Origin of the sequence: Nostoc sp. (genome assembly GCF_036917755.1) — a bacterium.
Classification (GTDB): Bacteria; Cyanobacteriota; Cyanobacteriia; order Cyanobacteriales; family Nostocaceae; genus Nostoc.
In genome coordinates, this window is record NZ_JBALFC010000006.1 from 1 (window position 1) to 51,253 (window position 51,253).

A 51,253-nucleotide genomic window follows, 5' to 3' on the forward strand; every position below is an offset into this window, starting at 1 on the left:
TCCGTGTTTCGCGCAGTCTGTAGCAACTTCCGCCTTAAGAGTAGGAACTTCTGCCTTAACGTTTCCGTGTTTCGCGCAGTCTGTAGCAACTTCCGTCTTAAGAGTAGGAACTTCCGCCTTAACGTTTCCGTATTTTGCGCAGTCTGTAGCAACTTCCGTCTTAAGAGTAGCAACTTCTGCTTTAACCTCACTCAGTGCTGAGTCGTGAGTCAGAAAAAAGTAAGAGCGGGTTTACTGTACAGATTTCTAACACATTCAAATCTTTTATAAACTTGCCTCTAGTTGCTCCTTGTGGAGCCACTGCGGTTATGAGAGGAAGAGAGGGGGGATTTAAAATTGATGAAATTACTCAAATTTTAGGCTTTTTAAGAAAAATCAACAATTTTACGCAGGACAACCTTTTAAAAAATTGTCCAGTATAGAGTTACTAGAAATTTAGGTTATTTTCCCAGGTAAAGGAGTATTAATTATGGCAAGACGCAAACGCGATTCACGTATTCTTAGCAAGGCTGAGATGCGCTTGGCAAGTATTAAATCTATCAGTCTTACTCTAAATGTAGGAGAAAGTTTAACAGTTAAAGATTATACTGACAAAATTGAAAGTCTCCGTCAATCTCTGGAAGCCTACAATACCACTCTCTCTACTATTGATGTTTTATTAACCCAAATCACCGAAAATGAACGAGGTTTGGCAGACTATTCTGAAAAAATTTTGCTTGGTGTTGCTTATAAATTTGGTAAAAATAGCCACGAGTATCAGATGGCTGGGGGTACTCGTAAAAGCAATCGCAAACGTACTGTGCGCCAAGGTGTTGTTTTGACTACCAGCTAAAGGCAAAACTCCGATCAATACAGTTTGCATATAGCGGTTCTCGGCCTTTGTGAGGTAGAAGAACCCACCCCGCAAGCAAGGCTACGGTGTACACACAAGTTGAATTACCCCCCCCCTTAATCCCCCTGATAGATTGGGGGGAAACAAGAAATCTAGTTCCCTCCCCTTTATAAGGGGAGGGTTAGGGTGGGGTAAAACCTTGGTTAATCAGCTATTTCAGACTTGTGTTAGGACTTACGCACAAGTTACGGAATAACGAACCGCAGAGGCACAGAGAAGCCAGTGCGTTGCGGGGGTGGAGGAGTTTGTAGCAACTGGCGCGGCACAGAGAAATTAGAGTTTGAGAGATATTTTGCGTAAGTCCTATTGTGTGTACAGCGTAGCCTTTATAAGGGGGGATTAAGGGGCGTAGCCATTGTCAGCCGATGCAATGCCATTGCAGGTCAAGAGACTTGTGTGTACACCGTAGCCTTTATAGAAAGAGAGGCTTTGATTAATCGCAAAATATTGTCATTCATTTAATTCCATCAATTCTTTTGTTTTCAAATCAGCCGCTACAGGTAGAGAACATCCTGCAATCTGAGGAGAGATAGAGCAAATCGCATCTGTAGTTGTTTCAAAACAATTTGATAACCCAATTGTTTTTAACAATCCTGAACGTTCTAATAGTTGTTTGACTTCGGGTTGTAAACCTGTGAGAATTAAGCGGCAATTGTGCCGTTCCATGTCGTGATAAATATCTTCTAAGGCTACTAACCCAGTTGTGTCCATATTTGGCACAAACCGTAACCGCAGAATTAAATACTTCACTTCCGGTTCATCGCGGAGGAAGGTAGCAAACCGTTCAGCAGCACCAAAAAATACGGGGCCATCTACCCGATAAACTGCAATTTCCTTACCTAATTCCAGAGGAGTACCAGGGGGAAATACTTCGGTTTCAGGTATTTTGACTAGGCTTAAATCGCTCATCCGTTTGATGAATAAGGCTCCGGCTGCAATCAATCCCACTTCGACAGCGAGAACTAAGTCAAACAAGATTGTCACTAGCCAGGTGAGAATCATCACCGCAAAGTCGGAGTAAGTAGCACGCATTAACAAACCAATGCCATCCCACTCAATCATCCGCAAGCTAACCACCATCAAAATGCCAGCAAGTGCTGCTAAAGGAATCTGTGCTGCTAGGGGTGCTAAAGTTAAAACAATAATGGCTAAGGCAACGCCATGAATTACCCCAGATAGTCGGGTTTTCCCACCAGAACGGACATTCACAACAGTCCGAGCGATCGCACCTGTTGCGGGAATGCCACCAAAAAATGGCACAATGATATTTGCTAATCCTTGACCAATTAATTCGCGATCGCTATTGTGTTTTTCGCTGACTGTCATCCCATCAGCCACCACCGCCGATAGCAACGATTCAATACTTCCCAGTGCTGCTAAAGCCAAAGCCGGATTTATCAGTTCCCGAATCAAGCCAAAATCATTCCAGTGGGGAATACTTTGGGGCATCGGTAAAGATTGCGGAATGCTGCCAATTGTCAGTACATCCAGATGGAAATAACTAGCGATCGCTGTTGCCAACACCAACCCCATTAAAGAACCCGGTATTGTAGAATTAATCTTAGGCCACAAAACCGTGGTTGCAATCACCACTATTGCCAACCCAACAGCAGCCCAGTTTAAAGCTTCTACATGACTTGCACTTTGCCAAAGTCCCGGCAAAAAATGTTCGCTACGCGGTAGTTGTAAACCAAAGAAATTATTTAATTGACCACAAAATATAATCACGGCAATACCATTGGTAAAGCCTGCCGTCACTGGATAGGGAATAAACTTCACTAGCTGTCCAAGTTTGGCAACCCCCAAGGCAATCTGGATAATCCCAGCCATCACCCCAGCAATCCAAACTTTCTCAATGCCGTACTTGGCGACAATTCCCACCAAAACCACAGCCATTGCGCCTGTTGGTCCTGTAATCTGTACCGAGGAACCGCCAAAGATTGCCGCGACAATTCCTGCCACAATCGCGGTGTAAAGTCCAGCTTTTGGTTCTACTCCACTTGCCACCGCAAAGGCTAAAGCTAAAGGCAAGGCTACCACTGCTGCCGTCAGTCCTCCCGTCAAATCGCCACGCAGTCCACTAAATAAGGGACGCAGACGCTGTGGTTCTTGGAGCATATCTGAGATTGCCATATTCGGTTTCAACTCTCATACGCAATTTGCTGATAAATACATAGATGTGATATGATATCCGGGCAATTAAGCATAATACCCGGAACCCCAAAGAGCCTGCGGGGAAAAGCCCCTTTATTATAGACATCTGGGAAAAAAGTCAAGATTATATTGTGATTAGCTTGTAGCGATCGCTCGAAGGGATTACAGTCGATAGAACTATAATTGCGTTCGCGTAGCGTACCGTAGGTAATCGCTCATCGTCAGACTCAGGACTTTGTTCTGTGTTAATATCAACTGCACGAAACCGCAAAAAGCCGTGGCTACTCTATTAAAATCTCATCGGATATCAAGAAGGCGTAAACATTCAACGCATCCTCTCCAGCGCTTGCTTGAGTATGGACACCAGTATCGTAAACAAATTTGGCTGGCGACTACTTATTCTATCCTGAATAAATTTTTTGACTTGGCACCACCCGGCTTAATTGGCGTGGCGGTGGATGTAGTAGTCAAGCAGCAGAATTCCATAATTGCACAGTTAGGGGTACGCGATGTCTTTCAACAATTTTTGATTATTTCCTTCCTGACTGTGATCATTTGGATACTAGAATCTGTTTTTGAGTACGCCTACGCTCGACTTTGGCGGAATTTGGCTCAGAATATTCAGCATGACTTGCGTTTGGATGCATACAAACATTTGCAAGAGTTGGAATTGGCTTATTTTGAAGAACGCAGCACTGGCGGTTTAATGTCTATTCTCAGTGATGATATTAACCAATTAGAGCGGTTTTTGGATGGAGGAGCGAATGATATTATCCAAGTTTCCGCAACTGTTGTAATTATTGGCGCTGCTTTCTTTATTTTGGCTCCTAGTGTAGCGTGGATGGCTTTGTCTCCAATGCCGTTTATCCTCTGGGGTTCCTTTGCTTATCAACGATTACTTGCACCTCGCTACGCCGAAGTACGAGAAAAGGTAGGTTTCCTTAATTCACGTTTGTCAAACAATATTAGTGGAATTACTACTATTAAAAGTTTCACCGCCGAAACTTATGAAGCCTCTCGTTTGGAATTAGATAGTGACGCTTATCGCCGCAGTAACTCTAAAGCAATTACTCTTTCTGCTGCTTTTGTGCCGTTAATTCGGATGCTGATTTTGGTGGGTTTCACGGCATTACTGTTGTATGGCGGCATGGCTGCGGTTTCTGGAAAAATGTCTGTAGGTACTTACAGCGTATTAGTATTTTTAATTCAGCGCTTGCTGTGGCCTTTAACTCGATTAGGCGAAACTTTTGACCAATATCAAAGAGCAATGGCTTCTACTAATCGAGTCATGAATTTGTTAGATACTCCTATCGCCATTCATACAGGTGATGTGGCGTTACCTGTGGATGAAGTGCGCGGTGAAGTGCAATTTAAAAATGTTTATTTTGCTTATAAAGATAGATTTCCAGTTATTAAAAATCTGTCTTTGGATATTCCGGCGGGGAAAACGATCGCAATTGTCGGTTCTACTGGTTCTGGTAAAAGCACTTTAGTCAAACTTTTGTTGCGGTTATATGAAGTGCAAACGGGAAGTATTACTCTCGATGGCATTGACTTACAAAGTTTGAATTTGCAAGATTTACGCCGTTGCATTGGTTTGGTGAGTCAAGATGTCTTTCTATTTCATGGCACTGTAGCGGAGAATATTGCTTATGGTAGCTTTGAGACTACAGAGCAAGAAATTATCACGGCAGCGAAAGTAGCCGAGGCGCACGAATTTATTATTGAATTGCCCGAAGGTTATGAGACAATTGTGGGGGAAAGAGGACAAAAGTTATCTGGTGGACAAAGACAACGGATTGCGATCGCCCGTGCAGTTCTCAAAAATCCTCCCATTCTGATTTTAGATGAAGCGACCTCGGCGGTGGATAATGAGACAGAAGCGGCAATCCAGCGATCGCTCGAACGGATTACAGTAGATAGAACTACAATTGCGATCGCACATCGTCTTTCTACCATCCGCAATGCCGATTGCATTTATGTCATGGAACATGGGAAATTAGTAGAATCGGGAACTCATGAGCAATTGCTGGAGAAAGATGAGATTTATTCTAGTCTTTGGCGTGTACAGTCAGGTTTGAGATAACTTTCGCGCAAAGTTTTGTGTCTTCATTACGAATTATTTATGTTTTTTGGTAATAGTCAACCAGAATCAGGTGATACTAAGTGGCGTCGCCAGTTGGATAGGTTTGTGAAAGCAAATCAGCAGGAATTGGCGGCGCTTTTTTGGGGATTGTGGTTAGCAAATGGTGACAGTCAGGGTACTGTTGGTATTGATTTGCAACCAACGCCGCATTTTGTTTATTGTCCGAAAGAGCAGATAGATAAGTTAAATAATCAAGTTGATAATCGGCTGCAAGAAATTTTGGGAATTGTTGAGAATCATCAGCCGGAAGTGGAAGTTGTGATGATTGGGATTGGTAAGGGGGAAATTAAGTTAATTCAGTTTGCACCGGAACCAGCACCACCGATTTGTTTTGAGGAAGTTGGGAAGGATGTGGATGGGTTATTGGATGTGCTGGAAGAGAGGATGAGGGGGGAGATTGTTTTTTAACGCAAAGGAACGCGGAGGGAAGCGCAGAAGAGCGCGGAGGAAGATAAGAACTCTGCGCTTATTGTTTAGTTGATTGCTTTGTAGAAATCTGGGTAAGTTAGATTTTCGGCGCAATGCCAAATAATGTTAAATACGGCTTCGTAGCGATAAGAACTGTTTTTGTAGAACTGTTTACTTAGATAGTCTTTTAGGGTTATGACTACTTGTGATAAATGTTCTCTTTGGAGGATTTTCGTCAAGCTTTCTGCTATATCCAATAAACAGGATTCATAAGATAGTTGATGTGTGGGTTTAAGGCTGAATTTGTTTTCGTAGTCATCATATTCCTGAAAATTCTCAATGTCCTGAACAAGAAGAAGGACAGCTTGTTTTAGCCTCTCTTTAACTAATTTATTGCCTAGATCAAGTTGTTCTAGATTTTGAACAGCATTTACTAGACTTTGAGATGCTTGCAAACGCATGAATCTATTTTGACTACTTTCACGTATTTGGCATAAAGTAGCGATCGCCTTCGGATTACCTGAATCAATTTTCACTAAACCTTCGGCTGCATACAAACGTTCCCATTCATCCTCAGAGGCTTGATGCTCAGTAGTTTCAAGTATCTGGAATAACGTTTTAATAGCCACCTTATTACCTGTAGCGATCGCAGTTTTATATTCTGGATCAATTTTCAGTAAATAGGTTGCAGCGCGATTTATAAGAGATGCACTTGCAGAAGTTTCGAGGATATAAACTAGAGTCTTGAGTGTGATTGCATTACCTGGATCAATTTGCCATAAAGCCTGACTTGCATCCAAGCAGATTCTATCACCCTGGTTTATCTCCAAGAATTTCATTAGAGAAGCGATCGCAGTTTGATCACCCACAGCAATTTTTCCCAAAGCTGCGATCGCATTACAACAATTATCCTTATTTAGTGTCGTCTCCATAAGATTAACTAATGCGGCGATCACAGTTGGATTACCCACGCCAATTTTTACCAAATCTCTGATTGCGAAGAAACAAATTTCTTCGCTTAGTATTGTCTCTATAGTTTGAACTAACGAGGCGATCGCAGTTTCATCACCAACTGGTATTTCCCCAGGATTTTGACTTGTCTGAGAGAATGTTTCTTTATTTTCAACAACTGGTCTTAGCAGTGTCAAGGCAGCGATCGCACTTTTATTACCCGGATCAAGTGTTCCTAACTTCTCGGCTGCAAGTCTAAGAACTGTGCGACTTTCAGTAGTATGAACCAAATGCACAAAAGCGGCAATAACCCGTTTTCTGTCAGTTAATTCCAGAGTTTTTCTGGCTGTCTTCACCAATGGTTTTGGTAGTATCTGCCAATCTCGCTTATCTTGCCGAAAATAAGCATAACTCCATTTCAGCAGTTGGGAAGCGATCGCATCACCCAAACTACATTCTGGGAACTGGGATAAAGCCTCAGCCGCCAAAAAATAGGCGCGATACCGATAAAAATCGCCGCAGCCGTCATCAAAATCTATTAAAGCTTGGATAAAATCTTCTTTCTGCTGCTTATCCACATCTTTTTGGCTGAACCAGTGGAGAATCTCTGCTTTCCACTCCGGCTCAAAGATGCGGTAAGTGCCTTGATTTAGATTGTTGCGATCGTGGTTAAAGAAATACTGCCAATCATGCATTGCCTCCTATCCACTTCGAGATGTGGGAGGAAAGGGACTTAAATAAATCTTGCTACATCAGTTGGCTTCCTGTCAAGTCTACACGCAATAAGTATCTGTAAAGTTTTCCCTCTTATGACTCAAAAAAAGCAGCAGGCGAAATGTGAAAAAACTCTGCGAGGTGAGCGATATGATTAACTGTCAGCTAGACTTCAGAGTTGTATCTCAAGCATTGGAGAATCGATATCTAAAAGCCAACTTTCATCAATAAACTCTAAATTTTCATTGTAAATAATAACCAAATCGCCGAGCTTTTGAGCGTTATTACTTGCCGTCTGTGTGCCATCAACAGCAGAAGCTATAAGGAAAAACTTTAGTTGTAGAAAACGTTGTTTGTGGGTAACGCCAATAGAGCTAGTAACTAATTCAGCTTTTAGGAGACGAGGCAAAGTAATTGTTTCATAATATTTATCTTGTTCATCCCAGTAACCGCATATTTTATAATCAAATAGTTCCAGATGTTGTTTAACAAGAGTATTAGCATCTAAAGGTTCTAATATTTCAGTTAAATCTCGCCAAACTTGATGATTTTTCAATTCAAGTTTTTTCATAGTTCTGCGGGTTTAATGTTCTTGTATCCTTTCCCCCTTCGGTCAGGATAATTCATAATTCATAATTATTATCCTATAGCTATAGCAGTCCTAAATCATTTGTGAAAATTTCTGTTGATTCTTCTCTCTGTGTTCTCTGCGCCTCTGTGGTTCGATTAAAAAGTAATTTTCACAACTCAGATAGGATTGCTATAGTAGGGCGGGGATAAAATGCCCACCCTAATTGCCTAAACTAGGGCTGGTGTATTTGCACGCTTAACTTGATGTGTTGCAATCATCAGCATTCCGGCGGGTGCAGCTATAGTTAACCCACGGCGCACAGGACGCACAGGACGTTTATTCACCAGCGATACTTGAAATTCCGACAAAACAGTTGCCAAGACGATTTTCATTTCATACTGGGCAAATGCCATCCCAATACAACGACGATTACCGCCACCAAAGGGTAAATATTCGTATGGTGAATATTGTCTTTCTAAAAAGCGTTCTGGTTTGAACTGCTTGGATTGTGGGTAAACTTCTTCCCGATGATGCGCTAAATAAATACTGGGGACAATTACCGTTCCCTCTCGCAGTTCGTAGCCCATAATTGTAATTGGGGTCTTCACAATCCGGGGGAAAGCACTCATGACAATTGGGTAAATTCGCAATGTTTCTTGGCAAACTGCTGTCAAATAGGGCAATTTAGTGACATTACTCAAATCGGGGTTAACTCCAATGGTGTTAAGTTCCTGTAGTAACTTCTCACGCACCTCTGGTAAATGGTCAATCCAGTAAAAAGCCCATGTCAATGCCGAAGCGGTAGTTTCATGTCCCGCAACTAGCAATGTCATTAACTCATCGTGTAATTCTTCATCTGACATCCCTTGACCATCGTTGTAACGAGCCGCCATCATCAAACTTAGGATATCTTGGCCATTTTGATCTGCTTGGGCCCGACGTTCTCGAAGCAAAGCATAAATCAGTTGATCAATTTTTTGCCGTTGTTGCAGAATCCAACCCCACGGACTCCAGGCACCAAAATCTTTTTGCATGAACCGGAAAAAGAAGGCGCTGGACATTACGGGGGAACTGATGAAGTCTAGTAAGTCACTTAGCGATCGCCTCAGTTCCTCAAAAAGCTGTCCTTCATTCAAACCAAATACAACCCGTAGAATAGCACGCAAGGTAATTTCTTGCATCGACTCACGGATATTAAAAGGCTTGCCAATTTGCCATTCGTTACTCACCTGTCGGGTTATTTCGCGGATATCCTGACCATAAGCCCGCATCCTTTCGCCATGAAAAGGAGGAGCTAATAGTTGCCGTTGACGCTGATGGCGATCGCCATCTGTTAACATAAAGGAGCGATCGCCAAGCAAAAATTTTAGTCCTATGTTCGCATTGCCAACCTCAAAATAGCTAGAATCAGCAGTAAAAATCTGCTCAAGCGCTTGGGGTTGACTAAAGTACACAAGATGATTATCAGAGCGACTACTCCTGATTGTGAAAGTGTCACCATAGATTTTGGCAAAATCATCCACATATTTCACTGGCTGACCAATAAACTTGATCATCCGCAGCCAGCGCGGAATTTGAGGCCCGTCAGGCAGATTGTAAGTTGTTGTCATAGAATTTTGGAGAATTGATGGCTTCTGAATTTTATTGTTACGACTTTTCATGTTATTTAGGGTTACAGAAAGCGGTATATTCATCAAATGGGGAGTAGGGAGTGGGGAGTAGGGAGTAGGGGAGGAAAGGATAATAACTCCTAACTCTTAATGACTAACTTAGTATTCAACACTCTTTCAAGTCAGTCCATGATCAAAAAATCCCACAACCAAACATGAATTTGATTTCTTCCCCTACTCCCCACTCCCCACTCCCCACTCCCTTTCCCTAGCTAAAGCAGTGCCAAAAATCATCGCTATTCTCAACGGTAAAGGAGGAGTCGGTAAAACGACTACCGCAGTCAATCTGGCTGCAAACTTTGCGAAGAAACAAAAGGTGCTGCTGATTGATGCAGATATTCAAGGTTCTGCCAGCTGGTGGTTTGGGCGCAGTCAGCAGGGAATGGGATTTGATTTATCTCAAGAAACTGATCCCACGCTTTTAGCTGATTTAGGAAAGATAACAGGTTACGATTTAGTAGTGGTGGATACACCTCCGGCGCTACGCTCTGAAGCATTAGTGGCGGTAGTTGCGATCGCAGATTATCTAGTTTTGCCTACACCCCCAGCCGCAATGGATTTAGCAATCCTCGTGGAAACAGTCAAGGAAGCCGTCATCCCCTTGGGAACCCCCCATCGGGTATTGCTCACCAAAGTCGATACGCGCAGTCTGGGGGAAGCGCAAGAAGCAAAAAATACTCTGACTCGCTTAGGTATTCCTACTTGTAATACCTTCATCCGTGCCTATAAAGCTCATGAACGAGCAGCACTTGAAGGTGTAGCGATTACTCAATGGCGAGGAGGAAATGCACGGGAGGCGGAATTAGACTACCGCCGTGCAGCTGATGAATTACAGCGTGATTGGAGAAAATAATAATGGCTAGGAAACAAAGTCTCTCTGACTTATTACAAGAAGAGGCGCAAAAATTTACACCCTCAGAAGGTGAACCTGCGATCGAAGTTACAGCAGAAAAAATTGCCGAAGAACAGGCTTTATCTGATGAGGAATCTTCAGCACAAATACTTGAGCCAACTTCCACTAAGCGCACAAGTCCAACTAAGGCTGATTTAGAAACAACTATCAAAGAGTTGACAATTAATCTGGAAAAAAGCCATAAAAATGAAGCATCTCTTGGGCAAGAAATTGCTGATTTGCAATCAAAATTATCTAGACAAAAAACATTAGCATCTGAACAAAAATTATTAGTAGAACAGGTAGCAAAAGAACTTGAGGAAACCAAAAAAACAGCGCTGCAACTAGCAGAAGCGAATTCCCAGCTTATCGAAGAAATTAATGCTTTAAAACAAACAGCAGAAGATAAGTCTAAACTTGCTGTAGCTGTAAAAGAAACTAGTGCTATAAAACCCGTAAAAGAACACTACAATCCACTGAACTACAAAAAATCACATCGTTCATCGGAAACACTAGCTCAAAGTCAACCACAAAATCAACCAAATGAGTATCCTGAGAGTTCTAATGAGATGTGGTTACTTGACTAGAGTCAGTTAATCAGTCAGATAAAGATTAAATAGCAATACCTCAAAATCTATGGCACTGCGGGAATGAACCAGTGCCATTTCTGATGCAATTCATGCTTCTATACTTGATGCTTTAGCGCTAAATTCTAAAATATGCTGGGCTGTGATTTGTGGTTGTTCCAGGTGTGGGAGATGACCACAATCTTGAATCCAGATGAGAGTACTGTGTGGAATTGCCCTTTTAAACTTTGTGGCATCCCCAGTACCTAAAATTTTATCGGCATCGCCCCACAAAATTAGCGTTGGTTGCACAATTTGTGATAGCATTTCAAATCTAAAAGCACTGTAACCCCCACTTTTAGTGAAAGCAATCACAGCTTGATCCCAGCTTGGCATTTGTAGGTGTAATGCGCCACAACATAGCGCATCGATAGAGGCAAGACTTTGATTTTTATATCCTATGCGGGAAACGCGATCGCGCACTTTCAGATTACTCAAAAACTGAGTTGCTAAATAATCCAACGGGGGAAACATTAATTTATTTAATCGTGAACCACCTGTTAAGCCAGCACTGTCAATTAACACCAGCTTTTTTACTACTTCCGGGTAAGTCAGCGTAAAATCAATCGCCGTCGCACCCCCCATCGAAGCGCCCACTAAAATTACAGGTTGGTTAATCAGGCTTTTCCAGAAATAATAAAGATGGGTTTTAATCGTAGTTGGGGTATAAGGAATTTCTGAGAGTCTATCTGTAAACCCAAAACCCAACAAATCCACTGCCCAAGCTTGATTATCTTCAGAAAGCAGTGGCAAAAGCCGCCGAAATTCTAATACAGAACTGTCAAAGCCGTGAATTAATAAAATAGGATTTCCACCACTCCCTTGCTTGACATAGGTTGTCGTAACTGGTTGATTAGTTAAAGGAGTAGCCAGAGCAGTTGTTTGAATACTCTGAGCTAGTGCGATCGAGGCAGATTCTGTCAGTTGCCCAACTGCTGTAGGAAGAAAATTCGGAAACATAAATTTCAGTTTATCGTACTAGCTTGCTTCCACGCATAGCTGATTTTGTTAAACAACAAAAATGATACAAACTAAGACGCTGAAGTATTATTTTTAATTATATAAAACATAAACCAACGGCTATCAAAATATTCTAACTCCCGATTCCCTAGACGTGATTAATCGCGTCTCTCCCCACTCCCCACTCCCCACTCCCCACTCCCCCAAAAATTATGGCATCAAAGAAAGTTTTCCAAAATGTCAAAATTTGGACTAAAGCCACGTACAATTGAAGTCGCCTATCCCTTAATCCAGGAGCTAATGCCATGCCAATGGCCGTTGGCGTAATTGAAACTTTAGGTTTTCCTAGTGTCTTAGCAGCAGCAGATGCAATGGTCAAAGCTGCCGCAGTCACAATTGTGTATTATGGTCAAGCAGAAAGCGCTCGCTTATTAGTCGCCGTCCGGGGACACGTTTCTGAAGTAAATAGAGCTGTTGAAGCCGGAATCGCAGCCGGAGAGGAAGTAAAGGTTGGTACAGTAATTACCTACTACATCGTTCCTAATCCCCCGGAAAATGTGGAAACCATATTACCAATCCATTTCACTGAAGAATCAGAACCTTTCCGCATGTTCTAAGCAATTTTGCTATCAAAATCTGTAGGGAAGCTTCATACAATTAACATGTCGCCCCCATATCGTTTATTCATACAGGAGATTAATAATGTCATTACAGGCAGTTGGAGCACTTGAAACGAAAGGTTTTCCTGCGGTGCTAGCAGCAGCAGATGCGATGCTAAAAGCTGGTCGAGTCACCCTCGTTGGTTATATCAGAGTAGGTAGCGCTCGCTTTACAGTTAATATTCGTGGCGATGTTTCGGAAGTAAAAGCCGCTATGGCTGCTGGTGTTGAAGCCGCAGAAAATGTTTATGGCGGTACCCTAGAATCTTGGGTGATTATTGCTCGTCCCCATGAAAACGTTGAAGCTGTTCTGCCAATTGGTTACACAGAACAAGTCCAACAGTATCGAGAATCTGTAGAAAATCCCATTGTTAGATCATCCAACAGTAGATAGAGTCAACCTCCTGCGGGGTAATTCAAAATTTAAAACAAGAATCCCCATGAATTCAAAGAGAAGTCTTTTGTAAGGCTTCTGATTATTAAAGCTTTTGAGGGTTGCATTGTTTCTGTTTTTAAATTTTGCATAAGTTGAATTTTGAAGCAGAGGGAAAGCAACAGTCAACAGTCAATAGTCAAAGTAAATATTGACTGTTGACTATTCATTTTTACCAATGTAAAAGTTTTAAGAATAACTCGCCAATGTTAGAGGCATAGTTGTGGGTGAAGCTAGTTTAAAAAGGAGAAATTTGCCATACTAGAACTGATTCCACTCTGTAGCGATAGTATTTATCCAAGAATTTATTTAAGGTTTTATATAACGACTTACTAAACATCCTCTTAAACGGTAATTTACCTATATACATTTAATAAAATTCAAATATATTACGAAATTTAACTTAATCCGATTCAGTTAAGGCTTAATCCTCCCTAACCCTCCTTAAAAAGGCTACGGTGTACACACAAGTCGAAAAAAGCTCGATTAGACATTGTTAGGACTTACGCATTGACAAGAAAGAGTAAATATATATAACGCAAAAAACCACATTTTCCGTAGGGGTTTAGCATGGCTTTTCCCCTACAGCATGGTCTATTTACGATCCAAGGATAATTAATCAAAGCCTGAAACAACCTATTTTGATTGATGCACATCATGATGAATTTGTACAGTGCGTAAGTCCTAATTGTTTTCTCGTTCCCATGCTCTGCATGGGAACGAGAAAAACCTCATCAAGCTAGGTTTTTAGGACTTGTGTGTACACCGTAGCCTTAAAAAGAGGGAGTTAAGCCCATTTTTTAAGAGGAGTCAGCGCAGTGTTGGCGGCATCTTCCGGGGGAAAATATCACTAACACCAAGTGTATTTAAATATAACTAAGTATTTTACTACGTAAGTAATTGTAGATGGTTGAAACTTATACGGGTGAAATAACGTCTTTGGCATTAAGTTAAATTAGATTCGTTCCTCGGCTCGGTTACAAAATGTCAGATTTCCCTGATCCATTTCGTGCAAAACTGTATCGTCACCACTCTAGGTAAATTTCTGTTCTCAGTTAAATAACATAACTTTACAAAAAGTTAAAGTTAACACAATTGACCGAAATGCCTTACAGGTATGGATTTGGGGCATTTTAAAATTGAAAGCAAAACATCAATGTAGAAATTTCTGCATAATTTTAGTGAATTAAGACGTAATAAAAGTGGAATCACTGAGCTATTTTCATGAGACTCATGAAATCCGAGGAAGTTGCCAGTTAAACAATTAGGTGGGACGAATGGGGGTTGTGATGCAAACTTCAAAATTGAGTTTCGAGGAACGCAATCTCACTATGACAAAGGATGTAGAACAACTGGCTCTAGATTGGCAAAAGCGCTTGGCTGCGGAATGTCCAGATCAAAATGAAGCTGCTAGGCAAAGCATTATTCTCTGGCTATTTGGATCTGACTCAAAACGGTTTGATCTATTTAACGCTAAGGAATTCGATATTGCCAAGCAAGCGATGGAATATCGCTGGAGAATTTTATGTCAACGCTACTTGGGGCTAGGGCGAGAACGTGCTTATCGCAACTTGATAACGCGATTGGGGAGTTTAGTAACATTACGGAATAAGATTCAGACTTGGGTTTCCCTCAGCCGCGATCGCCAGCGCAGTGTGATCGATGTGTTACAAGAAGTACTCCAAGAATTATTGCAAAGCGATAGCCATATGCAACAGCAAATGGCTGATATTGCCAAATATACAACCGATCGACGATTGGGCGATGCTCTGCTATTTGCCAGTGTAGAAGAATATTCTCTGCGGCCAGTACGCAATCAACCCCTATTAGCTTACCGTTTTGTGAATTACTTGCGTCGCACTCAGCGCGGTGGCTTAACCCAAGTGCCAAGCGGTGACTTGATTAGACTGGTGTCGGAAGAAGTTCTCACAGATAATAATGATAATCGAGTTAACTTAGTCGATAGTCAGGCGATCGCAGAATATCAAGAAGCACAACAAGTAGAGGAACAACAAGCACTGCGCCAGTCAGTACAAAAAGAATTTGAAAATTATTTACAAGAATATCTAGGGGCAGACGCAGTAGAATGGCTACGACTGTATCTCCAAGGTAAGTCCCAGGAAGATATTGCCCAGAGACTGAATAAGCAGACTAAGGAAGTATACCGTCTGCGAGAAAAAATCAGTTACCATGCTGTACGTGTTTTTGCCCTCAAAGGTAAACCAGAACTCGTAGACGCTTGGCTCTCAATTTCCTTGCAAGAACATAACTTGGGGTTAACGCCAAGCCAATGGCAGCAACTTGATCAAAAATTGACTCCTCTGGGACGGCAGATCCTAGATTTGCGGAGAGCAGGTAACTCAATAGAAACAATAGCCCAACACTTAAAATTCAAAACCCATCAAGTGCTAGGCGAATGGACAAAAGTCTATCTTGCAGCCCAAGCTTTAAGAACTCAGGAGTAAACTGTGATGCAATCTAGTTGATTTACTGAGGTCGTGGGGAAGAGTAGGAGATGGAGAAAACAGGGAGCAGGGGCATATAGCAAGTTTTTCCCATCTACCTCTTCATCCCGCTCATCCCTAACTCAGTATTATCACTAAACTACAATCCAAAATTGATTATTGACTTACGTCTATTTATGTATAGATAATTTAATTTTTAATAATTTAACAAAGGATCTTGATTAAATACTTACTAAATTAAATTAAAGGAAAGATAGTATACGAGCAAACACTAAGCAAATCAAACCTATGTTGTCTTCAAAAGGCAAACTAACAGATACCGCAGTAAATAGACAGGAAGTGCTAACTGCTACACAAAGCCACTGGGAGCGAGTAGACATTCGTAAGCAAATATTCCAGCTGATTGATAATCTTTTGTCTTTTGAAGCTTGCCTCTACCATCAGATTCTGCCTTTTGAATTAGAAGACAACAACCTCTTGCTAGGTATGGTTCATCTACAAGACAGCGAGGCACTAGATTACGCTAGTCGCATCTTGTCTTATATCAATTGCACAACAATAACTGAGGCGATCGCAGCCGACGCTCACCGCCGAATACTCTCAGCCTACCTCAACCATAAGAATACATCTCAGCTAGATGCAAAACTTGTGCATCAGCGAAGAACGGACTTTTCCCCAACAAATAGCGCAGCTACCATTACTGACAAACCTATTCGCTCCCTAGATGCCGACTCGGAATCAAATCAGCAACCAATATTGATGGTGTTTCAGACACAAAAGCGTCAACATTCTTGGCAGCACGTAGACTTGCCTCCGATCCCAAAGCTAGATAAATTATCTCAAACTACGACGTTCTTGACACCTATTTCCACAGGTCAAGAGGGAGAGACTTCTGAAGCAACAGCACCAAAGAATTTACCTATTTTGTCTACACAAGTTCCCGAACAATTTAGTCCGATTGAAGTGCTACCAACACTACCACCCAAGAAATTACTAGAAGAATTGCTAGGGCGAATTCTGGCTGGGGGAATTGGTCGGCTGTATTTAGAAAGACAAGCTTATAAAGGCAGGATATTGTGGAGTGATAATGGAGTCTTGCAGTCTGTATTAGACAAACTGCCGCTCTCTCTTTTCCAAGGAGTACTGAATGAATTAAAGCGGTTTGCTTCCCTGCCTCTAACCACGGTTGCAGAACCAAAACAGGTAGAGAAGGAATACGTATATCAAAAGAACCGCTTATTGTTACGCTTGCGAGTCATGCCGGGAAACTACGGCGAAGAGGCAACACTCCAAGTGTTGAGGGGAGCAGCATTAAAGTTCTATCAACAACAACAGTTGGTGCGTTTGAGCCGTGATGCCTTAGGAATTTCTCAGCAACTAAGCTTCAAGTTGTATGAACTACAAGAACGGCTTTTACTGAATCCCAGCCTTGACTCTCAGCAATCAGAGGCTTTGCTTGCCCTGAATCAACTAGTGAAAAATTTAGACCAACAGATCAAAATACTAGGACTGGAAAGCAATCCACTAACAAACAGCAAATGATCGATCTGTCAGTGAAAACGCTGATTGCGATCGCATACATAATTGTTATGTTTTAATGGAACCTCAGACCGATCAACCTAGAGGTTCATCTCCAATAAATACAAATTTTGCGATCGTATTCTGAGTAAGATTACGGTTTAAACAAACTTATAGTAGCAAAGTTAGTTTCCCGCTCTTAAATCCATTTCTTGCAAATATTTCATGTTAACTGAGGTTTTTAGTGAACTTTTCCCCTTAATGAGTACAGCCACTCCCCAGACTTTGGAATGGCTACTCAACGTTGCAATTGAACATGAATACCCATCTGGGCGAGCTGTTGTGATGGAAGATGCCTGGGGTAACGCCGTTTACTTCGTGGTATCTGGTTGGGTCAAAGTCCGGCGAACCGTCGCGGAAGATTCAGTAGCTCTGGCAATTTTTGGCCGGGGCGATTTTTTTGGAGAAATGGCAATTTTGGATGAATCTCCACGTTCAACCGATGTTATTGCCCTTTCACCCGTGAAGTTGATTAGCATATCCAGAGAGCGTTTTATTCAAATATTGTTTAAAGACCCGCAATTACATCACCGGATGTTGCAACTGATGGTGCGGCGATTGCGACAAATTAACGTGCGCTTACAAATGCGGTCTTCACCACCAGCAGTCAAACTTGCCCATACCCTAGTGACTTTAGGCGAAAGTTATGGTCAGGAATCCAATTTGGGGAAGGAAATTTTTAATATTCCGTTCAAAGATTTAGCCGAGGTTACAGAAATAGGCGTTGAAGAAACTACCAAAATTATGGAAAAGCTGCATGAGAAAGGGTGGATCAAAATTGACAGCGCTAACAACATCATTTATCTTGTGAACTTCAAACAGTTGATGAACTTAGCTGGCAAAGTGTGATTGCTTTATTCATTCAGCGATACAAATTTTGGTATTAAGTAGGTCAACCGACAATACACTTGGGTTGACTTGTTTATTAGAGGTGTAGGTAAGCTGCTGCGCTTTTAATTTGCACTAATATTTTTTTCAATATGATTGTGGGGTGTGCCAAAAAGCCATTGGTGTCAAGTTAAGAAAAATAGAAACTTGCCAAGTGCGTAAAACTCAATGGTTAAACTTAACACAATGGTGTTGAGAATAGGGATGTCTGTGAGTCGGCAAGTCCGATTTCAACGCCTAGAGAGCTTGCCAGCACACCTGTTTATCAAGCTGTTTGAGCATATTCCTTGGTTACTACAGCATCAGCCTTCTATGGGCTTGGTTAAAGCTGTTCTGAGACGACACCGACGCAATGCCGCAAGGTCGCTTGACATTTGGGCTGAGGCTTTAACTTGACACCAATCATCCTGCCCGCCCTATTTTCACTTTATTTATGCCTATCCACTTACCATTTCTCTATACTAGGGTTTTAGACAAGGAACTTTCAAAGGTCTGCAATATAATTCCCAGAATCTTATCGACGGAATTAACATAATATTCAATTGAGTCAATGCAAACAGTATTCTGTTCTAAAGTTAAGAATTTCCAAGCGGTTCCACTTGTCACTGCTCCATAGATGACTGGAATCTCATTACCTGCTCTTTGATTAAATATCTGAGCAGCAATCATTGTGGCTGCACATTGCCCCAATCCGGCGATGATATTCTCATTTTTGGCCTCTACAACAGTGACTATGGGAGCGCTGATAAAATACTGTTCACCAGATGCACTGAGGATGAAGTCACAAAAACCTGAAAGTCCTTGAGCAGGATCAACATTGAATTCTGTACCTGAAAATAAGCTGATCTGATAATCTAACTGTCGCCTTACCTCAGACAGAATCGGAGCGATTAAGAACTCAGAGCGGGCTTTTTCGCTGTTAATGGCAGTTGCTAAAGTTAGGTTCTCATCCAGCAACCGCTTTAGCAAGTCAGATGGCTGGACACCCTCTACAGTCAGAAACAGATTACGTGTCTCTTCCAGAGTTAAGCCAAACGCATTTCTTACTTTAGCGAGACTAAAATCAGTGTATGCCATAGACTTCTGCTCCAGTTCTATCTTAATTGTGCATGGCTTCCCCGTCTTTGCAAGATATTGCTTCGTTAGCAGGTTCGCCTCTCAAATATTCCGCCTGAACGCGAAATTAAAAATACCTAGAGAAAACCCAGATAATCACTCCAGTTCCCAATACACAAATAATTCCCGCCAAACCAGCTAGAGGTTTTTTATTCTTACCTGTGAACCAGTCAGAGACTTTACCAGTGTAAGTAATTAGTTCGGCTGTATCTATGGTAGCGATCGCCCATACCCATCCCGCATGCAGTCCCCAAGCTAAACCCAAATTGCCGTTCGCAGCAAAGCGTGCCAACACCAGCACCATTCCCATCAGCCACAATCCAGGGAGTTGCGGTGCCGTTTCGCGTTGCTCCCAAACTAGGTGTAGCAAGGCAAAAATCAAGCTAGAAATTGCGGCTGCTACCCAAATTGGATAATCCTGCGCTAATTCAGTGAACAGGAAACCGCGAAAAACTAACTCTTCTATGCCACCGACTAATAACGCTATCAAGAAAATCGGTAGCAAGATGGGTAGTACTAACTTGAAATTCGTCTTTTCAAAACAACACCAACCTAACCCAAATTGCCCACTAAATACAATAGCTAGGCTCACCACTCCCAAACCGAAACCTAGTGCTAAAGAACTAAGAGTTGAAAGATTCCCAACAAAGCCGTAATCCGAAAAAGATTTATTGGTCAGCCAACTAACTCCCCATAGAATCAGGGGAGCTAATAGGTAGAGTGACGCCAATAACGGCATCTTTTGCTCTGGCTGCAAAGGTTTAGGAGGTTGCCAATTGAGCAATATTGCTGATACTGCTGCTAGTGGCAACCAGCAAATTATCCAGCCAATAAAAAATGCCATCACTATAACTAGTGGTGGTGCATTTACCATAAATACCAGTAGGATGTTGACTGAAGGCTCAAAGAAAGTTATCAAAATAAACAAAAAAAACACGATAGACTTCTTGCACTATAGATTTCTTGCTGATTAATCAAGACTCTACTAAATTTGGTGACTCCTGCAAGGGGTCTAATCGTATTTTTTACCTAAGACAAAATTTTCTAAATAGAGCTACTAGTTTGCTGTCGGGGTAAGGACAAGTTATCATCACCTGAAACTTATCCCTACCATCAGCAAATTTACTCTTCGTCTTCCAAATCTTCGTCTGATTCGTCGGAGTCTACATCTTGTGAGGTTAGTTTTTTATCGGTTTCACCGAGTTGAATCAAGTGAATATGCTTGTAACCCAACCTAATTTCAAACTCATCTCCAGGTTTTAAGCCCATTGCTTTGGTATATGTGGCACCAATCACAATCTGACCATTTTGATGGACACTAACGCGATATGTCGGTTCACGACCACGACCATCTTTAGGTGCTTCTGGACTTAGAGGAATTCCTCTAGCCGATAGCAAAGCGTCATAAAAATCGGTGAGATTGACACGAACCTGGTTATTCTTAGTAACAGTGTAATAGCCGCACTGTTTAGCTCTTTCTCGGCGCGGTAAAGTGGAAAGTTCTTTTACTTTAGCAAGTAGTGCTTTTCCGGTTAATGGCGCGGTTGCAGTTTCAGTCATTATGCTCAAATTTTCCTTAATCTCTCCAAACTGATAAACGATGTACTCTCATGCCAGCATTTGACTTTTTAGCATTTGCATAGAGCTACTGAGGACTCTAGTGTAACGGGTGAATTCCTGCTGATAGGAGCCAAAAGCACTTCTATATATGGTCGTCCACAACAAATTAGAGGTCAGAGTTGCCACAGACATTAATTTTGCTGATTTTACGGCACTTTTAACCATTATTCGCCATTAGAAATGAAATTGTTTTCTCTTTTGGCGCTACTGTAGCGGTGTAACTTTCAGCCACCTTAACAAATTGGGTTGGTTCTACTACAAATAAGTCTTAGAACCAATAAATTGCAGGTTTTTCACTTTCAGTGCTTGCCCTTCTGGCCAATGAGCAAGTAGAGTTTTCTCTACTCGTCCTCTCAAGCTTAGGACAGCATAGTATTTCAATAGAGTCCTACGGGCTTATGCCCTTTTGTCCTGCCAGTAGAGACGCGAATTTTCTTGTCTCTACATTACGAATCAACAAAGCAGTAGTAGCCGCGCTTATGCGGCTATTGATTCTGGTTTTGTGACTTCCTAATTTTATATTAAATACTAGCATGGACTAATAATAGCAAAATAGTTGTTTAATTTTGAATTAAAGTTGCTGGTAAATTTTTATTTAAATTCCTGGACTTAAAGCTTGGGGATTTTTGTAACCCTTTATTGCAAGCGTGAGTATTGCCCGATGGCTTTTATAAAAACTTATCTAATATAGACGAGTAGTTTTGACCAATGAGTTAAATCCAAGATTTTCTTGATTGAAAGTCAGCAAAAATCTAAAAGTCTCGCGGATCATGGATTCCCGGTGCAAGAACTTATATTTGAAACTGGTGAGGATTTTTCCTCGGTTTATTACTGTAAGCTCAAAAGCGGTCAGAGAATTTTGTACGTCTGTCTATGGGAAGAATAAATATCTTAACATCTGCTTACCGCTTGATTGCCACTACTATATATTGAATATGTGCTTTTACACTTCTATATAATCAAAAAATTCAGATGAAGCTACCACTTGACGGAATTTTCCAGCCAGGACTGCTTGACTCAAGTTGACATCAAGACGTGTCGCTAACCTGATATGCATTTAATTTGGATATGATCGCTAGGGTAAAGATAAACCTAAGTGCCTTTCTGAGCAAACTCCCTTTCCTTTACATTCCCAAACAGCGAAATTCAATGCAAAGCTGCGATGACATTTTTGGCGTTTTAACTCAGAATTTGGCACAAATCTTGCTGACAGCGCTGCTATAAGTAAAATTTTAATGGTTATCCTTAAACTAGAATCAGTCGCTCTTTCCTCGTCAGCCTGTTAACACCAGGATTTGAATTAAGGGCAAAAAAAGCATAGCTCACTTTTCGCAACTACCTGCCTTGACTGATGATTGTTGAGCCTGGTGAAGCAATTTTAAAATTTTGGTTAGTGGTCATGGAAGTTATTTTTAAGGTGATTCGACAGCAACAAAATTCCTCCCCGATTGTGCAAACCTACCTTGTAGAAGCAGAACCAGGTAATACCATCCTGGATTGCCTCAATCATATTAAGTGGGAGCAAGATGGAACCTTGGCGTTTCGCAAAAATTGCCGCAATACCATTTGTGGTAGCTGTGCTATGCGAATTAATGGGCGTTCGGCTTTAGCTTGTAAGGAAAATGTTGGTAGTGAACTTGCCAGATTACAACAAATAGCATCATCCGAAAGTAAAGTAAATGCCATTGGCGAAATCACGATCGCACCTCTGGGCAATATGCCCGTGATTAAAGATTTGGTTGTAGATATGAGCAGTTTCTGGAATAATCTAGAAGCAGTTGCTCCTTATGTGAGTACGGCAGCACGACAAGTACCAGAAAGAGAGTTTTTGCAAACACCACAAGAGCGATCGCGCCTCGATCAAACTGGCAACTGTATTATGTGCGGTGCTTGTTACTCTGAATGCAATGCCCGTGAAGTTAATCCAGACTTTGTAGGCCCCCATGCCCTTGCCAAAGCTTACCGCATGGTAGCAGACTCCCGCGATAGTGATACCGAAAATCGTTTAGAAAGCTATAACGAAGGCACTAAAGGCGTATGGGGTTGCACCCGTTGTTTGTACTGCGATTCAGTTTGTCCAATGGAAGTTGCACCATTAGAACAAATCACCAAAATTAAACAAGAAATTCTCACCCAGAAACAAGACAGCGATAGTCGCTCAATTCGTCACCGAAAAGTGTTGGTGGATTTAGTTAAAGAAGGTGGTTGGATTGATGAACGTCAATTTGGTTTACAAGTAGTCGGTAATTATTTTCGGGATTTAAAAGGATTACTCAGTCTTGCACCCCTCGGTTTGCGAATGATCCTCCGGGGTAAGTTTCCCCTGTCATTTGAAGCTTCTGAGGGGACCCAACAAGTGCGATCGCTCATTGAATCTGTGCAACAAGAAATGGGGAGTAGGGAGTAGGGAATAGGGAGTAGGGGATGATTTTATTTCCCCATACTCAGCAAGCACGGGGAATTCTTCAGCAAGTAGGGAGTATGGAGTAGAGGATTTTCTTTCACCACTCCCCACTCCCCACTCCCCATTCCCCATTTTTTCAACGCGGTTCTTGAGGTATATTCAACGGCTGTCCATTCCGGTCATATACTAAAATATCCCACTGCCCGTTGTTACTAGATTCAAAAGCAATTCTACTACCATCAGCGCTAATTGTCGGGTTGCGGACTTCCGCTTGTAGGTTATTAGTCAAATTCCGTGATTGGCGTGTTTCCCGGTCATAGAAAAAAATAGCCGATCGCCCCTGACGACTAGCACCAAACACAATATAACGGCCATCTTGTGAAACGCTAGGATGAGTTGCGATCGCATCAAAGGAGTTTAAACCTGGCAAATCAACCAAGTCACGAGTCACCGTATCAAACATATAAACATCTTGGCTACCCCGTCGGTCAGTAATAAAAACAATGTATCTCCCAGAAATTTGGGGGTCTAATTCCGACGCTAAACTATTGAGACTGCGACCCCCCGGATCAAAGGGATAATTCAAAATACGAGGGTAGCCAAAACACCCAGTCAATAAACTTAAGCAAAAAAATACAGGTATAAAAAAAACACGTTTCATATATTGGGCATTGGGCATTGGGCATTGGGCATTGGTTATTAATTCATCTCCCTCATCTCCCTCATCCTCCTCATCCTCCTCATCTCCCCTACGGAGGTGAACCTACAGTTGCACCATTAGGAATATCTAACTCAATATTTGGTCCCCGGTCTAGGACTTCAATATCCCACTGACCACGGCTGGCGGTTTCAAAAACAATATAGCGTCCATCTGGGCTGATATTTGGTTTTCTGACCCAGCCGCGATAGATTGGTGTGACGATTTGTGACTGTTGCGTAGCGCGATCGTAAAGCGCCACCACTGGTCTACCTTGGTCGCTAGTAAGATAAGAAATGTAACGTCCTGTGTAGCTCAAACTAGGACTTTCGGCAATTGTTTCCTGTCGGTTTATCCCCGGTGTGCTAATAAACAGTTGCCTCTCCAAATCGTACACTAGTAACTGCTGATTACCATTGCGATTAGATACAAACGCTAAAAAGCGCCCATTTCCACTCAAAGCAGGTTGCTCCTCGGTGTAGCGACTGTTGAGGGAAGTAGGCCCTATGGGAATATCATTAGAACCACAAGATACAAGCAAACTTGTTAAACCAAAAACTAGGCTCCAATGAATTGGTCTTTGGAGCCAAAATGTAGGCGTAAATTTTTCCACCTCAACTGTTTTCCGTCGCCTCTAAATCTACTTCCACGCCAACTGTTTTAAACATCGTCATAATCAGTCAAATTATCTGGCTCCTCATTTGGCTTTTCAATTGGGTTGTATGGCACATAATCAGTTGGTATGGCGTCATCATCTTCGCGCCCTCTTCGAGAAGTTGAGTCAGTGGGTGGACGACGCCTTCTTGGTCTGGGAGCAACATCATCTTCACGATTTTCTGGTTGCTGCGGTCTGTTATTACTGCGGCGAGAAGGTTTTCTGACTTCCCCACTCGAACTTTCCCAATCATCAACTTCCCTAGATGAAGAACCCCAATTCTCTTCTTCAAAGCTTTCAGAAGGACGATTCACAGGACGCCCAGAATTACCTCGACGCGTTCTATCAGCTGGAGCCTGTCTTTCGCTACTGCTGCTATTACGGCGTTCTGTACGACGGGGGGGTTGCTCCTCGTAGTAGTCATCACGAGTTGAAATCTCATCCCTGCTACCGCGAATCCGGGGACGCGAGGGGCGTTCTTCCTCGTCTTCATAAGGCAGTGGATCTAAGTCTGCCTCCATCTGAGCTCCATACTTCTTGCGATTGCGGTTCATTGAATAATTTCCGCTTACCTCTCGCTCATCATCCACAATCGGAGTATTGCGCTTTGCTTGCTGGGTAGCTATACTCCGTAGGCGAATACTTTCAACTGCAAAAAACACAGTTGTACCGACTAAAAGCAGTTGACCAAATTGTAGAATTGGGTCTAGCCGCCATCCTTGAAAGACGAGAATAAAGCCGCAGAGCAAGCCGACTGCCGCAAAAAAGATATCTTGATCCCGTGACAATTCTGGACGCACAGTGCGGAGAAAATACAGTGCTGCCCCAGCCACAGCCAGGAAAATTCCTAGAATACTGGCTGAGTTTGCCCCAAAATTAACCTGAGCCAGAAAACTGGCTGAGTTCAGCCCAAAATTTATCATTGCTGTTTTCCCAATATCAAATCTATGTTAGCGAGTCACAATTAAAATCACTACTCTAATTAGTCACGATATATTGAAGCTTCAAAGCCTCTGGCAAAGAAGCTCTGAAGCTGTTCACCGAAAAATAAAAAAACCTATGTCTGCCAGCTACAACTGCTTATAGCGGCAAACACTGCTGCTTTTGGTGCAATTATAAATACCTGACAGACAATCGGTTGTGAGAGTCGAATTGACTCTCATAAGCATTATGAACGCTGAATTTTATCTTTCTGGCTAATGAAAATTAGACCAACTGTAACGGGGATCACAACAATTGCACTACCCCAAGCCAAACTCCAAAGAAAATTTGCTAAAGAAGGCGTCATACTTCTCAACCTTTTTTTTACACACTTCATCCTAATTTTAATAGTGTATTACTTTCTTGAGAAGCCTCTAACACTGAACTACCAAACTTGGTAACTGCTTTCACCGGTTGTTGAGTTAACCGCATCAGCGTGTTTGCTTTTTGATCAATGCCAGCAGGAGGCAGCTTGTGGTTATAGACAACCAGCCGAAGCAAGCAGTGTATAATCAACTCAATACCGATGAGGGTCTTACCATTCGGGGGCGACGGCGGTTCTGTGTTAATTCCTATTAGGGATTGAAATAAAATTATAATGAGAGTGCTTTACAAAGCTTAAAATTTTCTGGCGATCGCTTAAGTTCTTTCTTTACAGATAGATAGTAGCTGAAATCGATGACTGGTGTTGACCTGACTGCTTGGATTCTGGGTCCTGTGTTAGGGCTGATGACGTTTTTATTTATATTCCGCATCATTCTCACTTGGTATCCGCAAGTGGATTTGAATCGTTTGCCCTTTAATTTCATAGCTTGGCCCACTGAACCATTTTTAATCCCCTTGCGAAAGTTAGTCCAACCTATAGGCGGGGTGGACATTACACCGATTATTTGGGTTGGTATCTTCAGCCTGCTGCGAGAAATCCTGCTAGGTCAGCAAGGATTGCTGACTATGCTATCTCGTGTTAATTAGGGATGGGGCATTAGGGATGGGGCATGGGGCATTGGGCATTGGGCATGGGGCATTGGGCATGGGGCATTGGGCATTGGTTACACCCCATCTCCCTCATCTCCCCACTCCCCACTCCCCACTCCCCACTCCCCTAACCGTTCATTTCCTGCACAAAATTTGTATAGACATTACCCTGCAAAAACTGGGGATTTTCCATAATTTTTTGATGAAACCCGATGGTGGTGGGTAGTCCAGTAATGGCACATTCCCGCAGTGCGCGTTTCATGCGGTTAATAGCAGTGGGTCGGTCTGGTGCCCAAACAATTAACTTGCCGATCAATGAATCGTAGTAAGGCGGGATTTGGTAATCTGTGTAAACGTGGGAATCAATCCGAACACCAGGCCCTCCAGGGGGAAGATAGCCACTGATTCGTCCAGGAGATGGGCGAAAGTCATGATCGGGGTCTTCGGCGTTGATCCGGCATTCGATCGCATGACCCCGTAATACTACTTCATCTTGGGTAAGCTTAAGTCTTTCCCCTTGGGCAATCCGAATTTGTTCGGCAACCAAGTCTATCCCAGTAATCATCTCTGTTACAGGATGTTCTACTTGAATCCGGGTGTTCATTTCCATAAAGTAGAATTTACCCGATCTATCCAAGAGAAACTCGATAGTACCCGCCCCAGTATAGTTAATGAACTGGGCAGCTTTGACAGCAGCTTGTCCCATTTTCTCACGCAAGTCTTGGTCGAGAGCCGGACTTGGTGCTTCTTCCAGTAGCTTTTGATTCCGGCGCTGAATTGAGCAATCCCGTTCGCCCAAGTGGATAACATTACCGTAGTTATCCGCCAAAATTTGAAATTCGATGTGGCGGGGACGTTCAATAAATTTTTCTATGTAAACGCCAGAATTCCCAAAAGCTGCTCCTGCTTCCCCTTGGGCCGCCAGGAAAAGTTTCACAAATTCATCTTCAGAACGAACTAGGCGCATACCCCGTCCACCGCCACCGGCTGTGGCTTTGATCATTACTGGATAGCCGATATCCTTAGCAAATCTTAATCCTTCTTCCTCGGATTCTACCAACCCCTCACTACCTGGTACCGTCGGGACTCCAGCTTTTTGCATGGTTTCTTTGGCAGTGGATTTATCCCCCATCCGCCTCATAGCTTCTGGAGTTGGGCCGATAAAAGCAATATGATGGTCGGCACAGATTTCCGCAAACCGAGCATTTTCTGCCAAAAAGCCATAGCCGGGATGAATGGCAGTCGCATTGCGCGTCAGTGCGGCAGCAATAATATTGGGAATATTCAAATAACTTTTACTGCTAGCAGGTTCGCCAATGCAAACCGCTTCATCAGCAAGTTGGACGTGCAGAGCATTACGGTCAACGGTGGAGTGAACCGCAACTGTCGCAATCCCCATTTCTTCACAGGCGCGGAGAATGCGAAGCGCGATTTCTCCCCGATTGGCAATTAATATTTTGTCAAACTTCATTTTTTAGTTTCGATATCATTAACCAGTAGATTGACATTTTCTCTGATCCAACTTGAAACGACGCTTTCGCACTCTTTCAAATTATCACAGGAGATTCGCCACCCTGATTCTAAGCAAACTTCAGATTGCAGGTTGCTGCCTCTACAGTCTTACTACACTAACAACATTGCTGCTGTAAGTCTTGGCTAGCTTACGAAATTGGGTTTTTGCGTCACCGAACAGCCCGTCGTAGCCATCGCACCCTGCCAAACACACTAGCTCTACCCTTTTTAATATCACTTGTGCCCCTGCTAGATTTCTGTCAGTCTGATACCGCCTTGAGAAAATTTATATTTTTGAGCAACTGAATTTAGATATCACCTTACTATAATTATTTTCTTATGCTATAGTCTATATTTAGAGAAACCATGCGGATGTGGCGGAATTGGTATACGCGCACGCTTGAGGTGCGTGTGGCTTTGCCTTGCGAGTTCGAGTCTCGCCATCCGCATTTTTGCTTGTTTAGTCATAGGGTCAATAGTCAAGGGTCAAAAAACCTTAGACTATTGACCCTTAAATCTAGGTATAGCTCTAGTACTCCCTCAAGGCAATAAGTTTGTAGTAAGGACTTTAGTCCTTATCTAAAGCGCTGAAGTGCCTACTACGTACCTAGAAAATTTGACAAAAGGAAAAAACCTTTCTCTACTCCCCGCTCCCTACTCAGCAAAGTTGCCTTGCTAAAGTACTAGTTTTTTATGCTTTTATAGAAATAGATGAAGTTTTGTAAAAAGCATTGAGTATTACTTTTACGCCGACAAACAACTTAGCACTGCCAGCAGCTTGGCATCGCCTCACTCCGATTTGGCAAGGAGGGGAGGAAATAATTCAACAAAGTTTACCTCACACTCAGCTAGCACCTGCTTGGCAGCTAATGCTTTTGGGTGACGGCTCTCCAACACGTCATCTAGAATTGCTTACAGGTGAGGCTGTAGAAGTAGATGTGATTGATATGTCATTAATTGGCATGGACTTGGATGTTGCTCCTGAGTTAATCCAATCTGTTCCAGGGCCGCGACTACGCCGACAAGTGTGGCTGCGTACTGCTTCTGGCCAACGATTAGCTTATGCTACTTCGTGGTGGGAAGCCAGTCATGTAGATGAGTATTTGCAAAATCGTTCATTACCAATTTGGGCAAGTTTAGCTCGTCTTCGCACAGAGTTATATCGGGATGTTCGAGGAATTTACTACGGTGACTCATCGGCGCTAGAGTCTGGTTTTGATCTAACTGGGCCTTTTTGGGGTCGCCACTACTTGTTTTGGCATCATGGAGAGCCACTGACTTTAATTTATGAAGTTTTTTCGCCTTATTTAACCAAATATTTGGGGCCTATGCAGCTGAGTGCTGTTAATGCTGAGGGATAATACCATTGAAAAATTCAAACGTGTTTTTAGCAGCAGCCTAGTACCGCTTCTCTACGAGACGCTGCACATAATATGCTTGTTTAAAAAAGTCCGCTCCAATTAAAAATTCAATTAATTTTTAATCAAAAATTACCAGTTCCTACTCAGCAAAAATAACAACCGTTTTGCATCAAAATGATACAAATTCCGAAAAATGATAATTCAGCAACATATCTGATTTGTAAGATTGGTAATCCATGCGAAATCCCGGATACTGAATTTATCTAGGTTAGATAAAGTCAATACAACAGATGGAAGTTATGTAAATAGAAGTTAGTGTGAGTTGCTGATGACTTGCAGCAATGCCTAAGTTAGTTATATCCTCAAAGTGCTTGAAATGACGGATTTAACTCTTGAAGAATTTTCGTAGAGGCAACCGTCCAAAGGAAGTGTCCGGCGAAATTCAACAAAGCGTGTTAAAAAAGGTAACTAACTACTAAAACACCGCTTTTGAAACAGTAGGTAAGGTTGATTACGGAAATATCATCAATGTCTAGGATGGAGACATTCATGCAGTTAACTGCCCTAGATAACGAGAAACTTTTTGGTTAACTTAACCAATCAAACAAGTAATGAGTTTGCAAGTATGAGGTATAGGTTTCAATGGCACCGCCTCTTGTGTCTGTTCCGATGAAGAAAAATAAAAATAAGAAACCGTCTCTGGTGCTGACGCTCTCGGCTGCTGGGTTATTGATTGGTGCGGGGAGTGTAGCATACTGGTTATTAAGCCAGAGACAACTATCTTCTAGCGATTTGCTAGTAGGTGCAAATATTATTCCTGGTGATGCCCTGTTTGCAGTTTCTCTGACAACAGATCCCCAGCAGTGGCAGCAATTGCGGCAGTTTGGGACAAGAGAAACCCAAGCAGAACTGGACAAAAATTTAGTAGAATTGCGCGATCGCTTTCTGACTAATAATGGTTACGACTTCCAGAAAGATATCGCCCCTTGGGTAGGCAATGACGTGACGATCGCATTTCTTGCCCCAGACACAGCGAGTAAACCTGCACCCAAACCAGTTACCACCAATGAAGATGCTGCGAACGATCAGCAGTCGATGGTAATGGTATTGCCAGTGAAAAACCCAGAAATCGCCAAAAGTATTTTGGCACAACCCAAAACCCTTAAACAAGGCAAATGGATTGACCGGACTTATCAAGGGATCGCCATTAAACAAAATCAGGGACAAGCAGGGGAAAACTTCTCCGCAGCATTACTAGATGGGCGTTTTTTAGTCATAACTGATAATCCCAAAGCCACAGAACGAGCGATCGACGCCTACAAAAATAAAACATCCCTAGCTACAACAGGGGGCTTTGCTGAGAATTTTCTGAAAATTGCCAATTACCAACCCTTTGCTCAGTTTTACGTCAATGTGCCAACAGCAGCCAAAATAGCCGCAGCTTCTCCAAACCGCCCTTTACCTGCTCAAGTTTTGGCTCAACTGCAAAATAACCAAGGTTTAGCGGGGACAATGACCTTAGAGCCAGAAGGAATTCGCTTCAAGGGTGTTTCTTGGTTAAACCCTAATAGTCAACGTGTGTTGGCGGTGGAAAACAAAGCTGGGGAAATGCAAAGCCGCCTACCAGGGGAAACCTTAATGATGCTATCTGGCGGTAACTTACAGAGGTCGTGGGGAGATTACGTTTTAACATCTCAGGGAAATCCCCTCTCGCCGATCGCACCAGAACAGCTTAGAGGTGGGATAAAATCTCTTACGAATCTCGACTTAGATAAGGATTTGCTCAGTTGGATGAAAGGCGAATTTTCTCTATCAGTGATTCCGACTTCTTCAAAACAAGGTTCACCAGATGATTTTCGTGCGGGTTTGGTGTTTATGGTACAGGGAAGCGATCGCCAATCAGCTGAAGCATCGATAAAACAGCTCGATGACGTGATGAAAAATCAATACCAGTTCCAAGTCCAACCGGCAAAAGTCGCAGATCAACCAGTTGTTAACTGGGTTTCACCTTATGGCACATTAACGGCCACCCACGGCTGGTTAGATGGAGATGTCGCCTTTCTAGTCGTGGGCGCTCCCATCACTGATAAAATTGTTCCTAAACCCAACAATACACTAGCTAGCACGATCCCCTTCCAACAAACAGTTCCTACAGAACCAAATCCTACAAATGGTCAATTTTTCGTGGATGTGGAACGAACTGTGAAAAATTTCCCTTTACCAACTCTAATTCCCAATCAACAAACTTTGCTAGATGCAACGCGCTCAATTGGGATGACATCTGCTGTCAGCGACAGTCGCAGTAACATCTACGACATTTTTATCGGACTAAAAAAAGTTACGAACTCGACTACCTTGCCTAGTCCAGGAAGCAATAAGGGCAACTCTGTTAAATAGGGGAGATGAGGGAGATGAGGGAGATGAGGGAGATGAGGGAGATGAGGGAGTAAAGAATAGTAAATAAATTCTTCCCAATGCCCAATGCCCAATGCCCAATGCCCCATGCCCAATGCCCAATGCCCCATGCCCCATGCCCTATTTCCCATTTCCCCTGCTTCATGACCCTGTAAACATATAGGATCAGAACAGTCAGAATCGGTATTTTAAATCATCCACGGAGAGAACACTTTATGAACCTGGTTGTACTCCAGAACTGGCTGGACAATGCCTCCTTTGCCATATTATTCCTGACAATGCTGGTGTATTGGGGAGGAGCGGCTTTTCCAAATCTGCCTTATCTAGCCGCTTTGGGGACAGCTGGGATGGCGATCGCTAATTTGTGTATGGCGACTCTACTAGGGGCACGATGGATAGAAGCTGGTTACTTTCCCTTAAGTAATCTCTATGAATCTCTGTTTTTCTTAACTTGGGGAATTACCGCCGTCCATCTGATTGCCGAAAATAGTAGCCGTAGCCGCTTAGTAGGAGTTGTTACATCTCCTGTGGCAATGTTGATCGCTGCTTTTGCTACCTTGACATTACCATCCCAGATGCAAACGTCAGAACCCCTAGTACCTGCCTTAAAGTCAAATTGGCTGATGATGCATGTCAGCGTCATGATGTTGAGTTATTCGGCTTTAATGGTGGGTTCGTTATTAGCGATCGCTTTTTTAGTTGTCACTCGCGGTCAAAACATCCAACTACAAGGTAGTTCTGTAGGTACTGGTGGCTATCGTAGCAACGGCTACCGCTTGCACAAAGCATCTGAGCTAATTTCTCAACCACCAGCCCCTGTTGTCGAAAATAACGGCTTTGCTCGTTTTGAAAGTAGTAGCAACGGCAACGGTAACGGTAACACTGCTGTTTTGGGTTTAGTCACAACAACCCCAATCCAAAATTCAAAATCCGAAATCCAAAATTCAGAACCCCTTTCACCCCAGCGCCTTAGCCTTGCCGAAACCCTCGACAATATCAGCTATCGCATCATCGGACTAGGATTTCCCCTGCTGACAATTGGGATCATTGCCGGTGGCGTTTGGGCTAACGAAGCTTGGGGTTCCTACTGGAGTTGGGACCCTAAAGAAACTTGGGCATTAATCACTTGGTTAGTGTTCGCCGCCTACCTTCACGCCCGGATCACTCGCGGTTGGCAAGGGCGCAGTCCCGCAATTTTAGCCTCCACTGGCTTTGTTGTCGTTTGGGTTTGCTATCTAGGTGTGAATCTTTTGGGCAAAGGTTTGCATTCTTACGGTTGGTTTTTCTAAGAACCTTAATATAGCGTTTCCTAATAAGAATCAGGTACAGCTTAGCCTCACCCCGATAAAGCTGCGCTTCGTCTCCCCTCTCCTTACTAAGGAGAGGGGTTGGGGGTGAGGTTTTGATATGTACCTCATGCACTAAATCTACAAAATCATCATTTTATTTCGGATGAACTACTAAATCTGTGGAAAGTATAGATTTAGTGAGAGGGGATTTTTATGGAAGATGGATTTGACAGACTAAATCATGATGAAGTTGTGTCTATAGAACCAGACACTTTTAATAAATTAAATATTGCTAAAACTTTTAAAGTCTGTGATTTAATTACAGCAATTAAGGAATATATCGGAGCAGATGAGGCAGATGAAGTAAATTTGTATACCCAAGGATTAAATTGTGAAGTTTTGCAGTTTAGTACTCAGGGATGGAAAAAAGGAAAAGTTAGACTTGCTTTAGAATTTTGTCCTGATGAATCTGAGTCACCACTTGATGAAATTTTTCAAAAACTCAAACAAGTGGAAAACTAATACCCAATGACCAAAAGATCCCCGACTTCTTTAAGAAGTCGGGGATCTGAATCCTCTCGACGTTTGCAAATAAAATAGGATGTGCTGAATCGCCAGTGGTTGTATTGGTATGACGAGCAAGGTGAACGGTTTTTAACACCAGAAGAACAGATGAAACAAGCTCAACAAGAAGCGCAGCAAGCACAGCAGGAATTACGACGCGTCCAACGGTTGCGATCGCTCGGCGTAGATCCTGATTCTCTCACCTAAATTGCTGTAAAGACTCATTAATGGAGTTCAAAGCCTCATTAATGGAGTTCAAAGACTCATTAATGGAGTTCAAAGCCTCATTAATGGAGTTCAAAGCCTCATTAATGGAGTTCAAAGCCTCATTAATGGAGTTCAAAGACTCATTAATGGAGTTCAAAGACTCATTAATGGAGTTCAAAAACTCATTAATGGAGTTCAAAGACTCATTAATGGAGTTTTCATTTACTAAAATCCCACTCTTGCATTCTCCTCTGCGCCTCTGCGTGAGACAAAAATTTTTCAGTAATTACGAATTACGAATTACGCATTACCCTAGCAAGACTTGCACTTACACCTTCAGCATCCGGTGACTTCAATCGCTGCAAAATCTCTAAAGCTGGTTGCAAATAGGATATCGCTTTAGTGTATTCACCCTGCTGTTCCGCCAAATCTCCTAACCGCCACAGAGTCATTGCTTGAGTTCGGATATCACCAATGCGTTGAGTTATTTCCAAAGACAGATTGAAAAGTGCGATCGCTTCATCCACTTCCCCTTTGTTGGCGTAGATATATCCCAGACAGTGCAACGTCACCACTATGCCTTCGACATCTCCAATACGTTCTTTTATTTCCAAAGAGTGATTGTAGAGTGTGATCGCTTCATCCACATCCCCTTTGTCGGCATAGATACGTCCCAGTTGATGCAACGTTGCCGCTTTGCTTTGGACATTACCAATACGTTCATTTATTTCCAAAGACTGATTGTAGAGTGCGATCGCTTCATTCACTTCCCCTTTGTTGGCGTAGATACTCCAGACAGTGCAACGTCACCGCTTTGGTTTGGACATCCCCAATGCGTTCAGTTATTTCCAAAGACTGATTGAAAAGTGCGATCGCTTCATCCACTTCCCCTTTTTTGGCGTAGATAAGTCCTAGATTGTTCAACGTCGCTGCTTTGCCTTGGACATTACCAATGCGTTCTTTTATTTCCAAAGACTGATTGTAGAGTGCGATCGCTTCATCGAGTTCCCCTTTGTTGGCGTAGATACCTGCCAGTTGGTGCAACGTCGCCGCTTTGCCTTGGACATCTCCAATGCGTTCTTTTATTTTTAAAGACTGATTGTAGAGTGCGATCGCTTCATCCACTTCCCCTTTGTTGGCGTAGATAGCTGCTAAATTGTTCAACGTCGCAGCTTTGGTTTGGACATTACCAATGCGTTCAGTTATTTTCAAAGACTGATTGTAGAGTGCGATTGCTTCATCCACTTCCCCTTTGTCGGCGTAGATACCTGCCAGTTGGTGCAATGTAGCCGCTTTGGTTTGGACATCACCAATACGTTCAGTTATTTCTAAAGACTGATTGTAGAGTGCGATCGCTTCATCCACTTCTCCTTTGTTGGCGTAGATACCTGCCAGTTGGTGCAATGTAGCCGCTTTGCCTTGAACATTACCAATGCGTTCAAATATTTCCAAAGACTGATTGTAGAGTGCAATCGCTTCATCTACTTCCCCTTTGTTGGCGTAGAGAATTGCCAGACAGTGCAACGTCGCCGCTTTGGCTTTGACATCACCAATGCGTTCAGTTATTTCCAAAGACTGATTGTACAGTGTGATCGCTTCATCTACATTGCCTTTGTCGGCGTAGATACCTGCCAGTTGGTGCAACGTCGCCCCTTTGCCTTGAACATCAAAAATGCGTTCTTTGATTTCCAAAGACTGATTGTAGAGTGCGATCGCTTCATCCATTTGCCCTTTGTAAAGGTAAATCATTCCTAAACAGTGCAACGTTGAGGCTTTGCCTTGAACATTACCAATGCGTTCAGTTATTTCCAAAGACTGATTGTAGAGTGCGATCGCTTGATCGACTTCGCCTTTATCGGCTTTCAGCATCCCAAAATAATAATAAATTGATGCTAATTCTTGTTCGTCTTCTGCGGGACAAAGATTTAAAGCTTGTTCGTAATAGTTTAATGCTTGATCAACCTCACCCATTTGGTGTTCACAATAAGCAATTTCTCTAAGAACACTATGGTTTTTATTAATTTCTAAGGTTGATTTGCACAGATGTATTGCTTCCCGAAAACGGCTTTGATTCCGCAAGTGTCCCGCCAATGAATTAGCTATTTTTGCCGCGATTTCTTCATCCTTCCCCAACAAAGCCAAGCGATGAATTTCTAACCTTTGTGCTTCCGTAGAACTTTCCGCCTCTTCCCACCACAGACGATACAAAATTTGTGCAGCTTGTTTATACAACTCTTCACCCTTGGGGTTTTCTGGAAACTCTAGCAAAGGTGACAAAATCCGGGGAACACGATACAACCTCTCTGTGTTGTTGGTGAGGGTAACTTCCAACAAACCCAAAATTTCAGCGCGTTGAATATGACTTTCCCAACTTGAGATATCCTCACAAATCGGGTCAATAGCAGCTTGAGGAACATCGCCAATTTCTGTCTCAGTGATAAAGTAAGGCGTATTCGGCTCTAAATCTCCCCTCCTCGCTTGCGGGGAGGGGTTGGGGGTGGGGTTCTTTTCCGCTTCACCAGGAGTAATTGAGGCGTGTCCTGTGAGGTGAAACACATCAAAGTCATTAAAATAGCGACTCCACACCTTACCCAACTCGCTAACGCAACCGCTTTCTTCCACCCGCAAATCTAAATTAAAATCTCGCGTATCAGCCAGAATTTTCGCCTCTTCCTGTTCAAAGTCTAACTTTGGTTCCACATCTTCCGGGTCGGTTGCCATAAACAATACTCGCAATTGTCGTGTTTCCACAGCAAACCCTGATGTTTCTTTCTCAATCCAGCGCAGAGGCAAAACCACTGGATTAACGCGCTTTACCAAAAAATCCTCACCATCATGCAGCACTTCCCAAGGTAGATGTGCCAGTTTTTTATCAGTATCAATGGCAATTACCAACCCTTCAGCGCGACAATTAGCAATTCCCCGACTCAACCACCGTCCATCCCCATCCAACCAAAAAAACAACTGCTGCCCGATTCTTGGTAAATAGGGCAGAGGTTTATAGTAATCGTCTTCGCGTTGGTTGAGTAAATCAGAGACTTCTGCTAATTTCAGGCGACGTGATTCATCGTGCTTTTTTTGAGGTAGCCAATACCTGAGTTCAACTGATTCCTGCGTACTTTCCCGAAGTTGAATGCGGATAGTTTGCACTTATTTGCTGATAGATTTGAGGATTTCCGTGATTTCCTCTATAGTAGCTTCTTCGAGTAAAATTCTATTTCCAGTCTCAGGGTCAAGAATTACCACATCAAACTGTTTTCCTGGATGAGATTTATGCCATTCTTGATACCATTTGCGAATTTGTTCAGCTAAAGCCGCAACACCACCCACAATGCCGATAATAGTAGCGATCGCCGCCAAAGTTCCCTCTCTTTGGGTCGGAACTTCATAGCTTCCCGATATTCCAGGAATTTCTAGCAAAGCCTCGGCTGCTGCTGGTGCGCCTTCACGCACAGACACAGAGAGGATTGCAAAATTATTTACTTTGTGTTGCAAGAATTGCCTAAAATAAGGCAACAGACGCAAACCTGGAAACTCACATCTTGCACTTAGTCCTGGCGATTAGAAATCGCGGCTATACAAACGAAGTCCACCTCCGTGGACTAAGAGAAAATCAAAGGCTTTTAAACTAAGAGAAAATCAAAGGTTTTTAACCCACGGAGGTGGGTTTTGTCTGTGTAGCCGCGACTTCTAGTCGCCTGGTGCTTTCAAAAATTATGAATTATGTTAGCAATGTAGGAGCGTCATTATCAATTACAAATTACTTTAAGTCCTTTATTAGCAGGATAACAATATGGTTCAGACTCCAGTTAAAAAACTAACTTTTGAAGAGTTTCTAGAGCAATACCCTGATGATGGCATTTACGAACTGATCAATGGAGAGATTATACCAGTGGAGCCAACTAGAGCGCACAAGAATGTGGCAAGGTTTTTAATGCTTGCTTTCAATGATGAAATTAGACGCTTGGGACTAGACTATATTGCTGACAAAGATGTGATCATTAGGACGTTTACTGATACTGGGCAAGAACAAGGCAGAAAACCAGATGTGAGCGTAGTTAGTGGTTCACAGTGGAACAGCAATGTTCTAGCCTACGGAGCGCTGATTGAGCCGATTCAACTTGCTGTGGAAGTCACCTCAACAAACTGGGATGATGATTATGTTGACAAATTAGATGAGTATCAGAGGCTCGGCATCCCTGAGTATTGGATTGTAGATTATCTAGCGATCGCTTCTCGTGCTTATCTCGGTAATCCCAAACTCCCCACGATTTTTGTTTACCAATTAGTTGAAGGTCAATACCAAGTCCAAAAGTTCATGGGTAATGATCGCATTCTCTCTACTACCTTCCCCGAACTAGCGTTAACTGTTAAAGAAGTTGTGGCTGCAAGTCAAATCCACAAACTATGAGAAGAAATGGTATGGACTCCCTTACACGCCAAAATACATCGCACCATCCGATCGCGCCACTTATTTGAGCGCAATCAACGGCTATTAATCGCTGTCTCTGGCGGACAAGATTCTTTATGTTTAATAAAATTACTTTTAGATTTACAATCCAAATGGGGATGGTATTTAGGTATTGCTCACTGTGATCATCGCTGGCGTTCTGACTCCCAAGCTAATGCTAACCATGTCGAAAACTTAGCTAAAACTTGGGGTATATCCTTTTATTTAGAAACAGCGATCGCTCCGGTAAATAGTGAAGCTGCTGCACGCGATTGGCGCTATCAAGCTTTAAGTGCGATCGCCAAAGCAAATAATTATCAATATATAGTTACAGGACACACCGCAAGCGATCGCGCCGAAACTCTTCTCTACAATTTAATTCGCGGTACTGGTGCTGATGGCTTACAAGCCCTGACTTGGCAACGCCCTCTAACTACGGGCATTATGCTTGTGCGTCCACTTTTAGAAATTACGCGAACACAAACAGAGCAATTTTGTCAAGAGTTTAAATTACCAATTTGGGAAGATTCCACCAATCAAGATTTGCAATATGCCCGCAACCGCATTCGCCAAGAGTTATTACCATATTTACGGGAAAATTTCAACCCCCAAGTAGAATCCGCCTTAGCCCAAACAGCAGAACTTCTCCAAGCGGAAGTGGAATATTTAGAAAAAGCTGCCCAGGAGTTGCGGGATGGGGCATTGGGCATTGGGCATGGGGCATTGGGCATGGGGCATGAGGAAGATTCTTTTACTACTCTGCTTCCCTTGAGGTTAAATCGTCGGGTATTGCAGAAAGCACCATTGGCACTGCAACGTCGGGTGATGCGTCAGGTATTGCAGCAAATACTGACTGATGCGCCCAGTTTTGAACACATCGAAAAATTAACGGCTTTAATTATAGCACCCAACCGATCGCAAACTGATCCATTTCCTGGAGGTGCGATCGCTCAAGTAGAAGGCGACTGGATCTGTTTGAAATAGTTAGGAGTTAGGAGTTAGGAGTTAATAGTTAAGATTTATACTATTGGAATTTGAACAAAAAAACGATAAGGATAACTGGAAAGATGATCCTTACTTTTAATCTAGATAAATACAAGAAATTATTAATGGGACTTAGACAAAAAACACCCATAAAAAAGCCTCAAATCTATATACAGAGAGACTTTGACATCGTTTTGCTTGGTTGATTGATATATCTGGGTTTGAGCCGTTTTTGAGCATTTGGTGTATTTCCCTTACTCTGCATGGGTTTTAGGCTTGTTTATCCCTCAAAAATGTTTAAGTCCCGTTAACGAACTTTGGGGGTTTAAGTCCATAAAATAAGGCTGCTTGTATATCTTCTGGTTCTAATTCCGGGTAATCTTCAAGAATTTCTTGATTAGTAGAACCCTTGGCTAATAATTCTAAAATCATTGCTACTGGTATTCTTAATCCCCGAATAATTGGTTTCCCAGCCAAAATATTTTTGTCAAACTTAATGCGTTCTAGTAATTTTTCATCGTTCATCTTTACTACCTACCTCTGATAATTTGCCAGTGACATATAGCAATTTATTTTTCCAGATCATCTTGATTGAACATTTGTTCACCGGAAGAAACGATTTCGGCACGTATTTGCCGCAGACGTTTTCCCAATTGAGATTTATCGAACAGAATTCAGCAGTCAGGAGCGGAGCCGGAGACGCTCCGCCGAGGCGTCAGAATACAGGAAAGGTATTCTGTATGACTGGCGGATGAAGAACTGGGTTTAAGACCCCCACCAAATCTACGATTTGGTGGTCAACTTTCGTAGTGGCGGGTCCCAATCTCGGACTGAAAGATTGCTGAATTCTGAATTCTGGATTCTGCATTCTTCTTCAACTCTCTCCTAAAAACTTCATCCACTTCTGCTTTCCCTTCCAGCAACGCCGTCAAACCTTCCAGGCGATCGCTGTTTGTAATTTCGTCATAATAAGTACCTGGACAGAATTAATTACATATTAGTTATTTGCCAATCCTTTGCCAGCCAAGGATTTAAGACCAAATTTTTGTGTAATTAATTTTGTCCGACTACTTAGCGGCTGTAATGGCTTTAGTCCAATTACTGGAATTGATTTACACGCGAGGTTTTTGCTACTTACTACTAACCTAATAAGCTGCGTAATCGAAATTTATTACTAATGGATAGTTAGTAAGGAGAAGATCTGGGGGTGAGGTTTTGATATCATTTACTTCATGCACCTGGGAACCGCTATAACTCCAAACTCCTAACTTATTAAGACGCCAGTAATTCTGGTTGAGACATTAAACCTTCAAGAGTATGACGCAACTGTGCGATCGCTTGCAGTTGAGAATCACCAGTTTCCTGAAATTGATCCAAAGATTCTCCAATTCCTTGCAGCTTTTGCCGTAATCCATCTAGAGAATCCTGAATTGGTTGTAGTGCTTCTTCATAGAGATTCACTCGACCACAGCATTCAGCAGTTGTTCTTCGTAGGGACAACAAGTTTTCCTCGATCGCTTTGAGTTCTTGGCGTTTTTCATCCAAATCGTGAGTTTGATTGTCAATCATTCCCTGATTTAGCTCAATACCAGCATGGATCTGCTCAATCTCACGTTCCAGCTTTTGGATTTCCTGTGAATATTGTTGTCGCTGGGTTTCAATTTGTAACAGAATCGGTTCTAAATTAATTTTGTTGTTGCTTTCTTTTTCATCAGCAACAGTATATCCTTGTCGCCGTAACAGTACAGCTTGGTGTTGCTTGAGAAACTCCTGATGCTGTAACATATTGCGGCGTTGTCCCACCAAACTGGAGTTTAGCATCTGATAGAGGTCTTGTTCATCCGTTAGTTCCAATTCCAAATTGATCTGGTCATGGTCAGATGCGTGATTTATTTTAGTTTGGAGTTGTTCTATAGTTTCTTGTTTATATTTCAGTTCTTGTTCTTGATCGTGAACAAAGCTAGCGTCTATTTCCACCTTATATTGCAAGTCTTGCACTATTTTTTGTAGTTCTTCTAAAGGCTTTTTCTCCAAAGCTTCCAGATCAACTTGCTGACCGAGAACTAGATCACCAGATGTTGCAGCCAAAGACTGAATCTGTTGATATAACTCTTCAGCGTTTCGTAACTGCTCTTTGATTATTCGAGCATACTCTTGCTTGCTGCTAAGGTCTGCTCTATTCACCTGCAATTGGGCTGTGTGCTGGGCTAGAGAATTTTGTGCTTGTTCCCATGCATTTTGGCGATCGCTAAAGTTTTGTGACAAACCCTCAACTTCTGCTTGCTGTTGAGCGATCGCAGTTTTTTGCTCCTCCAATTTTTGCCAGTGCGGAGTCAGAATAACTTGCTGCTTTTCGACCAATTCAAAGCCCAGATGGAGGCGTTCTCTGACTGTTTCCGTGGGAACAGCACTACTAGACAAGCGATCGAGTAACTCACTCATTACCCGACTTTGCTCCTCATCCAAAACCGTCCCTTGTTTAAAATCCCCTTCACGTTCCTCTAGACGACGCTGCTCACCCCGCAAATGCTCCCAAGCGCCTTCCAACTCCTGGCGATTGCGCTCAACTTCTGTTTGCAACCGTTCAAGTTCCTGGCGCGAGGTGTCAACTTCCTGTTTTTGCTCCTCCAGGCGTTGCACCTCATCCTCCATTTCTTCCAACTGTTCTGATCGTACTTCCATATCCATTTCACGGCGATTCAACTCTTGCGCCTGAAACGTCAGCGACTGCTTCCACTGATCAATCTCATCTTCCTTGAGCTTAAATTTCTCCAATTGGCGGGAAAAATTCTGCAAAATGTTGACTAGTGGACGCCCTGCTTCTTGAATCCGCTGCACTTGACGATTCGGATTCAGTTCAACCAGTACCAAAGCACCATCATTTAATTTGCTTGCGTCCTCAGCAGCAATCACATCTTCCGACACAGTACTCCAATTCTGGTCAGTTCGCTGACAAGCTAGCAGTTTCAGTTCAGTTTTGGCACCGCCACTGAGTAAACCACCTTTCTGTTTTTGTACTTCTGCTAAATACAGCACACCCTTAGTCCTTTACCGTTAGTCCTTTTTAGTCCTTTATTGATGCACTTAAAGTTCGTGTTTTGGCATATACCTGAAATAATTCTGTTAACTCGGCTCACTGAACTGAAGTTTAGGAGCATAAGACAGACAAAACTATAGACGCGAGATATTACGTCTTGGATACTTGTAAAAGCGACTTGATCGCGCCTTTATATTTTGTACTGATGAAAGTGATGATGACTTCCGTGTTAACACTAGCTTTGTCGAAATGTATTACGAAAGATTAAGGTTTATAGTTTAATGTATTCTCCCATGAGAACAAGGAACAGGGTAACAATCTTTCCAATACTCCAGAATCAATACTTAAAGAAGAATTCAGAATTGAGAATTCAGAAGTCAGAATTCAGCAATACTTAAGGAGTAGTTTTTAGATAAATGCAGGGAAATTTAAATGAAATTGATATTTGCAGTATCCTGCAATTGATTGAGTTGGGACAGCGAACTGGGCAACTATGGGTAGAAGCTCATAGCTCTCACCATAGCAACAAACTGGGTGGAGAGGGAGCTAGCAAACATCGCCCTCAACAACAGTCTTGGTTCGTCTTTTTCCTGAATGGTGAAATTATCTATTGCCAAGAAGGTGAGAGTAGTTTATCCAGAATTAGGGATTATTTACGTCATTACCGAGTTGAAATGCGACTCACCGACAAACAAATTGCTTCCCTACCATCAATCGACGCGTCAGAGTATGACTATCTTTGGGCACTCTTGGAACAGAATATCATCAACCCAAAGATAGCTGGTAGTATCATTTACGGCTTGGTGCATGAAACCCTTTTTGACCTGTTGAGCTTACACCAAGGTAACTTCATTTTCCATCAGGGTGCGGCACTTGCCCCGCAATTAAATACTTTCGAGATTGCTCCTTTTGTTACAAAAATTACCAAACAGGTGCAAGAGTGGAAGCAATTCTATCCACACATTCAGTCTCCAGAACAATTGCCAGTGCTATCTGACAAAATTCAGCTACAATCCTCGCTACCAGAAGCAACCGTGAATAAGCTACAACATTGGGCTGATGGTAAAACATCCTTGCGTCAACTGGCTCGCAATCTCAACCGAGACATTTTGACAGTCGCTAAGGCAATATATCCATATGTGCAACAGGGTTGGCTACAACTAGTATATTCAGAGACAACTAAACCAGATACCCACACGGGTAGCGGGGAATTGAAGGAAAAACAGAAGGGGCGGATAGTATGTATTGACGATGCGATCGCCATCGGTGAAACTATAAATTCCATCCTACAACCACAAGGTTATGAAGCGATCGCCCTCACCAATCCCTTAGAGGCACTGAGTCTGGTTTTTCAACTCAAACCGGATTTAATTTTATGTGACATTGCCATGTCGGAATTGGAGGGGTACGAGGTTTGTGCCATGCTGCGACATTCAACAGCATTTCGGCTTATACCGTTTATCATGCTTACTGGTAAAGATGGATTTATTGATCGAGTCAAAGCTAAGATGGTCGGGGCTACAGATTATTTAACAAAACCGTTTACAGACACTGAGTTACTTATGCTCGTAGAGAAATATATCAACATAGACTCTCAATAGGGCATGGGGCATTGGGCATGGGGCATGGGGCATTGGGCATGGGGCAGATAAAAAGATCCAAGATTTATTGATCTACTAAAAGATCAGGTAAAAGATGTTATCACAGAGTCAGCCAGCTTAGTGAAAGATCAATATCCAGGAAAATAGTGAAAAACTAGAATTAATTTATACAGTTAATACTTGCGGAGGAATCAGGGAATGTTCCAAGTAGGAACGTCTACATCAGGAGGTAGATAGACACTTATGAGTACAGTTCTGATTGTGGAAGATAGTATCGCGCAAAGGGAGATGATTACAGACCTCCTAAAAGCAACTGGCTTAACTGTTACCCATGCCAGTGACGGATTAGAAGCATTGGAGGCAATTCAAATAGCACCTCCAGATTTAGTGGTATTGGATATTGTTATGCCCCGGATGAACGGCTACGAAGTTTGTCGGCGGTTAAAATCCGATCCAAAAACCCAAAATGTCCCTGTGGTGATGTGTTCTTCCAAAGGCGAAGAATTTGATCGCTATTGGGGCATGAAGCAGGGCGCAGATGCCTATATAGCCAAACCGTTTCAACCAACCGAGTTGGTGGGAACAGTCAAACAACTGCTGCGAGGATAAGGATAAAAGCAATATGGTCAGCAAACCGGACTTTTTAAGTGGTAGCGGTCAAGACCATTTCCGTCCTGAATTACAAGTAGAAAGTCCTGAAGGTGAGTTACATTTGAGGTTTTACATTCCCTCGCATCAGGAGTTTGCACTACAAGCAACTGGTATCCGGGAGGTAATTGAACTAAGTCCTGATAGAATCACCCCGATTCCTAATGCTTCTCCTTTACTTTTGGGTACTCTAAATTTACGAGGTCGAGTTATTTGGGTGGCTGATTTGGGTCAATTTCTTGGGGAAGCAAGTGCATTAAACACGGATAGAGCGGAAATTCCGGTGATTGCCATTGAAGAGCAAGACACAATAGTGGGTTTAGCAGTAGAGGAAATCGGTGGTATGGACTGGCTGGATGTCCAGAATCTCATGCCACCAACTAATGTTCCCGATACTATGGCTCCCTTTTTACGTGGAGAGTGGTTATTACGTGCTAAAAATAATCAGTCTCTACGACTGCTCGATCAAATGGCAATTTTACGGAGTGCTAGGTGGGCAGGATGAAATTGGAGGAGGAAATGGCAGCAAGTATTGATAATCACGAACCAACATATCAACAGGCGATGACCGCCTATGTCCAAAGGGATTATGAGGTTGCCGCCACCTTAGTTGACCAAGTGGTGCAAAATTTCCCAAATGACCCGAACTCTCATTTGTTACGGGGTCACATCTACTATGTTTTGCAGCAGTACGATGTCGCAAAAGAACAATATCAACAGGTATTACGCCTGAGCGACGATCAAGAAATTATTGGTTTTGCCAATAGTGGAATTGAGAATATCAATCAATATTTACAGTCATTCAGTGGGGAGATTGATACATCAGGAAGTCAAGAGCAAATAAATTCCTCAGAGATGTCTGATGCACTGGTATATAGCGAACCAGAATTAGAAGATTTGAGTGCTAGTGAGGATTTTGACAGCAATAACCTGGATTTGAACTTTTTTGGAGAGGTTCAAGAAACTGTGAATGGCGTTGAAGAGCTATCTTCAAAAAGTCCATTTGACATACCTACAGAAGATAGTATTGGCACAGTAAAAATATCAGATTCTTCTCCAGCTTTTGGTGACGACCCTTTTGCCTTCAATGAAGAATCTCTAGAACAAGAGTCAAATAGCAATTTGGAGGAGAAAACAGAATTAGAGTTGCCTGCTTTCTGGCAGGAAGATGTATCAGAAGATAGTCTGGAAGAATCATTAGTAAATAGTCAGTTTTCAGATAATGGGATAAATTCTGAGCGCGGAAATTCAGCTATTGAGAATAATAACTCTTCATCTTCTAATTCCGAAACTGGTAATAGCGAGAATAATTTCTCTGATTTCTTGAGTGAAACAAAGTCTCCAGAGCTTGGTATTGGGAATTTAGAATATAAAAAATCTAGTTTTGGAGACGAAAATTTACTGATTATTGAAGAAGAAATTAGAAATGGTTCGGCAACAACAAATAACTTGGAATCCAGCAGTCAAGAACATTTGCCGGGAACCGAGGCAGATGATTGGTTGAAACCAACAGATTTGGGAACAGAGTCAGCTTTTGTGGCTGATTTATCTGATGATTCTTCATCTTTTAGCAGCAATCTCCCTCTAGAAGAAAAGCCGTTAAAATCAGGTGAGATTATCGGGGAAAATAACTTTGATGACGATGAAAACTTTGATATGGAAGCATTTGAGTCGGCCTTTGGCTCAGAGGGATCAAACCCTTATGAAGACTCAAATAATATATTAAATGGAGAAAGTTCTAAGAGCAATATCGAGTTTTTAGATGACTTTGAGGAATTTGACGATTTAGGCAACATTCCAGGGTTTGACCTGACGGAAGGAGGTTCTAACTTTGGTGATCTAGCAATGCATTCTGCTCCAGCAGAAACTAGTGGCAGTGGAAACCGTCAAAGCGCGGAGGCTTTTTTAAGTGATGCAGCTAGCGATCGCGACGAAGAACTATTCTCGATGACTGGTTCCCATGAAGCAGTTCCAGTCTTTAGCCAAACAGATGTCTCGAAAGTAGAACCCAATGTTAACGTCGAGCAAGGCTGGTTAGCACCATTAGAGAATGCCTCCATCGAAAGGAAACAATGGCTAATTGCTGGAAGTGTGGGCATTGTCTCGGCGCTGGTTGTAGCTACAGTTAGCTTTGTCGCCACCACCTTTTCGCCAGCCCAACAACGAGAATCAGTCCGAAACACAGGCTGGGCAATGTCATTAGCCTCTGGGATTGCCGGTTTTGCTACCGCAGGCTTCATGGGGAATCTGGCGCTTAAACAAATTCGGCGCACAACTGATGATCTCCAAACTCAGTTTGAGGCTGTACGTCAAGGAAATCTGAATGCTCAAGCCACAGTGTTTTCCGAAGATGAATTGGGGCATTTAGCCACTGGCTTTAATGAAATGGCGCGAGTAATTTTCACGACTACAAGTGAAGTCCAACGAAAAGCCGATGAACAAGAGGAGGCCAAAGAAAACCTCCAACGCCAGGTGATTCGTCTGTTAGATGATGTGGAAGGAGCTGCTAGAGGAGATTTAACAGTCCAAGCGGAAGTGACAGCCGACGTTCTGGGAGCCGTAGCTGACGCCTTTAACCTGACAATTCAAAACCTGCGGGATATTGTCCAACAGGTAAAAGTGGCAGCCAAGGATGTGACAAAAGGTGCAACCAACTCTGAAACCTTTGCTAGAGCCTTATCTAGTGATGCTTTGCGCCAAGCAGAAGAGTTGGCTGTGACGCTGAATTCTGTACAGGTAATGACTGACTCGATTCAACGGGTAGCAGAGGCGGCGCGGGAAGCCGAAACCGTCGCCCGCGATGCTAGCACGATCGCTCTCCAAGGTGGAGAAGCAGTAGAAAATACTGTGGCGGGGATTTTAGAAATTCGAGAAACCGTTGCCGAAACCACCCGAAAAGTGAAGCGGTTGGCGGAATCTTCCCAAGAAATTTCTAAAATTGTGGCGTTGATTTCCCAAATTGCTTCCAGAACTAATTTGTTAGCACTCAATGCTAGTATTGAGGCGGCAAGGGCGGGAGACGCTGGACGCGGGTTTGCGATCGTCGCCGATGAAGTGCGCCAGCTAGCAGACAAATCTGCGAAATCCCTGAAGGAGATTGAACAAATTGTGATGCAAATCCAAAGCGAAACAGGCTCTGTAATGACCGCGATGGAAGAAGGCACACAACAAGTAATTAAAGGGACAAAATTGGCAGAAGAAGCCAAGCGATCGCTCGAAAACATTATTCAAGTGGCGAATCGCATCGATATTCTTGTGCGCTCGATTACTAACGACACTGTGGAACAAACCGAAACCTCCCGCGCTGTCGCTCATGTAATGCAATCAGTAGAACTCACTGCCCAAGAAACCTCCCAGGAAGCACAGCGAGTTTCAGGTGCCCTACAACACTTAGTAGGTGTATCCCGTGACTTGATCGCCTCCGTTGAACGTTTCCGAGTGGAAACTATGGAAACTAGATAAATTGTCATTTGTCCTTTGTCCTTTGTTATTTGCTAATGACCAATGACCAATGACCAATGACCAATGACTAATGACTAATGACTCTTGACTAAAAAACTATGCTGCCGGAACAACAACAGCGGATTTTGGGTTACTTTATCGAAGAAGCCAGGGATCACCTGAATACCATTGAGCAGGGGTTGCTGAATCTAGAGGGTACCTTGAATGACCCGGAAATGATCAGTGAAGTCTTCCGGGCGGCTCACTCTATCAAAGGAGGAGCCGCGATGCTGGGATTGACTAGCATCCAGCATACCTCTCACCGTCTAGAAGATTGTTTCAAAATTCTCAAAGATAATCCGGTTAAGATTGACGAAAAGTTAGAATCTTTATTTCTCGGTGTATCTGATACCTTAAAAGCGCTGTTAGAGCAGTTGAGCGCGCCATTTGGTCTTTCTGAAGATGCGGCTAATACTTTGATGTCAGAAACTGAGCCGGTCTTTCAATGGCTGTATGAGCATTTGGAATTACTTGTACAACAAGCGAATAGTCGAACAGCCAGCAGTCCTGACGCCACAGAACTACAGACAACCTCTGGAGAAGATAATGTCTCCACACTTACAGAACTTTTCCTGCGGCGAGATATTTCCGATTTGCCAGAAGACACCCATGAGGAATCTCCAGAAATATCCTTCCCTGTAGCACCCCAAGAGGTGCGAGACGATCGCGGACACGGGTTAGCTGTGCGATCGCCAGTCACGGGCAAAGAAAATAATAATTGGAGCGAGTTTCAAGCCCAGGTGTTGCAAACACTGCGGGAAATGTTGAAACTATTTAAGCAAACAACGACACCCTCAACTCGGCAAAAGCTTCAGCAATGCTGTTACCAGTTAGTCAAACTTGGTGAGACTTGGAATTTGTCTAAGTGGTGTGGTTTGTGTGAAGCCGCAGCCAGTGCGATCGGCAATCCTGAAAATACTTATCTCACGTTAGCTAAAATTGTCATTACCGAAATCAAGCAAGCTCAAGAATTTGTCCTGCAAGGTAGAGAAGCCGAAATTGCAATTAGTCAGCAACTAGAAGCACTTTTGAGCTTTGCAGAAATTGAGTTATTAGAAATTACTCCTGATTTGTTTGATGAACAGTTTGCGGCTTTCACAGAATTATCAACTACCTCAGAGCCAATTCTATCTGCTAACACAGAGCCGTTAGTCATAACTAACCTAGCTGCGGCAACTGAAGAACTTAATTTAGACGAGAATATTAGCGATCGCTACGCCAACGTCTTTGACGAACGCTCCTATCTTCTCCAAGAGACACTACTAAACGCTGCAACTCACACTAGTCTTGCTTTCACCACACATGAGGAAACACATCCAATCAGCAGCAATCTTGATCCCAATGGGCCAGAGGTAGGAATAGCTGAGTTAAATACCCTTGCTGATTTATTTGCAGGTGAGAGTCCTGAACTAGATGATAGCTGGCATCAAGAAGAAACCTTAAATATTGTTGCGAACAATGACTTTGGAATTGATTTCAGCAGCACTGACGCTGAGGACGCTCATAACGATTTATTCGATTTACTCTCCTTTGATGAAGACATAACCAAGAAGCAGCGCCCAACAACCACAGCCGCGACAGAAGATTTATCCCTGTTATTTGGCGACAACTTCCTAGAAAAAGAGAATTCAGAACCGCAAAATCAACAAACATCTGCCACGATTCCAGAGTTGACCGATATTAACGTACTTGATATAAATTTAGACTCTTCTTCTCCCGAAAATTTACAAGAATTTATTGATATTACTAGTGATACAAACCAGTCTCCTGGGGAGATTGTCCAAAATAGTGTCAATAAAAACGATCTCGTTGAAGATTTATTGACATTGCCACTAGATGATGATATAGAACTATTGCCTACAGGCGAAATGACTCAACCAGAAACTGAGGCGATCGCCAGTGTAGAACTATCTACTAACCAACAAAACAGTTTTGATAACTTATTCTTAGAAACTAGAAATGCAAATTGGGTAGAACAAATTACCCCTAGTGACTACATAGAATTACCCCAGCAAACAGGCTTGTCTTTGGATAGCCTGTTTGCTGAAACCCCAGAACAGACACTACTGCCTACAAGTGAAGCAGAAATTGGTGATTTATTTGATACATCTCCGGCAACAGCACCTGAGTTTTCGGAATCAGAAAATGATCTGAGCAACTTCTGGAGCGAGGAAACCACAGAGGAAGCGGACGAATTCGATTCCTTAATTGAGCAGAATGTGGAAAGGGCGTTAGAGGAGAGTTTATTTACTGATGACATTTTTGCCGATAGTCAACAGCCCATACCGAATCCTATAGCTAGTTTTGACATAGAAGAAGATTTTGATCTCAATTTCCAGCGCCAAGAGCAGCTAGATTTGCTATTCTCATCAGATTCTGGAGATGATTTATTTGATCAGTTAGCACCGAGTAACTCAACTATTTCCTCTGTAATCAACGATGCTTTCACAACTGAAACGCCGTTATTCGCGCCGCATCCAGAAGAGGAAATTCTCAGGCGATCGCAACAACCAGAAGCTTTAGATTTTGTTCCAGAATTTACTAATCAGCCCCCAGAGATATCTGATGTTGATCTGGAACTTAATTCATTCGGCTCTTTCGATGAAAATCCGCAACTGCTGTTTGAAGATGCAGCCACAGATGACTCCACCTATATTCAGATGGAAACCACAGATCATACTGTGGATGAACTAGCAGCTAGAGAAACTTCTTTAGAGATCAATTTTGGGGAAACTTCAGATTTAATATCACCCGAAGCACAGCCAGATGATTTGTTCAACCCTTTCGATGAAAATCCGCAACTACTGTTTGAAGATGTCGCCACACATGACTCCACCTACATTCAGATGGAAACCACAGATCAGACTGTGGATGAACTAGCGGCTAGAGAAACTTCTCATATCAGTTTTGGGGAAACTTCAGATTTAGTATCACCCCAAGTACAGCCAAGTGATTTGTTCGGCTCTTTCGATGAAAATCCGCAACTGCTGTTTGAAGATGCAGCTAGAGATGACTCCACCTATATTCAGATGGAAACCACAGATCAGACTGTGGATGAACTAGCGGCTAGAGAAATTTCTCATATCAGTTTTGGGGAAACTTCAGATTTAGTATCACCCCAAGTACAGCCAAGCGATTTGTTCGGCTCTTTCGATGAAAATCCGCAACTGCTGTTTGAAGATGCAGCTAGAGATGACTCCACCTATATTCAGATGGAAACCACAGATCA

General features: G+C 42.7%; 42 protein-coding genes, 1 tRNA gene and 1 pseudogene. 26 read left to right on the plus strand and 18 right to left on the minus strand.

Translation table 11 applies throughout. The features are described from left to right. Window positions 1-469: 469 nt before the first annotated feature. A complete protein-coding gene (locus V7L05_RS01715) occupies window positions 470-832 on the plus strand; it encodes a hypothetical protein (RefSeq protein ID WP_335161237.1) in 363 nt (120 codons plus the stop codon). Between the two features lie 510 nt (window positions 833-1,342). On the opposite strand, the gene V7L05_RS01720 is transcribed toward V7L05_RS01715, so the two are convergent. Further along, the gene (locus tag V7L05_RS01720) at window positions 1,343-3,025 is read right to left on the minus strand and encodes a SulP family inorganic anion transporter (RefSeq protein ID WP_335161239.1); all 1,683 of its coding nucleotides are present in this window, start codon (window positions 3,023-3,025) and stop codon (window positions 1,343-1,345) included. 298 nt (window positions 3,026-3,323) lie between these two features. Between V7L05_RS01720 and V7L05_RS01725 the strand changes: the two genes are divergently transcribed. Both V7L05_RS01725 and ccmS read left to right on the plus strand, forming a co-directional pair. Next, entirely contained in the window at window positions 3,324-5,132 is a 1,809-nt protein-coding gene (locus V7L05_RS01725) for an ABC transporter ATP-binding protein (protein ID WP_335161241.1), read from the plus strand. Window positions 5,133-5,171: 39 nt separating this feature from the next. Further along, window positions 5,172-5,600, plus strand: a complete 429-nt coding sequence (gene ccmS / locus V7L05_RS01730) for a beta-carboxysome assembly chaperone CcmS (RefSeq protein WP_335161243.1) — start codon at window positions 5,172-5,174, stop codon at window positions 5,598-5,600. Window positions 5,601-5,665: 65 nt separating this feature from the next. Here the strand turns inward: ccmS and V7L05_RS01735 are convergent, their stop codons facing one another. From V7L05_RS01735 to V7L05_RS01745, 3 genes are all read right to left on the minus strand, one after another. After that, window positions 5,666-7,246 carry a HEAT repeat domain-containing protein gene (locus V7L05_RS01735; RefSeq protein WP_335161246.1) on the minus strand — a complete coding sequence of 527 codons (1,581 nt, stop codon included), beginning with the start codon at window positions 7,244-7,246 and terminating at the stop codon, window positions 5,666-5,668. 191 nt (window positions 7,247-7,437) lie between these two features. Beyond that, window positions 7,438-7,836, minus strand: a complete 399-nt coding sequence (locus V7L05_RS01740; protein WP_335161248.1) for a hypothetical protein — start codon at window positions 7,834-7,836, stop codon at window positions 7,438-7,440. Between the two features lie 227 nt (window positions 7,837-8,063). Further along, window positions 8,064-9,446: a cytochrome P450 gene (locus V7L05_RS01745; protein WP_335161250.1), complete on the minus strand. Its 1,383-nt coding sequence runs from the start codon at window positions 9,444-9,446 to the stop codon at window positions 8,064-8,066. Window positions 9,447-9,726: 280 nt separating this feature from the next. Here V7L05_RS01745 and V7L05_RS01750 point away from each other — a divergent pair, with 280 nt between their 5' ends. After that, window positions 9,727-10,359: a ParA family protein gene (locus tag V7L05_RS01750; protein ID WP_335161252.1), complete on the plus strand. Its 633-nt coding sequence runs from the start codon at window positions 9,727-9,729 to the stop codon at window positions 10,357-10,359. A gap of 2 nt (window positions 10,360-10,361) precedes the next feature. Next, a complete protein-coding gene (locus tag V7L05_RS01755; RefSeq protein WP_335161254.1) occupies window positions 10,362-10,985 on the plus strand; it encodes a hypothetical protein in 624 nt (207 codons plus the stop codon). A 90-nt stretch (window positions 10,986-11,075) separates the two neighbouring features. Here the strand turns inward: V7L05_RS01755 and V7L05_RS01760 are convergent, their stop codons facing one another. Beyond that, a complete protein-coding gene (locus V7L05_RS01760; RefSeq protein ID WP_335161256.1) occupies window positions 11,076-11,984 on the minus strand; it encodes an alpha/beta fold hydrolase in 909 nt (302 codons plus the stop codon). Window positions 11,985-12,289: 305 nt separating this feature from the next. Between V7L05_RS01760 and V7L05_RS01765 the strand changes: the two genes are divergently transcribed. The 6 genes from V7L05_RS01765 (at window position 12,290) to V7L05_RS01790 (ending at window position 18,403) form a co-directional block, all read left to right on the plus strand. Continuing rightward, window positions 12,290-12,601: a BMC domain-containing protein gene (locus V7L05_RS01765; RefSeq protein WP_300413426.1), complete on the plus strand. Its 312-nt coding sequence runs from the start codon at window positions 12,290-12,292 to the stop codon at window positions 12,599-12,601. Between the two features lie 85 nt (window positions 12,602-12,686). After that, a complete protein-coding gene (locus V7L05_RS01770) occupies window positions 12,687-13,037 on the plus strand; it encodes a carbon dioxide-concentrating mechanism protein CcmK (protein WP_334803320.1) in 351 nt (116 codons plus the stop codon). Window positions 13,038-14,353: 1,316 nt separating this feature from the next. Beyond that, complete coding sequence (locus V7L05_RS01775; RefSeq protein ID WP_335161259.1) at window positions 14,354-15,541, plus strand: HetZ-related protein 2; 1,188 nt, start codon at window positions 14,354-14,356, stop codon at window positions 15,539-15,541. A 288-nt stretch (window positions 15,542-15,829) separates the two neighbouring features. Further along, complete coding sequence (locus V7L05_RS01780) at window positions 15,830-17,083, plus strand: pilus assembly protein PilB (protein ID WP_335161261.1); 1,254 nt, start codon at window positions 15,830-15,832, stop codon at window positions 17,081-17,083. 201 nt (window positions 17,084-17,284) lie between these two features. After that, the gene (locus tag V7L05_RS01785) at window positions 17,285-17,968 is read left to right on the plus strand and encodes a Crp/Fnr family transcriptional regulator (RefSeq protein WP_335161263.1); all 684 of its coding nucleotides are present in this window, start codon (window positions 17,285-17,287) and stop codon (window positions 17,966-17,968) included. A 207-nt stretch (window positions 17,969-18,175) separates the two neighbouring features. Next, on the plus strand, window positions 18,176-18,403 hold the full coding sequence (locus V7L05_RS01790) for a hypothetical protein (RefSeq protein ID WP_335161265.1): 228 nt from the start codon (window positions 18,176-18,178) through the stop codon (window positions 18,401-18,403). Between the two features lie 60 nt (window positions 18,404-18,463). Here the strand turns inward: V7L05_RS01790 and V7L05_RS01795 are convergent, their stop codons facing one another. The 3 genes from V7L05_RS01795 to V7L05_RS01805 all read right to left on the minus strand — a co-directional run bounded on the left by V7L05_RS01795 (window position 18,464) and on the right by V7L05_RS01805 (window position 20,683). Then, window positions 18,464-19,084: a hypothetical protein gene (locus tag V7L05_RS01795; RefSeq protein ID WP_335161267.1), complete on the minus strand. Its 621-nt coding sequence runs from the start codon at window positions 19,082-19,084 to the stop codon at window positions 18,464-18,466. A gap of 106 nt (window positions 19,085-19,190) precedes the next feature. Further along, window positions 19,191-20,060, minus strand: coding sequence for a CPBP family intramembrane glutamic endopeptidase (locus tag V7L05_RS01800; RefSeq protein WP_335161269.1), 870 nt, complete (start codon window positions 20,058-20,060; stop codon window positions 19,191-19,193). Between the two features lie 185 nt (window positions 20,061-20,245). Continuing rightward, window positions 20,246-20,683, minus strand: coding sequence for an AbrB family transcriptional regulator (locus V7L05_RS01805; protein WP_273766880.1), 438 nt, complete (start codon window positions 20,681-20,683; stop codon window positions 20,246-20,248). A gap of 1,459 nt (window positions 20,684-22,142) precedes the next feature. Between V7L05_RS01805 and V7L05_RS01810 the strand changes: the two genes are divergently transcribed. Next, on the plus strand, window positions 22,143-23,150 hold the full coding sequence (locus tag V7L05_RS01810; protein WP_335161305.1) for a succinate dehydrogenase/fumarate reductase iron-sulfur subunit: 1,008 nt from the start codon (window positions 22,143-22,145) through the stop codon (window positions 23,148-23,150). A 133-nt stretch (window positions 23,151-23,283) separates the two neighbouring features. Here the strand turns inward: V7L05_RS01810 and V7L05_RS01815 are convergent, their stop codons facing one another. The 5 genes from V7L05_RS01815 to V7L05_RS01835 form a co-directional block, all read right to left on the minus strand. Then, the gene (locus tag V7L05_RS01815; protein WP_335161307.1) at window positions 23,284-23,808 is read right to left on the minus strand and encodes a TolB family protein; all 525 of its coding nucleotides are present in this window, start codon (window positions 23,806-23,808) and stop codon (window positions 23,284-23,286) included. An 88-nt stretch (window positions 23,809-23,896) separates the two neighbouring features. Beyond that, window positions 23,897-24,457, minus strand: a complete 561-nt coding sequence (locus tag V7L05_RS01820; RefSeq protein WP_334943853.1) for a TolB family protein — start codon at window positions 24,455-24,457, stop codon at window positions 23,897-23,899. 47 nt (window positions 24,458-24,504) lie between these two features. Further along, window positions 24,505-25,422 carry a Ycf66 family protein gene (locus V7L05_RS01825; RefSeq protein ID WP_335161271.1) on the minus strand — a complete coding sequence of 306 codons (918 nt, stop codon included), beginning with the start codon at window positions 25,420-25,422 and terminating at the stop codon, window positions 24,505-24,507. A 245-nt stretch (window positions 25,423-25,667) separates the two neighbouring features. Further along, window positions 25,668-25,787 (minus strand): photosystem II reaction center X protein, encoded by a 120-nt coding sequence (psbX, locus tag V7L05_RS01830; protein ID WP_292763886.1) that lies wholly within the window; start codon window positions 25,785-25,787, stop codon window positions 25,668-25,670. Window positions 25,788-25,813: 26 nt separating this feature from the next. After that, a complete protein-coding gene (locus V7L05_RS01835; protein ID WP_335161273.1) occupies window positions 25,814-25,996 on the minus strand; it encodes a hypothetical protein in 183 nt (60 codons plus the stop codon). Between the two features lie 162 nt (window positions 25,997-26,158). Between V7L05_RS01835 and V7L05_RS01840 the strand changes: the two genes are divergently transcribed. Next, the gene (locus V7L05_RS01840; RefSeq protein WP_335161275.1) at window positions 26,159-26,452 is read left to right on the plus strand and encodes a YggT family protein; all 294 of its coding nucleotides are present in this window, start codon (window positions 26,159-26,161) and stop codon (window positions 26,450-26,452) included. 130 nt (window positions 26,453-26,582) lie between these two features. On the opposite strand, the gene accC is transcribed toward V7L05_RS01840, so the two are convergent. Next, window positions 26,583-27,926 (minus strand): acetyl-CoA carboxylase biotin carboxylase subunit, encoded by a 1,344-nt coding sequence (gene accC, locus V7L05_RS01845; protein WP_334943847.1) that lies wholly within the window; start codon window positions 27,924-27,926, stop codon window positions 26,583-26,585. A gap of 409 nt (window positions 27,927-28,335) precedes the next feature. Here accC and V7L05_RS01850 point away from each other — a divergent pair. The 6 genes from V7L05_RS01850 to V7L05_RS01875 all read left to right on the plus strand — a co-directional run bounded on the left by V7L05_RS01850 (window position 28,336) and on the right by V7L05_RS01875 (window position 33,803). Beyond that, window positions 28,336-28,416 (plus strand) — tRNA-Leu (locus V7L05_RS01850). 282 nt (window positions 28,417-28,698) lie between these two features. Then, window positions 28,699-29,328, plus strand: coding sequence for a chorismate lyase (locus V7L05_RS01855; protein ID WP_335161277.1), 630 nt, complete (start codon window positions 28,699-28,701; stop codon window positions 29,326-29,328). A 642-nt stretch (window positions 29,329-29,970) separates the two neighbouring features. Beyond that, window positions 29,971-31,725, plus strand: coding sequence for a DUF3352 domain-containing protein (locus V7L05_RS01860; RefSeq protein WP_335161279.1), 1,755 nt, complete (start codon window positions 29,971-29,973; stop codon window positions 31,723-31,725). Window positions 31,726-31,958: 233 nt separating this feature from the next. Then, window positions 31,959-33,032: a c-type cytochrome biogenesis protein CcsB gene (ccsB, locus tag V7L05_RS01865; RefSeq protein WP_335161281.1), complete on the plus strand. Its 1,074-nt coding sequence runs from the start codon at window positions 31,959-31,961 to the stop codon at window positions 33,030-33,032. Window positions 33,033-33,245: 213 nt separating this feature from the next. Beyond that, entirely contained in the window at window positions 33,246-33,554 is a 309-nt protein-coding gene (locus V7L05_RS01870; protein ID WP_335161283.1) for a KGK domain-containing protein, read from the plus strand. A gap of 81 nt (window positions 33,555-33,635) precedes the next feature. Next, window positions 33,636-33,803: a hypothetical protein gene (locus tag V7L05_RS01875; RefSeq protein WP_335161285.1), complete on the plus strand. Its 168-nt coding sequence runs from the start codon at window positions 33,636-33,638 to the stop codon at window positions 33,801-33,803. A gap of 293 nt (window positions 33,804-34,096) precedes the next feature. On the opposite strand, the pseudogene V7L05_RS01885 reads toward V7L05_RS01875, so the two are convergent. Both V7L05_RS01885 and V7L05_RS01890 read right to left on the minus strand, forming a co-directional pair. Next, window positions 34,097-36,695 (minus strand): annotated as a pseudogene (locus tag V7L05_RS01885) (tetratricopeptide repeat protein); the annotation flags it as partial. 258 nt (window positions 36,696-36,953) lie between these two features. Continuing rightward, window positions 36,954-37,262, minus strand: coding sequence for a hypothetical protein (locus V7L05_RS01890; protein WP_335161290.1), 309 nt, complete (start codon window positions 37,260-37,262; stop codon window positions 36,954-36,956). 334 nt (window positions 37,263-37,596) lie between these two features. Here V7L05_RS01890 and V7L05_RS01895 point away from each other — a divergent pair, with 334 nt between their 5' ends. Beyond that, a complete protein-coding gene (locus V7L05_RS01895; RefSeq protein ID WP_335161291.1) occupies window positions 37,597-38,214 on the plus strand; it encodes a Uma2 family endonuclease in 618 nt (205 codons plus the stop codon). Between the two features lie 6 nt (window positions 38,215-38,220). Further along, window positions 38,221-39,237, plus strand: coding sequence for a tRNA lysidine(34) synthetase TilS (tilS, locus tag V7L05_RS01900; RefSeq protein WP_335161292.1), 1,017 nt, complete (start codon window positions 38,221-38,223; stop codon window positions 39,235-39,237). 297 nt (window positions 39,238-39,534) lie between these two features. On the opposite strand, the gene V7L05_RS01905 is transcribed toward tilS, so the two are convergent. Together V7L05_RS01905 and hmpF are read right to left on the minus strand one after the other, a co-directional pair. After that, window positions 39,535-39,762 carry a DUF433 domain-containing protein gene (locus tag V7L05_RS01905; RefSeq protein ID WP_335161293.1) on the minus strand — a complete coding sequence of 76 codons (228 nt, stop codon included), beginning with the start codon at window positions 39,760-39,762 and terminating at the stop codon, window positions 39,535-39,537. 747 nt (window positions 39,763-40,509) lie between these two features. Then, window positions 40,510-42,273: a pilus motility taxis protein HmpF gene (gene hmpF, locus V7L05_RS01910; protein ID WP_335161295.1), complete on the minus strand. Its 1,764-nt coding sequence runs from the start codon at window positions 42,271-42,273 to the stop codon at window positions 40,510-40,512. 417 nt (window positions 42,274-42,690) lie between these two features. Here hmpF and V7L05_RS01915 point away from each other — a divergent pair, with 417 nt between their 5' ends. The 5 genes from V7L05_RS01915 to V7L05_RS01935 form a co-directional block, all read left to right on the plus strand. After that, window positions 42,691-43,875, plus strand: a complete 1,185-nt coding sequence (locus V7L05_RS01915; RefSeq protein WP_335161297.1) for a response regulator — start codon at window positions 42,691-42,693, stop codon at window positions 43,873-43,875. A 243-nt stretch (window positions 43,876-44,118) separates the two neighbouring features. Beyond that, a complete protein-coding gene (locus tag V7L05_RS01920; RefSeq protein ID WP_069073698.1) occupies window positions 44,119-44,484 on the plus strand; it encodes a response regulator transcription factor in 366 nt (121 codons plus the stop codon). Window positions 44,485-44,497: 13 nt separating this feature from the next. Then, the gene (locus V7L05_RS01925; RefSeq protein WP_335161299.1) at window positions 44,498-45,028 is read left to right on the plus strand and encodes a chemotaxis protein CheW; all 531 of its coding nucleotides are present in this window, start codon (window positions 44,498-44,500) and stop codon (window positions 45,026-45,028) included. Window positions 45,029-45,042: 14 nt separating this feature from the next. Further along, window positions 45,043-47,985: a methyl-accepting chemotaxis protein gene (locus V7L05_RS01930; RefSeq protein WP_335161301.1), complete on the plus strand. Its 2,943-nt coding sequence runs from the start codon at window positions 45,043-45,045 to the stop codon at window positions 47,983-47,985. Between the two features lie 98 nt (window positions 47,986-48,083). Continuing rightward, window positions 48,084-51,253, plus strand: a 3,170-nt coding sequence (locus tag V7L05_RS01935) for an Hpt domain-containing protein (RefSeq protein ID WP_335161303.1), incomplete at its 3' end; no start/stop codon positions are given.

Excerpts from the sequence above, each read along its gene's own strand:
- tilS (WP_335161292.1), top strand. The coding sequence starts at position 38,221 with ATGGTATGGACTCCCTTACACGCCAAAATACATCGCACCATCCGATCG.
- V7L05_RS01825 (WP_335161271.1), bottom strand. The coding sequence starts at position 25,422 with ATGATAAATTTTGGGCTGAACTCAGCCAGTTTTCTGGCTCAGGTTAAT.
- V7L05_RS01770 (WP_334803320.1), top strand. The coding sequence starts at position 12,687 with ATGTCATTACAGGCAGTTGGAGCACTTGAAACGAAAGGTTTTCCTGCG.
- V7L05_RS01780 (WP_335161261.1), top strand. The coding sequence starts at position 15,830 with ATGTTGTCTTCAAAAGGCAAACTAACAGATACCGCAGTAAATAGACAG.
- V7L05_RS01870 (WP_335161283.1), top strand. The coding sequence starts at position 33,246 with ATGGAAGATGGATTTGACAGACTAAATCATGATGAAGTTGTGTCTATA.
- V7L05_RS01905 (WP_335161293.1), bottom strand. The coding sequence starts at position 39,762 with ATGAACGATGAAAAATTACTAGAACGCATTAAGTTTGACAAAAATATT.
- V7L05_RS01755 (WP_335161254.1), top strand. The coding sequence starts at position 10,362 with ATGGCTAGGAAACAAAGTCTCTCTGACTTATTACAAGAAGAGGCGCAA.
- psbX (WP_292763886.1), bottom strand. The coding sequence starts at position 25,787 with ATGACGCCTTCTTTAGCAAATTTTCTTTGGAGTTTGGCTTGGGGTAGT.
- V7L05_RS01720 (WP_335161239.1), bottom strand. The coding sequence starts at position 3,025 with ATGGCAATCTCAGATATGCTCCAAGAACCACAGCGTCTGCGTCCCTTA.
- V7L05_RS01775 (WP_335161259.1), top strand. The coding sequence starts at position 14,354 with ATGGGGGTTGTGATGCAAACTTCAAAATTGAGTTTCGAGGAACGCAAT.
- V7L05_RS01795 (WP_335161267.1), bottom strand. The coding sequence starts at position 19,084 with ATGGCATACACTGATTTTAGTCTCGCTAAAGTAAGAAATGCGTTTGGC.
- V7L05_RS01840 (WP_335161275.1), top strand. The coding sequence starts at position 26,159 with ATGACTGGTGTTGACCTGACTGCTTGGATTCTGGGTCCTGTGTTAGGG.
- V7L05_RS01815 (WP_335161307.1), bottom strand. The coding sequence starts at position 23,808 with ATGAAACGTGTTTTTTTTATACCTGTATTTTTTTGCTTAAGTTTATTG.
- ccsB (WP_335161281.1), top strand. The coding sequence starts at position 31,959 with ATGAACCTGGTTGTACTCCAGAACTGGCTGGACAATGCCTCCTTTGCC.
- V7L05_RS01760 (WP_335161256.1), bottom strand. The coding sequence starts at position 11,984 with ATGTTTCCGAATTTTCTTCCTACAGCAGTTGGGCAACTGACAGAATCT.
- V7L05_RS01740 (WP_335161248.1), bottom strand. The coding sequence starts at position 7,836 with ATGAAAAAACTTGAATTGAAAAATCATCAAGTTTGGCGAGATTTAACT.
- V7L05_RS01810 (WP_335161305.1), top strand. The coding sequence starts at position 22,143 with ATGGAAGTTATTTTTAAGGTGATTCGACAGCAACAAAATTCCTCCCCG.
- V7L05_RS01735 (WP_335161246.1), bottom strand. The coding sequence starts at position 7,246 with ATGCATGATTGGCAGTATTTCTTTAACCACGATCGCAACAATCTAAAT.
- V7L05_RS01915 (WP_335161297.1), top strand. The coding sequence starts at position 42,691 with ATGCAGGGAAATTTAAATGAAATTGATATTTGCAGTATCCTGCAATTG.
- V7L05_RS01785 (WP_335161263.1), top strand. The coding sequence starts at position 17,285 with ATGTTAACTGAGGTTTTTAGTGAACTTTTCCCCTTAATGAGTACAGCC.
- V7L05_RS01715 (WP_335161237.1), top strand. The coding sequence starts at position 470 with ATGGCAAGACGCAAACGCGATTCACGTATTCTTAGCAAGGCTGAGATG.
- V7L05_RS01930 (WP_335161301.1), top strand. The coding sequence starts at position 45,043 with ATGGCAGCAAGTATTGATAATCACGAACCAACATATCAACAGGCGATG.
- V7L05_RS01920 (WP_069073698.1), top strand. The coding sequence starts at position 44,119 with ATGAGTACAGTTCTGATTGTGGAAGATAGTATCGCGCAAAGGGAGATG.
- accC (WP_334943847.1), bottom strand. The coding sequence starts at position 27,926 with ATGAAGTTTGACAAAATATTAATTGCCAATCGGGGAGAAATCGCGCTT.
- V7L05_RS01765 (WP_300413426.1), top strand. The coding sequence starts at position 12,290 with ATGCCAATGGCCGTTGGCGTAATTGAAACTTTAGGTTTTCCTAGTGTC.
- V7L05_RS01860 (WP_335161279.1), top strand. The coding sequence starts at position 29,971 with ATGGCACCGCCTCTTGTGTCTGTTCCGATGAAGAAAAATAAAAATAAG.
- V7L05_RS01925 (WP_335161299.1), top strand. The coding sequence starts at position 44,498 with ATGGTCAGCAAACCGGACTTTTTAAGTGGTAGCGGTCAAGACCATTTC.
- ccmS (WP_335161243.1), top strand. The coding sequence starts at position 5,172 with ATGTTTTTTGGTAATAGTCAACCAGAATCAGGTGATACTAAGTGGCGT.
- V7L05_RS01895 (WP_335161291.1), top strand. The coding sequence starts at position 37,597 with ATGGTTCAGACTCCAGTTAAAAAACTAACTTTTGAAGAGTTTCTAGAG.
- V7L05_RS01805 (WP_273766880.1), bottom strand. The coding sequence starts at position 20,683 with ATGACTGAAACTGCAACCGCGCCATTAACCGGAAAAGCACTACTTGCT.
- V7L05_RS01745 (WP_335161250.1), bottom strand. The coding sequence starts at position 9,446 with ATGACAACAACTTACAATCTGCCTGACGGGCCTCAAATTCCGCGCTGG.
- V7L05_RS01790 (WP_335161265.1), top strand. The coding sequence starts at position 18,176 with ATGGTTAAACTTAACACAATGGTGTTGAGAATAGGGATGTCTGTGAGT.